General features: G+C 62.4%; 64 protein-coding genes. 53 read left to right on the top strand and 11 right to left on the bottom strand.

Going from position 1 to position 54,297, the window contains the following annotated elements; genetic code table 11:
- The 32 genes from BUE39_RS27645 to dsbD all read left to right on the top strand — a co-directional run.
- Positions 1-255: EF-Tu C-terminal domain-related protein (locus tag BUE39_RS27645; protein ID WP_459543771.1), on the top strand; the 255-nt coding region annotated here is incomplete at its 5' end.
- A gap of 127 nt (positions 256-382) precedes the next feature.
- Positions 383-694 (top strand): 30S ribosomal protein S10, encoded by a 312-nt coding sequence (gene rpsJ, locus BUE39_RS27640; RefSeq protein WP_006998489.1) that lies wholly within the window; start codon positions 383-385, stop codon positions 692-694.
- Between the two features lie 201 nt (positions 695-895).
- Entirely contained in the window at positions 896-1,555 is a 660-nt protein-coding gene (rplC, locus tag BUE39_RS27635; protein ID WP_073431863.1) for a 50S ribosomal protein L3, read from the top strand.
- A complete protein-coding gene (gene rplD / locus BUE39_RS27630) occupies positions 1,555-2,175 on the top strand; it encodes a 50S ribosomal protein L4 (RefSeq protein ID WP_007180136.1) in 621 nt (206 codons plus the stop codon). The genes rplC and rplD overlap by 1 nt, the downstream gene beginning before the upstream one ends.
- Entirely contained in the window at positions 2,172-2,486 is a 315-nt protein-coding gene (rplW, locus tag BUE39_RS27625; protein ID WP_007180135.1) for a 50S ribosomal protein L23, read from the top strand. Before rplD ends, rplW begins: the two co-directional genes overlap by 4 nt.
- Positions 2,487-2,488: 2 nt before the next feature.
- A complete protein-coding gene (rplB, locus tag BUE39_RS27620; protein ID WP_073431858.1) occupies positions 2,489-3,316 on the top strand; it encodes a 50S ribosomal protein L2 in 828 nt (275 codons plus the stop codon).
- A gap of 10 nt (positions 3,317-3,326) precedes the next feature.
- Positions 3,327-3,602, top strand: coding sequence for a 30S ribosomal protein S19 (gene rpsS, locus BUE39_RS27615; RefSeq protein WP_004199273.1), 276 nt, complete (start codon positions 3,327-3,329; stop codon positions 3,600-3,602).
- Positions 3,603-3,612: 10 nt separating this feature from the next.
- The gene (gene rplV, locus BUE39_RS27610) at positions 3,613-3,942 is read left to right on the top strand and encodes a 50S ribosomal protein L22 (RefSeq protein ID WP_011490054.1); all 330 of its coding nucleotides are present in this window, start codon (positions 3,613-3,615) and stop codon (positions 3,940-3,942) included.
- A gap of 11 nt (positions 3,943-3,953) precedes the next feature.
- Positions 3,954-4,751 (top strand): 30S ribosomal protein S3, encoded by a 798-nt coding sequence (gene rpsC / locus BUE39_RS27605; protein ID WP_035554750.1) that lies wholly within the window; start codon positions 3,954-3,956, stop codon positions 4,749-4,751.
- Between the two features lie 2 nt (positions 4,752-4,753).
- Positions 4,754-5,170, top strand: coding sequence for a 50S ribosomal protein L16 (gene rplP / locus BUE39_RS27600; RefSeq protein ID WP_007180131.1), 417 nt, complete (start codon positions 4,754-4,756; stop codon positions 5,168-5,170).
- Positions 5,171-5,180: 10 nt separating this feature from the next.
- Positions 5,181-5,375 carry a 50S ribosomal protein L29 gene (gene rpmC / locus BUE39_RS27595; RefSeq protein WP_007180130.1) on the top strand — a complete coding sequence of 65 codons (195 nt, stop codon included), beginning with the start codon at positions 5,181-5,183 and terminating at the stop codon, positions 5,373-5,375.
- The gene (rpsQ, locus tag BUE39_RS27590) at positions 5,372-5,644 is read left to right on the top strand and encodes a 30S ribosomal protein S17 (RefSeq protein ID WP_007180129.1); all 273 of its coding nucleotides are present in this window, start codon (positions 5,372-5,374) and stop codon (positions 5,642-5,644) included. Before rpmC ends, rpsQ begins: the two co-directional genes overlap by 4 nt.
- A 290-nt stretch (positions 5,645-5,934) precedes the next feature.
- Positions 5,935-6,303 (top strand): 50S ribosomal protein L14, encoded by a 369-nt coding sequence (gene rplN / locus BUE39_RS27585; protein ID WP_006052212.1) that lies wholly within the window; start codon positions 5,935-5,937, stop codon positions 6,301-6,303.
- Between the two features lie 9 nt (positions 6,304-6,312).
- Positions 6,313-6,621: a 50S ribosomal protein L24 gene (gene rplX / locus BUE39_RS27580; protein ID WP_073431857.1), complete on the top strand. Its 309-nt coding sequence runs from the start codon at positions 6,313-6,315 to the stop codon at positions 6,619-6,621.
- Between the two features lie 17 nt (positions 6,622-6,638).
- Positions 6,639-7,178 (top strand): 50S ribosomal protein L5, encoded by a 540-nt coding sequence (gene rplE, locus BUE39_RS27575; RefSeq protein WP_073431856.1) that lies wholly within the window; start codon positions 6,639-6,641, stop codon positions 7,176-7,178.
- Positions 7,179-7,185: 7 nt separating this feature from the next.
- Positions 7,186-7,491 (top strand): 30S ribosomal protein S14, encoded by a 306-nt coding sequence (rpsN, locus tag BUE39_RS27570; protein WP_006052215.1) that lies wholly within the window; start codon positions 7,186-7,188, stop codon positions 7,489-7,491.
- Positions 7,492-7,505: 14 nt separating this feature from the next.
- Positions 7,506-7,901, top strand: a complete 396-nt coding sequence (rpsH, locus tag BUE39_RS27565; protein WP_006052216.1) for a 30S ribosomal protein S8 — start codon at positions 7,506-7,508, stop codon at positions 7,899-7,901.
- Positions 7,902-7,919: 18 nt separating this feature from the next.
- A complete protein-coding gene (rplF, locus tag BUE39_RS27560) occupies positions 7,920-8,450 on the top strand; it encodes a 50S ribosomal protein L6 (RefSeq protein WP_073431855.1) in 531 nt (176 codons plus the stop codon).
- Between the two features lie 12 nt (positions 8,451-8,462).
- On the top strand, positions 8,463-8,828 hold the full coding sequence (gene rplR, locus BUE39_RS27555; protein ID WP_006052218.1) for a 50S ribosomal protein L18: 366 nt from the start codon (positions 8,463-8,465) through the stop codon (positions 8,826-8,828).
- Between the two features lie 14 nt (positions 8,829-8,842).
- Positions 8,843-9,361 carry a 30S ribosomal protein S5 gene (rpsE, locus tag BUE39_RS27550; RefSeq protein WP_006052219.1) on the top strand — a complete coding sequence of 173 codons (519 nt, stop codon included), beginning with the start codon at positions 8,843-8,845 and terminating at the stop codon, positions 9,359-9,361.
- A 10-nt stretch (positions 9,362-9,371) separates the two neighbouring features.
- On the top strand, positions 9,372-9,554 hold the full coding sequence (rpmD, locus tag BUE39_RS27545; protein ID WP_073431862.1) for a 50S ribosomal protein L30: 183 nt from the start codon (positions 9,372-9,374) through the stop codon (positions 9,552-9,554).
- A gap of 29 nt (positions 9,555-9,583) precedes the next feature.
- A complete protein-coding gene (rplO, locus tag BUE39_RS27540) occupies positions 9,584-10,018 on the top strand; it encodes a 50S ribosomal protein L15 (protein ID WP_073431854.1) in 435 nt (144 codons plus the stop codon).
- 46 nt (positions 10,019-10,064) lie between these two features.
- Entirely contained in the window at positions 10,065-11,411 is a 1,347-nt protein-coding gene (gene secY / locus BUE39_RS27535) for a preprotein translocase subunit SecY (protein WP_073431853.1), read from the top strand.
- A gap of 8 nt (positions 11,412-11,419) precedes the next feature.
- Entirely contained in the window at positions 11,420-11,638 is a 219-nt protein-coding gene (infA, locus tag BUE39_RS27530) for a translation initiation factor IF-1 (RefSeq protein WP_004521905.1), read from the top strand.
- Positions 11,639-11,658: 20 nt separating this feature from the next.
- On the top strand, positions 11,659-11,775 hold the full coding sequence (gene rpmJ, locus BUE39_RS27525) for a 50S ribosomal protein L36 (RefSeq protein WP_004199844.1): 117 nt from the start codon (positions 11,659-11,661) through the stop codon (positions 11,773-11,775).
- A 41-nt stretch (positions 11,776-11,816) separates the two neighbouring features.
- Positions 11,817-12,182 (top strand): 30S ribosomal protein S13, encoded by a 366-nt coding sequence (gene rpsM / locus BUE39_RS27520; protein WP_006052223.1) that lies wholly within the window; start codon positions 11,817-11,819, stop codon positions 12,180-12,182.
- Positions 12,183-12,210: 28 nt separating this feature from the next.
- On the top strand, positions 12,211-12,615 hold the full coding sequence (gene rpsK / locus BUE39_RS27515; RefSeq protein ID WP_006052224.1) for a 30S ribosomal protein S11: 405 nt from the start codon (positions 12,211-12,213) through the stop codon (positions 12,613-12,615).
- 157 nt (positions 12,616-12,772) lie between these two features.
- On the top strand, positions 12,773-13,396 hold the full coding sequence (gene rpsD, locus BUE39_RS27510) for a 30S ribosomal protein S4 (RefSeq protein WP_007180123.1): 624 nt from the start codon (positions 12,773-12,775) through the stop codon (positions 13,394-13,396).
- Between the two features lie 124 nt (positions 13,397-13,520).
- Positions 13,521-14,498, top strand: coding sequence for a DNA-directed RNA polymerase subunit alpha (locus BUE39_RS27505; protein ID WP_006052226.1), 978 nt, complete (start codon positions 13,521-13,523; stop codon positions 14,496-14,498).
- Between the two features lie 168 nt (positions 14,499-14,666).
- Complete coding sequence (gene rplQ, locus BUE39_RS27500) at positions 14,667-15,059, top strand: 50S ribosomal protein L17 (RefSeq protein WP_008923330.1); 393 nt, start codon at positions 14,667-14,669, stop codon at positions 15,057-15,059.
- A gap of 183 nt (positions 15,060-15,242) precedes the next feature.
- On the top strand, positions 15,243-15,575 hold the full coding sequence (cutA, locus tag BUE39_RS27495; protein ID WP_073431861.1) for a divalent-cation tolerance protein CutA: 333 nt from the start codon (positions 15,243-15,245) through the stop codon (positions 15,573-15,575).
- Positions 15,568-17,439, top strand: coding sequence for a protein-disulfide reductase DsbD (gene dsbD / locus BUE39_RS27490; protein WP_073431852.1), 1,872 nt, complete (start codon positions 15,568-15,570; stop codon positions 17,437-17,439). The genes cutA and dsbD overlap by 8 nt, the downstream gene beginning before the upstream one ends.
- Positions 17,440-17,564: 125 nt before the next feature.
- Here dsbD and hemB read toward each other — a convergent pair whose 3' ends face one another.
- The gene (hemB, locus tag BUE39_RS27485) at positions 17,565-18,563 is read right to left on the bottom strand and encodes a porphobilinogen synthase (RefSeq protein WP_073431851.1); all 999 of its coding nucleotides are present in this window, start codon (positions 18,561-18,563) and stop codon (positions 17,565-17,567) included.
- A 246-nt stretch (positions 18,564-18,809) separates the two neighbouring features.
- Positions 18,810-19,463 carry a ribosome biogenesis GTP-binding protein YihA/YsxC gene (gene yihA / locus BUE39_RS27475; RefSeq protein ID WP_073431849.1) on the bottom strand — a complete coding sequence of 218 codons (654 nt, stop codon included), beginning with the start codon at positions 19,461-19,463 and terminating at the stop codon, positions 18,810-18,812.
- Positions 19,464-19,760: 297 nt separating this feature from the next.
- Here yihA and BUE39_RS27470 point away from each other — a divergent pair, with 297 nt between their 5' ends.
- The 5 genes from BUE39_RS27470 (at position 19,761) to msrQ (ending at position 25,869) form a co-directional block, all read left to right on the top strand.
- The gene (locus tag BUE39_RS27470; protein WP_073431848.1) at positions 19,761-20,414 is read left to right on the top strand and encodes a c-type cytochrome; all 654 of its coding nucleotides are present in this window, start codon (positions 19,761-19,763) and stop codon (positions 20,412-20,414) included.
- Positions 20,415-20,533: 119 nt separating this feature from the next.
- Positions 20,534-22,756, top strand: coding sequence for a cytochrome c biogenesis protein ResB (locus BUE39_RS27465; protein ID WP_073431847.1), 2,223 nt, complete (start codon positions 20,534-20,536; stop codon positions 22,754-22,756).
- A 4-nt stretch (positions 22,757-22,760) separates the two neighbouring features.
- Positions 22,761-23,969, top strand: a complete 1,209-nt coding sequence (gene ccsB / locus BUE39_RS27460; RefSeq protein WP_073431846.1) for a c-type cytochrome biogenesis protein CcsB — start codon at positions 22,761-22,763, stop codon at positions 23,967-23,969.
- Between the two features lie 197 nt (positions 23,970-24,166).
- Positions 24,167-25,162, top strand: a complete 996-nt coding sequence (gene msrP / locus BUE39_RS27455) for a protein-methionine-sulfoxide reductase catalytic subunit MsrP (RefSeq protein ID WP_073431845.1) — start codon at positions 24,167-24,169, stop codon at positions 25,160-25,162.
- An 11-nt stretch (positions 25,163-25,173) separates the two neighbouring features.
- A complete protein-coding gene (gene msrQ / locus BUE39_RS27450; protein WP_073431844.1) occupies positions 25,174-25,869 on the top strand; it encodes a protein-methionine-sulfoxide reductase heme-binding subunit MsrQ in 696 nt (231 codons plus the stop codon).
- A gap of 78 nt (positions 25,870-25,947) precedes the next feature.
- Here msrQ and lysA read toward each other — a convergent pair whose 3' ends face one another.
- The gene (lysA, locus tag BUE39_RS27445) at positions 25,948-27,210 is read right to left on the bottom strand and encodes a diaminopimelate decarboxylase (protein WP_073431843.1); all 1,263 of its coding nucleotides are present in this window, start codon (positions 27,208-27,210) and stop codon (positions 25,948-25,950) included.
- A 9-nt stretch (positions 27,211-27,219) separates the two neighbouring features.
- Positions 27,220-27,528, bottom strand: a complete 309-nt coding sequence (gene lptM, locus BUE39_RS27440; RefSeq protein WP_073431842.1) for an LPS translocon maturation chaperone LptM — start codon at positions 27,526-27,528, stop codon at positions 27,220-27,222.
- Positions 27,529-27,563: 35 nt separating this feature from the next.
- On the opposite strand from lptM, the gene cyaY reads away from it, so the two are divergent.
- Positions 27,564-27,881: an iron donor protein CyaY gene (gene cyaY, locus BUE39_RS27435; protein WP_073431841.1), complete on the top strand. Its 318-nt coding sequence runs from the start codon at positions 27,564-27,566 to the stop codon at positions 27,879-27,881.
- A gap of 132 nt (positions 27,882-28,013) precedes the next feature.
- On the opposite strand, the gene BUE39_RS27430 is transcribed toward cyaY, so the two are convergent.
- Positions 28,014-30,407, bottom strand: coding sequence for a penicillin-binding protein 1A (locus BUE39_RS27430; RefSeq protein WP_073431840.1), 2,394 nt, complete (start codon positions 30,405-30,407; stop codon positions 28,014-28,016).
- A gap of 252 nt (positions 30,408-30,659) precedes the next feature.
- Here BUE39_RS27430 and pilM point away from each other — a divergent pair, with 252 nt between their 5' ends.
- The 7 genes from pilM to BUE39_RS27395 all read left to right on the top strand — a co-directional run bounded on the left by pilM (position 30,660) and on the right by BUE39_RS27395 (position 38,095).
- Complete coding sequence (gene pilM, locus BUE39_RS27425; protein ID WP_073431839.1) at positions 30,660-31,652, top strand: type IV pilus biogenesis protein PilM; 993 nt, start codon at positions 30,660-30,662, stop codon at positions 31,650-31,652.
- Positions 31,649-32,395 (top strand): fimbrial assembly protein, encoded by a 747-nt coding sequence (locus BUE39_RS27420; protein ID WP_073431838.1) that lies wholly within the window; start codon positions 31,649-31,651, stop codon positions 32,393-32,395. The genes pilM and BUE39_RS27420 overlap by 4 nt, the downstream gene beginning before the upstream one ends.
- Complete coding sequence (locus BUE39_RS27415) at positions 32,392-33,342, top strand: hypothetical protein (RefSeq protein WP_073431837.1); 951 nt, start codon at positions 32,392-32,394, stop codon at positions 33,340-33,342. The genes BUE39_RS27420 and BUE39_RS27415 overlap by 4 nt, the downstream gene beginning before the upstream one ends.
- Complete coding sequence (locus tag BUE39_RS27410; protein WP_084561499.1) at positions 33,342-35,075, top strand: type IV pilus secretin PilQ; 1,734 nt, start codon at positions 33,342-33,344, stop codon at positions 35,073-35,075. Before BUE39_RS27415 ends, BUE39_RS27410 begins: the two co-directional genes overlap by 1 nt.
- A gap of 107 nt (positions 35,076-35,182) precedes the next feature.
- Complete coding sequence (locus tag BUE39_RS27405) at positions 35,183-35,734, top strand: shikimate kinase (protein ID WP_073431836.1); 552 nt, start codon at positions 35,183-35,185, stop codon at positions 35,732-35,734.
- A gap of 8 nt (positions 35,735-35,742) precedes the next feature.
- On the top strand, positions 35,743-36,819 hold the full coding sequence (aroB, locus tag BUE39_RS27400; RefSeq protein WP_073431859.1) for a 3-dehydroquinate synthase: 1,077 nt from the start codon (positions 35,743-35,745) through the stop codon (positions 36,817-36,819).
- 73 nt (positions 36,820-36,892) lie between these two features.
- Entirely contained in the window at positions 36,893-38,095 is a 1,203-nt protein-coding gene (locus tag BUE39_RS27395; protein ID WP_073431835.1) for a deoxyguanosinetriphosphate triphosphohydrolase, read from the top strand.
- 120 nt (positions 38,096-38,215) lie between these two features.
- Here BUE39_RS27395 and BUE39_RS27390 read toward each other — a convergent pair whose 3' ends face one another.
- A complete protein-coding gene (locus BUE39_RS27390; RefSeq protein WP_073431834.1) occupies positions 38,216-38,596 on the bottom strand; it encodes an ElaB/YgaM/YqjD family protein in 381 nt (126 codons plus the stop codon).
- Between the two features lie 358 nt (positions 38,597-38,954).
- On the bottom strand, positions 38,955-39,680 hold the full coding sequence (locus tag BUE39_RS27385; RefSeq protein WP_073431833.1) for an OmpW/AlkL family protein: 726 nt from the start codon (positions 39,678-39,680) through the stop codon (positions 38,955-38,957).
- Between the two features lie 189 nt (positions 39,681-39,869).
- On the opposite strand from BUE39_RS27385, the gene BUE39_RS27380 reads away from it, so the two are divergent.
- The 4 genes from BUE39_RS27380 (at position 39,870) to BUE39_RS27365 (ending at position 48,491) form a co-directional block, all read left to right on the top strand.
- Positions 39,870-40,577: a transposase gene (locus BUE39_RS27380; RefSeq protein ID WP_073431832.1), complete on the top strand. Its 708-nt coding sequence runs from the start codon at positions 39,870-39,872 to the stop codon at positions 40,575-40,577.
- Positions 40,578-40,872: 295 nt separating this feature from the next.
- Entirely contained in the window at positions 40,873-45,576 is a 4,704-nt protein-coding gene (locus tag BUE39_RS27375; protein ID WP_073431831.1) for a glutamate synthase-related protein, read from the top strand.
- Between the two features lie 132 nt (positions 45,577-45,708).
- The gene (locus BUE39_RS27370) at positions 45,709-47,178 is read left to right on the top strand and encodes a glutamate synthase subunit beta (RefSeq protein ID WP_073431830.1); all 1,470 of its coding nucleotides are present in this window, start codon (positions 45,709-45,711) and stop codon (positions 47,176-47,178) included.
- Positions 47,179-47,543: 365 nt separating this feature from the next.
- Positions 47,544-48,491: a tyrosine-protein phosphatase gene (locus BUE39_RS27365; RefSeq protein WP_073431829.1), complete on the top strand. Its 948-nt coding sequence runs from the start codon at positions 47,544-47,546 to the stop codon at positions 48,489-48,491.
- Between the two features lie 218 nt (positions 48,492-48,709).
- Here the strand turns inward: BUE39_RS27365 and BUE39_RS27360 are convergent, their stop codons facing one another.
- The gene (locus tag BUE39_RS27360) at positions 48,710-49,984 is read right to left on the bottom strand and encodes an ATP-binding protein (protein WP_073431828.1); all 1,275 of its coding nucleotides are present in this window, start codon (positions 49,982-49,984) and stop codon (positions 48,710-48,712) included.
- Positions 49,981-50,721: a response regulator gene (locus BUE39_RS27355; protein ID WP_073431827.1), complete on the bottom strand. Its 741-nt coding sequence runs from the start codon at positions 50,719-50,721 to the stop codon at positions 49,981-49,983. Before BUE39_RS27355 ends, BUE39_RS27360 begins: the two co-directional genes overlap by 4 nt.
- Before the next feature lie 444 nt (positions 50,722-51,165).
- Here BUE39_RS27355 and BUE39_RS27350 point away from each other — a divergent pair, with 444 nt between their 5' ends.
- From BUE39_RS27350 to BUE39_RS27335, 4 genes are read left to right on the top strand one after another with little or no spacing between them, the layout of a single operon-like run.
- Positions 51,166-51,348 carry a hypothetical protein gene (locus BUE39_RS27350; RefSeq protein WP_073431826.1) on the top strand — a complete coding sequence of 61 codons (183 nt, stop codon included), beginning with the start codon at positions 51,166-51,168 and terminating at the stop codon, positions 51,346-51,348.
- A gap of 45 nt (positions 51,349-51,393) precedes the next feature.
- On the top strand, positions 51,394-51,561 hold the full coding sequence (locus tag BUE39_RS27345; protein ID WP_318268352.1) for a DUF6726 family protein: 168 nt from the start codon (positions 51,394-51,396) through the stop codon (positions 51,559-51,561).
- A 3-nt stretch (positions 51,562-51,564) separates the two neighbouring features.
- Complete coding sequence (locus BUE39_RS27340) at positions 51,565-52,278, top strand: hypothetical protein (RefSeq protein WP_073431824.1); 714 nt, start codon at positions 51,565-51,567, stop codon at positions 52,276-52,278.
- Between the two features lie 47 nt (positions 52,279-52,325).
- On the top strand, positions 52,326-52,994 hold the full coding sequence (locus BUE39_RS27335) for a flagellar basal body L-ring protein FlgH (RefSeq protein ID WP_073431823.1): 669 nt from the start codon (positions 52,326-52,328) through the stop codon (positions 52,992-52,994).
- A 106-nt stretch (positions 52,995-53,100) separates the two neighbouring features.
- Here BUE39_RS27335 and BUE39_RS27330 read toward each other — a convergent pair whose 3' ends face one another.
- Together BUE39_RS27330 and BUE39_RS27325 are read right to left on the bottom strand one after the other, a co-directional pair.
- Positions 53,101-53,841 carry a response regulator gene (locus BUE39_RS27330; RefSeq protein ID WP_073431822.1) on the bottom strand — a complete coding sequence of 247 codons (741 nt, stop codon included), beginning with the start codon at positions 53,839-53,841 and terminating at the stop codon, positions 53,101-53,103.
- A gap of 261 nt (positions 53,842-54,102) precedes the next feature.
- On the bottom strand, positions 54,103-54,297 hold a 195-nt coding region (locus tag BUE39_RS27325), incomplete at its 5' end, for a transposase (protein ID WP_200799524.1).

Here is a 54,297-nt window from a genome sequence, read left to right as displayed (position 1 = left end):
GTGCTGAGCAAGGACGAGGGCGGCCGCCACACGCCGTTCTTCAACAACTATCGTCCGCAGTTCTACTTCCGTACGACGGACGTGACGGGCTCGATCGAGTTGCCGAAGGACAAGGAAATGGTCATGCCGGGCGACAACGTGTCGATCACGGTGAAGCTGATCAATCCGATCGCGATGGAAGAAGGTCTGCGCTTCGCGATCCGCGAAGGTGGCCGTACCGTCGGCGCAGGCGTCGTTGCCAAGATTCTCGAGTAAAATCGCGGCTTGAATTTGTAGCAAGTGGTGCCCGGAGCCGGGCGCCGGCCCTCAGCGGGTGCCCGGCTCTACGTTCTTTTACTGTCTGGCGGCGCAACGCCGCCTCGCTCTTTACCGAGGAATTGTCATGCAGAACCAGAAAATCCGCATTCGCCTGAAGGCTTTCGACTATCGCCTTATCGATCAATCGGCAGCTGAAATCGTCGATACGGCAAAGCGGACTGGCGCAATCGTTCGTGGTCCGGTGCCCCTGCCGACCCGCATTCAACGTTTCGACATCCTGCGTTCGCCGCACGTCAATAAGACGTCGCGCGATCAGCTCGAAATTCGCACCCACCAACGCCTGATGGACATCGTCGATCCGACGGACAAGACCGTTGATGCGCTGATGAAGCTGGATCTGCCGGCTGGCGTGGACGTGGAAATCAAGCTGCAATAAGGCTCTCGGTGCTTGCCTGGGGTCACGGGCAACGCTAAGTCATTGATTGCTTGCGAAAAACGAAAGGCCTCGCTATAATGCAAGGCTTTTCGCGCATTTGCGCAAAAAAGTCGGCGTGCTGCAGCATGAATTCATGCCCGAAACGGCGCCGGCATTTTGTAAATTAGCCCCGACCAATCGCAGTCGGGAATGGAGAAAACGATGAGCCTTGGACTCGTAGGTCGCAAGGTTGGCATGACCCGTATCTTCACGGCTGAAGGGGATTCGATTCCCGTTACCGTGCTGGACGTGTCCGACAACCGCGTGACGCAGATCAAGACTGTTGAAACCGACGGCTACACGGCCGTGCAGGTTGCATTCGGTACGCGCCGTGCATCGCGTGTGACGAAGCCGTTGGCCGGTCATCTCGCCAAAGCCGGTGTTCAAGCCGGTGAAATCCTCAAAGAATTCCAGATCGATGCCGCCAAGGCTGCCGAGTTGTCGAACGGTGCCGTGGTCGGTCCCGATCTGTTCGAAGTGGGCCAGAAAGTCGACGTGCAAGGCGTGTCGATCGGTAAGGGCTACGCCGGTACCATCAAGCGTTACAACTTCGCATCCGGCCGTGCATCGCACGGTAACTCGCGCTCGCACAACGTGCCGGGTTCGATCGGTATGGCGCAGGATCCGGGTCGTGTTTTCCCCGGCAAGCGCATGACCGGTCACATGGGTGACGACACTGTAACGGTGCAAAACCTGGAAATCGCTCGGATCGACGCCGACCGCAAGCTGTTGCTGGTTAAGGGCGCCGTTCCAGGTGCGAAGGGTGGCAAGGTATTCGTTACGCCGGCCGTGAAGACGCGTGCCGTGAAAGGAGCGAAATAATGGAACTTAAGCTCCTGAATGCCAACGGTCAGGAAGGTGCGGGCGTTAGCGCGTCGGACGTCGTGTTCGGCCGCGATTACAACGAAGCCCTGATTCACCAGGTCGTGGTTGCTTACCAGGCGAATGCCCGTAGCGGCAATCGCGCGCAAAAGGATCGTGAGCAGGTCAAGCACACGACCAAGAAGCCTTGGCGCCAGAAGGGTACGGGCCGCGCTCGTGCTGGTATGTCGTCGAGCCCGTTGTGGCGCGGCGGTGGCCGGATCTTCCCGAATTCGCCGGAAGAAAACTTTTCGCACAAGGTCAACAAGAAGATGCATCGTGCGGGTCTCTGCTCGATCTTCTCGCAGCTGGCCCGCGAAGGCCGCATCTCGGTGGTCGACGAGCTGACGCTCGAAGCGCCGAAGACGAAGCTGCTGGCCGAAAAATTCAAGGCGATGGGGCTCGACTCCGTGCTGGTGATTACCGACACGGTTGATGAAAACCTGTACCTCGCGTCGCGCAATCTCGCCCATGTGGCGGTTGTCGAGCCGCGTTACGCCGACCCGCTGTCGCTGATCTACTTCAAGAAGATCCTGATCACGAAGGCTGCGGTCGCCCAGATCGAGGAGTTGCTGTCATGAGCGAGATTCGCAAAAACGATCATCGTTTGATGCAGGTCCTGCTCGCGCCGGTGATCTCCGAAAAGGCGACGCTGGTGGCCGACAAGAACGAACAAGTCGTGTTCGAAGTCGCGCCCGATGCCACGAAGCAGGAAGTGAAAGCTGCAGTCGAGCTGCTGTTCAAGGTGGAAGTCAATTCCGTCAATGTGCTGGTCTCGAAGGGCAAGGCCAAGCGCTTTGGCCGCTTCATGGGTAAGCGCAAGGACGTGAAGAAGGCCTACGTCTGCCTGAAGCCCGGCCAGGAAATCAACTTTGAAGCGGAGGCCAAGTAATCATGGCAATCGTTAAAGTTAAGCCGACTTCGCCGGGTCGCCGCGCGATGGTCAAGGTGGTCAACAAGGATCTGCATAAGGGCAAGCCGTTCGCGCCGCTGCTCGATTCGCAGTCGTCGACTGCCGGCCGCAACAACAACGGCCACATCACTACGCGTCACAAGGGTGGTGGTCACAAGCATCACTATCGCGTCGTCGATTTCCGTCGCAACAAGGACGGCATTGCGGCGAAGGTCGAACGTCTTGAGTACGATCCGAACCGCAGCGCAAACATTGCGCTGGTTCTGTACGCAGACGGCGAGCGTAAGTACATCATCGCTCCGAAGGGTGTGACGGTAGGCCAGCAACTGATGTCGGGTTCGGAAGCGCCGATTCGCGCAGGCAATACGCTGCCGATCCGCAATATTCCGGTCGGCACGACGATCCACTGCATCGAAATGCTACCTGGCAAAGGCGCGCAAATGGCGCGTTCGGCCGGTACGTCAGCGATGTTGCTGGCTCGTGAAGGCATCTACGCACAGGTCCGCCTGCGTTCGGGTGAAATCCGCCGCGTTCACGTTGAATGCCGCGCGACGATTGGTGAAGTTGGCAACGAAGAGCACAGCCTCCGTCAAATCGGTAAGGCTGGCGCGAACCGCTGGCGCGGTATCCGCCCGACGGTGCGTGGCGTTGCAATGAACCCGGTCGATCACCCGCACGGTGGTGGTGAAGGCAAGACGGCTGCAGGTCGCGATCCGGTGAGCCCGTGGGGCACGCCTGCTAAGGGTTATCGCACCCGCAGCAACAAGCGCACGACGAGCATGATCGTCCAGCGCCGTCACAAGCGCTAAGGAGTAAGCAATGGCACGTTCTGTAAAAAAAGGTCCGTTCTGCGACGCCCATTTGCTGAAGAAAGTTGAGGCGGCAGCAGCTTCGCGGGATAAGAAGCCGATCAAAACCTGGTCGCGCCGCTCGACGATCCTTCCGGATTTCATCGGTCTGACGATCGCCGTTCATAACGGCCGTCAACACGTTCCGGTGTACATCTCGGAAAACATGGTCGGCCACAAGCTTGGCGAGTTCGCATTGACCCGTACGTTTAAGGGTCATGCAGCCGACAAGAAGGCCAAGAAATAAGGGGCTCAAGATGGAAGTGAAAGCAATTCATCGCGGTGCCCGCATCTCGGCGCAGAAAACGCGCCTTGTGGCTGACCAGATCCGCGGTTTGCCGGTCGACAAGGCGCTGAACGTTCTGACGTTCTCGCCGAAGAAGGCTGCGGGAATCGTGAAAAAGGTCGTGCTGTCGGCGATCGCGAATGCGGAGCATAACGAAGGCGCCGATATCGATGAGCTCAAGATCACGAGCATCTACATCGACAAGGCTGCATCGCTCAAGCGTTTTACCGCGCGCGCTAAGGGCCGCGGTAACCGCATCGAGAAGCAATCCTGTCACATCACTGTGACGGTCGGGAATTAAGGGGTCATACGATGGGACAGAAAATTCATCCGACTGGCTTCCGTTTGGCCGTCAGCCGCAATTGGGCGTCGCGTTGGTACGCGAACAACAACAATTTCGCGGCGATGTTGCAGGAAGACATCGGTGTTCGTGAATACCTGAAGAAGAAGCTGAAGAACGCTTCGGTGGGTCGCGTCGTTATCGAGCGTCCGGCGAAAAACGCGCGCATCACGATTTATAGCTCGCGTCCGGGTGTGGTCATCGGTAAGAAGGGCGAGGATATCGAGCTGTTGAAGTCGGAGCTGCAACGCCGCATGGGCGTTCCGGTCCACGTCAACATCGAAGAAATCCGTAAGCCGGAAACCGATGCGCAATTGATCGCGGATTCGATCACGCAACAGCTCGAGCGGCGCATTATGTTCCGCCGCGCGATGAAGCGTGCAATGCAAAACGCGATGCGTCTGGGCGCCCAAGGCATCAAGATCATGAGCGCTGGCCGCCTGAACGGTATCGAAATCGCTCGTACGGAATGGTATCGCGAAGGTCGGGTGCCGCTTCATACGCTGCGTGCCGATATCGACTACGCAACTTCGGAAGCGAAGACGACGTACGGCATCATCGGCGTGAAGGTGTGGGTCTACAAGGGCGACACGCTCGGCCGTAACGATGCGCCGGTGGTCGAAGAAGTCGCCGAAGAAAAGCGTCCGCGCCGCAACGCACGTCCGGGTGGCGATCGTCGTCCGCGTCGTGATGGTGAAGGTGGTGGCCCGGCAGGTGCACGCCGTGGCGCTCCTCGTCGCGCTGGTGGCGACGGGAAGACTGGAGAATAACGATGCTGCAACCGAAACGCAGAAAGTATCGCAAAGAGCAGAAGGGTCGTAACACCGGTATCGCTACCCGTGGCAACGCGGTGTCGTTCGGTGAATTCGGCCTGAAGGCTATCGGTCGTGGTCGCTTGACCGCGCGCCAGATTGAAGCGGCACGTCGTGCAATGACGCGCCACATCAAGCGTGGTGGCCGCATCTGGATCCGCATTTTCCCGGACAAGCCGATCTCGCACAAGCCGGCTGAAGTACGGATGGGTAACGGTAAAGGTAACCCTGAGTACTACGTCGCAGAGATTCAACCGGGCAAGATGCTGTACGAAATGGACGGCGTAACCGAAGAGCTGGCACGCGAAGCGTTCCGTCTGGCTGCAGCTAAGCTGCCGCTTAAGACGACGTTTATCGTGCGTCAGCTCGGCGCCTAAGGAGCAAATGATGAAGGCTTCCGAACTTCACCAGAAAGATCAGGCCGCGCTCAACAAGGAGCTGTCGGACCTGTTGAAGGCGCAATTCGGCCTGCGCATGCAACTCGCGACCCAGCAGCTCACGAATACGAGCCAGCTGAAGAAAGTTCGTCGCGACATCGCACGTGTGCGGACCGTCCTGACTGAGAAGGCGAACCAGAAATGAACGATAGCGTAAAAACCTCGCTCAAGCGGACGCTGGTCGGCAAGGTCGTCAGCAACAAGATGGACAAGACGGTCACCGTGCTGGTTGAGCACCGAGTGAAGCATCCGATCTACGGCAAGTATGTTGTGCGTTCGAAGAAATACCACGCGCACGACGATGCGAACACGTACAACGAGGGCGATCTCGTTGAAATCCAGGAAACGCGTCCGATTTCGAAGACGAAAGCTTGGGTTGTGGCTCGCTTGGTCGAGGCTGCTCGCGTCATCTGACGCCGCAAAGTTGTAGAAGTAATTGAAATCGCAGTAGGTTTCGCTTGCAAGACCAAGATTATTTGATATAATCTTGGTCTTCCCTCTTTTATGGGAGCCCCGTCGCGGGCGAAGTTGGTGGGGGAAGCGGGTCGGGCGCCAGCCTGTTCCGAAGGATTCACCGGATTGCGATGGCGGGTTTCGTTTGCCGTCGCTGCTGTTCTAACCCAAGCAGCCGATTGGCTGACGGGACCAAGACTGACCGGGTACGCCATGGTGGTGTGGCCGGATTAAGTTGGGAAAGATAAACCATGATCCAGACCGAAACTCGGCTTGAAGTGGCCGACAACACGGGTGCGCGTGAAGTCATGTGCATCAAGGTGCTCGGCGGCTCGAAGCGTCGTTATGCCAGCATTGGCGACATCATCAAGGTGACCGTCAAAGAAGCAACGCCGCGCGGGCGCGTGAAGAAAGGCGAAATTTATAACGCCGTGGTGGTTCGCACCGCCAAGGGCGTGCGCCGTCAGGACGGTTCGCTGATCAAGTTCGACGGCAACGCCGCAGTGTTGTTGAATGCCAAGCTCGAACCTATTGGCACCCGTATTTTCGGGCCTGTCACGCGCGAGTTGCGCAGCGAACGATTCATGAAGATCGTTTCGTTGGCACCTGAAGTGCTGTAAGGAGTCGCGATGAACAAGATTCGCAAGGGTGACGAAGTTATCGTCACCACCGGCAAAGATAAGGGCAAGCGCGGCATTGTGCTGTCCGTTGGCGAAGGCAAAGTGATTGTCGAGGGCATCAACCTCGTCAAGAAACACGTCAAGCCGAACCCGATGAAGGGTACGACGGGCGGTGTTGAAGCCAAGACGATGCCGCTGCAAATTTCGAACGTCGCATTGGTCGACGCGAATGGCAAGGCATCGCGTGTAGGCATCAAGGTCGAGGGAGACAAGAAAGTCCGTTTCCTTAAGACGACCGGTGCCGAGCTGAGCGCCTGACGCTGCGGAGTAAAAAAATGGCTCGTTTGCAAGAGTTTTACAAAGAAAAGGTTGTACCCGGCCTCATCGAGAAGTTCGGTTACAAGTCCGTGATGGAAGTGCCGCGCATCAGCAAGATCACCCTCAACATGGGTCTTGGCGAAGCGGTTGCTGACAAGAAGATCATCGAAAACGCCGTTGGCGACCTGACGAAGATCGCAGGCCAGAAGCCGGTGATTACGAAGGCACGCAAGGCAATCGCTGGCTTCAAGATCCGTCAAGGCTATCCGATCGGTGCAATGGTCACGTTGCGTGGTCAGGCAATGTACGAATTTCTGGACCGTTTCGTGACGGTCGCGCTCCCCCGTGTACGCGACTTCCGTGGCGTGTCGGGTCGTGCATTCGACGGTCGCGGCAACTACAACATCGGTGTGAAAGAGCAGATCATTTTCCCCGAAATCGACTACGACAAGATCGACGCACTCCGTGGGCTGAACATCAGCATCACGACGACTGCGAAGACCGACGACGAAGCAAAGGCTCTGCTCGCCAGCTTCAAGTTCCCGTTCAGAAACTGAGGTTACCGTGGCTAAACTGGCACTGATCGAACGTGAAAAGAAGCGTGCTCGCCTCGCTGCTAAGTACGCTCCCAAGCGTGCGGAGTTGAAGGCGATCATTGGCGATATGAGCAAGTCGGACGAAGAGCACTACGCAGCACGTCTGGAACTGCAACAACTGCCGCGCAACTCTAATCCGACCCGTAAGCGCAACCGTTGCGCAATTACTGGTCGCCCGCGCGGCACGTTCCGTAAATTCGGGCTGGCGCGCAACAAGATTCGCGAAATCGCGTTCCGCGGCGAGATCCCTGGCCTGACCAAGGCGAGCTGGTAATAGGAGAAACATAAATGAGCATGAGTGATCCTATCGCCGATATGCTGACTCGCATCCGCAACGCGCAGATGGTTGAGAAAGTTTCGGTGACAATGCCCTCGTCGAAAGTCAAGGTTGCCATTGCGCAGGTCCTGAAGGACGAAGGTTATATCGATGATTTCGCAGTGAAGTCCGAAGGTGCGAAGTCTGAATTGAACATCGTGTTGAAGTACTACGCCGGCCGTCCGGTCATCGAGCGCATTGAACGCGTCTCGAAGCCCGGTCTGCGTGTGTACCGCGGCCGTAACGACATCCCCGTGGTCATGAATGGCCTCGGCGTGGCAATAGTGTCGACGCCGAAGGGCGTGATGACGGACCGCAAGGCGCGTGCAACGGGCGTTGGCGGCGAAGTCATCTGCTACGTCGCTTAAGGCCGAAAGGAGAGAAACATGTCTCGAGTAGGTAAAAGCCCGATCGCGCTGGAAGGCGCAGAGGTGGCCCTGAGCGACGATCGCATTACCGTCAAGGGCCCATTGGGTACGATTACGCAGGCAGCAAACCGCCTCGTGAAAGTGGTGAACGACAATGGCACGCTGAAGATCGAGCCGGTGGACGAGAGCCGCGAAGCGAATGCGATGTCGGGCACGATGCGCGCATTGATTGCGAACATGGTGAACGGCGTGACGAAGGGTTTCGAGCGCAAGCTGACGCTGGTTGGCGTTGGTTACCGCGCACAAGCGCAAGGCGACAAGTTGAACCTGTCGCTGGGTTTCTCGCACCCCGTGGTGCACCAGATGCCGGAAGGCGTCAAGGCTGAAACCCCGTCGCAAACCGAAATCGTGATCAAGGGGATCAATAAGCAACAAGTTGGCCAGGTCGCTGCAGAAGTGCGCGGCTATCGCCCGCCGGAGCCCTACAAGGGCAAGGGTGTGCGTTACGCCAATGAGGTTGTGATCCTCAAAGAAACGAAGAAGAAGTAAGGGTGCGCAATCATGGATAAGACTCAATCTCGCCTGCGCCGCGCTCGTCAGACGCGTATCAAGATCGCTGAGCTGCAGGTCGCGCGTCTCGCCGTGCATCGCACGAACACGCACATCTATGCGCAAGTGTTCTCGCCGTGCGGCACCAAGGTGCTCGCCAGCGCGTCGACGCTCGAAGCCGAAGTGCGTGCGCAACTGGCTGATCAGACGGGCAAAGGCGGCAACGTTGCTGCTGCGACTCTGATCGGGAAGCGCATCGCAGAAAAGGCTAAGGCTGCCGGCATCGAATCCGTCGCCTTCGACCGTTCGGGTTTCCGTTACCACGGCCGCGTGAAAGCGCTGGCTGATGCGGCGCGCGAAGCCGGACTCAAGTTCTAAGGGAAGAATTCGTCATGGCAAAGATGCAAGCGAAAGTTCAGGCTGACGAACGCGACGACGGCCTTCGTGAAAAGATGATTTCGGTCAACCGCGTGACCAAGGTCGTGAAGGGTGGCCGGATTCTCGGTTTCGCCGCGCTGACCGTGGTTGGCGACGGTGATGGCCGCGTCGGTATGGGCAAGGGCAAGGCGAAGGAAGTGCCGGTCGCTGTTCAGAAGGCGATGGAACAAGCTCGCCGCAACATGTTCAAGGTGCCGCTGAAGAACGGTACCCTGCAGCACGAAGTGCACGGTAAGCACGGCGCATCGATGGTCCTCCTCGCTCCGGCGAAGGACGGTACCGGTGTGATCGCCGGTGGTCCGATGCGCGCAGTGTTCGACGTGATGGGCGTGCAGAACGTTGTGGCCAAGAGCCACGGTTCGACGAACCCGTACAACCTCGTTCGCGCAACGCTCGACGGTCTGCGCAAGCAGTCCACGCCGGGCGACATCGCGGCGAAGCGCGGCAAGTCCGTCGAAGATATTCTGGGCTAAGGTGGACACCATGTCTGATAAAACTGTCAAGGTCCAGCTCGTCAAGAGCCTGATCGGCACCCGTGAAACGCACCGTGCTACGGTGCGTGGCTTGGGCCTGCGCCGACTCAACTCGATCAGCGAGTTGCAGGACACGCCGGCTGTGCGCGGCATGATCAACAAGGTTTCGTACCTCGTTAAGGTCATCAGCTAAGCGGCTGACCAGGACTCAAGGAGTTGATAATGGAATTGAATAACCTGAAGCCGGCTGAAGGCTCGAAGCACGCTAAGCGTCGCGTCGGTCGCGGTATCGGCTCTGGTCTGGGCAAGACTGCCGGCCGTGGTCACAAGGGCCAGAAGTCGCGTTCGGGCGGCTTTCACAAGGTTGGCTTCGAAGGCGGTCAAATGCCGCTGCAACGTCGCCTGCCGAAGCGGGGCTTCACCTCGCTGACGAAGGAATTCGTCGGTGAAGTGCGTCTCTCGGATCTGGAAAAGCTGCCGGTCGACGAAATCGATCTGTTGGCTCTGAAGCAAGCCGGTCTGCTCGGCGAACTTATCACGAGCGCCAAGATCATTGCGACGGGCGAACTGAAGCGCAAGGTCGTTGTGAAGGGCCTGGGTGCGACGAAGGGTGCGCGCGCTGCTATTGAAGCAGTCGGTGGCTCTTTTGCCGAGTAACGCGCAAGTTATTTGCCGTCACTAGCATTTGCATCGGAGAAGGTACTTGGCTAACAGCCCGAGTCTCGCAAAACCCGGTCGCGGCGCGGCGAAGTTTGGCGATCTGCGTCGGCGAGCAGTGTTTCTGCTGCTGGCGCTGATCGTCTACCGTATCGGCGCGCACGTTCCGGTGCCGGGTATTGACCCGGACCAACTGGCAAAGTTGTTCCAAAGTCAGTCGGGCGGCATCCTTGGCATGTTCAACATGTTCTCGGGTGGCGCACTTTCGCGGTTCACGATTTTCGCGTTGGGGATCATGCCTTATATTTCGGCATCGATCATCATGCAGTTGCTGGCGATTGTCTCGCCGCAGCTCGAGGCGCTGAAGAAAGAGGGGCAGGCGGGACAGCGGAAGATCACGCAGTACACACGTATCTTCACGGTCCTGCTGGCGACGTTCCAGGCATTCGGCATTGCCGTCGCACTGGAAAATCAGCCGGCCTTAGTGATCGATCCGGGGATGGTGTTTCGGTTGACGACGGTCGTGACGCTGGTCACCGGCACGATGTTCCTGATGTGGCTCGGCGAGCAGATCACGGAGCGTGGGCTTGGCAACGGTATCTCGATCATTATTTTCGGTGGTATTGCGGCGGGTTTCCCGAATGCAATCGGTGGTCTTTTCGAACTGGTGCGAACCGGCTCGATGAGCATCATTTCGGCGATTATCGTCGTCGTGCTGATCGCTGCTGTGACTTATCTGGTGGTGTTTATCGAACGCGGCCAGCGCAAGATTCTTGTGAATTACGCGAAGCGGCAAGTCGGTAACAAGATTTACGGCGGACAGTCTTCGCATCTGCCGCTGAAGCTGAACATGTCGGGTGTGATTCCGCCGATCTTTGCATCGTCGATCATTCTCTTTCCGGCAACCATCCTGAACTGGTTTAGTTCGGGGTCGCGTACCGGCTGGTTCGCAGACACGTTGCACAACGTGGCCGAAGCCCTCAAGCCAGGCCAGCCCGTGTACGTATTGTTGTACGCGTTGGCGATCGTTTTCTTCTGCTTTTTCTACACAGCGTTGGTGTTCAACAGCAGGGAAACGGCCGACAACCTGAAAAAGAGTGGCGCTTTCGTTCCAGGCATCCGCCCGGGCGATCAAACGGCGCGATATATCGACCGCATCCTCACGCGTCTGACGCTGGCCGGTGCGATCTACATCGTGTTTGTTTGTCTGCTGCCCGAGTTTCTGGTGCTGCGCTGGAACGTGCCGTTTTATTTTGGTGGAACGTCGCTGCTGATCATTGTCGTCGTCACAATGGACTTCATGGCGCAGGTGCAGTCGTACGTTATGTCGCAACAGTATGAATCGCTGCTGAAGAAAGCTAATTTCAAAGGCGGCGGCGTCCCGATGCGTTGAAAGGACTTATGGCCAAAGACGATGTTATCCAGATGCAGGGTGAAGTCATCGAAAACCTGCCTAACGCTACCTTTAGGGTGAAGCTGGAAAACGGCCATGTCGTATTGGGACACATATCCGGGAAGATGCGGATGCACTACATCCGAATCTTGCCGGGCGACAAGGTGACGGTTGAATTGACGCCTTACGATCTGTCGCGTGCGCGGATCGTGTTCCGGGCGAAGTGATTTGAAAAAAGGGTAATATCATGAAAGTGATGGCATCGGTTAAGCGCATTTGCCGCAATTGCAAGATCATCAAGCGCAAAGGCGTTGTGCGCGTGATTTGCAGCTCTGATCCGCGCCACAAACAGCGTCAAGGCTGAACGCCGCGCTTTTGCTTGCGCTTTTTGTTTGAGGAAAAACAATGGCTCGTATCGCAGGGGTTAACATCCCGAATCACCAGCATACCGAAATCGGCCTGACGGCAATTTACGGTATCGGCCGCACGCGCTCGCGCGACATTTGCGTCGCTGCTGGTGTGGCATTTTCGAAGAAGGTCAAAGACCTGAACGACGCAGACCTCGAAAAGCTGCGTGAAGAAGTCGGCAAGTTCATCGTTGAAGGCGATCTGCGCCGTGAAACGACGATGAACATCAAGCGCCTGATGGATCTCGGCTGCTACCGTGGCGTGCGGCATCGTAAGGGCTTGCCCCTGCGCGGCCAACGTACGCGTACGAATGCCCGTACGCGCAAGGGTCCGCGTCGTGCAGCGCAATCGCTGAAGAAGTAAGCGGAACTGACAGTTACAGGAAAACGTAATGGCTAAGGCTTCGAACAACTCCGCGGCGCAACGCGTTCGCAAGAAGGTCAAGAAGAACGTCGCCGAGGGCGTGGTTCACGTTCACGCGTCGTTCAACAACACCATCATCACGATCACCGATCGTCAAGGCAATGCACTTGCTTGGGCAACGTCGGGTGGTCAGGGCTTCAAGGGTTCGCGTAAATCGACCCCGTTTGCAGCTCAGGTGGCGGCCGAATCGGCTGGCCGCGTGGCGATGGAATACGGCGTGAAGAACCTCGAAGTGCGGATCAAGGGCCCCGGTCCTGGCCGTGAGTCGGCGGTGCGCGCATTGCATGGTCTTGGCATCAAGATCACAGCGATCTCCGACGTAACCCCGGTCCCGCACAACGGCTGCCGTCCGCCGAAGCGTCGTCGTATCTAAGACGCTGTTTTCGCTAGCGCCTGTCGCCGCCGCGCTTGTAAGCCGGCGACCACAGGCCGCTTGCGCTATTGAATTGACTAAGCCCACCGTTCGACCCAAAGGGCTCGGACTAGCGTGAGTGCATGCATTCACGTGATCAATCATAGAAGGAATCAACGTGGCACGTTATATCGGCCCTAAGGCCAAGCTCTCCCGCCGTGAAGGCACTGACCTTTTCCTGAAGAGCGCCCGTCGTTCACTCGCTGACAAGTGCAAGCTTGACAGCAAGCCTGGCCAACATGGCCGCACCTCGGGTGCACGTACGTCCGACTACGGCACGCAGCTGCGCGAAAAGCAAAAAGTGAAGCGCATCTACGGTGTCCTCGAGCGTCAATTCCGTCGTTACTTCGCCGAAGCAGACCGCCTGAAGGGCAACACGGGCGAAAACCTGCTGCAATTGCTTGAATCGCGTCTCGACAACGTCGTGTATCGCATGGGTTTCGGCTCGACGCGCGCTGAAGCGCGTCAGCTCGTGAGCCACAAGGCGATCACGGTGAACGGCGTCGTGTCGAACATTCCGTCGATGCAAGTGAAGGCAGGCGATGTTGTAGCGGTGCGCGAACAGAAGAAGAAGCAAGCCCGTATTCTCGAAGCGCTGTCGCTCGCTGAGCAAGGCGGTCTGCCGAGCTGGGTCGCTGTTGATTCGAAGAAGTTCGAAGGCACGTTCAAGCAGAAGCCGGAACGCAGCGACATCGCTGGCGATATCAACGAAAGCCTGATCGTCGAATTGTATTCGCGGTAATCGGATTAACGGCCGGGGCACCCCGATTGCGTTGCGCAAGGGGGCGTCTCGGCTGTTTATTTTCAGGTTGTTACCGGTCAGCCTTATCGGTGTAACGAGCCGAGGGTATTGAAAAGGAAAACCTATGCAAACCAGTTTGTTGAAGCCCAAGATCATCGCAGTTGAATCGCTTGGCGAAAGCCACGCGAAAGTGGTCATGGAACCGTTTGAACGCGGTTACGGCCACACCTTGGGTAACGCGCTTCGGCGCGTATTGCTGTCGTCGATGATCGGCTACGCGCCGACCGAAGTGACGATCGCAGGCGTCGTACATGAGTATTCGACGCTCGACGGTGTGCAAGAGGATGTGGTCAACCTGTTGTTGAACCTGAAGGGTGTGGTCTTCAAGCTGCATAACCGTGACGAAGTGACGGTTACGCTGCGCAAGGAAGGTGAAGGCGTTGTCACCGCGGGCGACATTGAACTTGCGCACGATTGCGAAGTGATCAACCCGGATCATGTGATTGCGCACCTGTCGAAGGGCGGCAAGCTCGACGTGCAGATCAAGGTTGAAAAAGGCCGCGGCTACGTGCCGGGCAATGTGCGTCGTTACGGCGAAGAATCGGCCAAGATCATCGGCCGCATCGTGCTGGACGCGTCGTTCTCGCCCGTTCGCCGCGTGAGCTACGCCGTTGAAAGCGCGCGTGTCGAACAACGTACCGACCTCGACAAGCTCGTGATGAACATCGAGACCAACGGTGTGATCTCGCCGGAAGAAGCAATCCGTCAATCGGCGCGTATTCTGGTCGACCAACTGTCGGTATTCGCCGCACTGGAAGGTACCGAAGCTACGGCAGAAGCACCGTCGCGCGCGCCGCAGATCGATCCGATCCTGCTGCGTCCGGTTGATGATCTCGAACTGACGGTTCGTTCCGCGAACTGCCTGAAGGCCGAGAACATCTACTACATCGGCGACTTGATCCAGCGCACTGAAAACGAGCTGCTTAAGACGCCGAACCTGGGCCGCAAGTCGCTGAACGAAATCAAGGAAGTATTGGCGTCGCGTGGTTTGACGCTCGGCATGAAACTCGAGAACTGGCCGCCGGCTGGTCTGGACAAGTAATCCCGGGACCTGAACCCGCCGCTGCACTGGCAAAGACGCGGATTTTCCTTTAAAATCCGCGTCTTGTCTTTTTTCACTACCGGCCCGTGCACTCGCCGCCTCAGGGGAAACCGAGGAGCCGAGCGTGATAGAAGAGCTGGAACAAAACTCTGAATCAAAGGAATTAACATGCGTCACCGTCATGGTCTGCGGAAACTGAACCGCACGAGCAGCCACCGTCTGGCAATGCTCCGTAACATGTCCAACTCGCTGATCGAGCACGAAGTCATCAAGACCACGCTGCCGAAGGCGAAAGAACTCCGTAAAGTCGTCGAGCCGCTGATCACGCTCGGCAAGAAGCCGTCACTGGCAAATCGTCGTCTGGCGTTCAACCGCCTGCGCGATCGTGACTCGGTCACGAAGCTGTTCGAAGTGCTTGGCCCGCGTTACGCCACCCGTCCGGGCGGCTACCTGCGCGTGCTGAAGTTCGGTTTCCGCGTTGGCGACAACGCACCGATGGCACTGGTCGAATTGCTCGACCGTCCGGAAGTCGAAGAAACTGAAGTGCAGGAAGCTGAGTAAGCTTTTTAGCACCCGAAGAAAAAGCCAGGCAGCACGCCTGGCTTTTTTGTTGGCGGGAAGAAAGCCCACGCGGCACAAATGCTTGGCGGCCAAATGCCGCAAGCTCGCCGCAGGCATCTCCGCAGTCGCGCGAAGCTAGGTGATACGATACTGACAGCTGATCGTGCCCGGCCGGAGCCCTCTGTGAACGTGAATGTGACCTTGATTCTGACGACGGTACCCGACGCGGACGTTGCCCAGAAGCTGGCGACGGACGCGTTAGCTGCGCGGCTATGCGCGTGCGTCTCTCAACTGGGCGTTGTTCAGTCCAGCTACCACTGGCAGGGCGCGATCGAAACGGCGCAGGAAATCCAGCTGCTGTTCAAGACAAGCGCCGCGCGGGCGTCAGAACTCGAACAATACATTCAGGCGAACCACCCCTACGACACGCCGGAAATCCTTTCGTGGCAAGCGACGGCATCATCCGTCTACGGCCAGTGGATCACTGCCGAAACCCAACGTCCTCTCCATGTTTAACGGTCTCGACCGCCGCGCGCTCTATGTGCTGCGCATAACCTTTTTCCTGTTCGGCTGCCTCTTCGCCGGGTCGTTCGGCAGCGTTGCCCGCGCTGCGGACGATTTCCTCGACCCGGCGGTCGCCTTCAAATTCAGCGCCAGCGAAAAACCCGGCGAAGTCGTCGTCACGTACAAGATCGCGGACGGCTACTACATGTACCGTGAGCGCTTTGCGTTCGCGCCTCGCAACGGCGCCGCAATTATCGGCGAGCCGCAGTTGCCGGCCGGCCACATCAAGTTCGATCAGACTTTCAACAAAGACGTCGAAACGTATCGCAACGAGCTGACGATCCGCATTCCCGTGAAACAGGCGGCGGGACAATTCGATCTGGTGGTGACGTCGCAGGGCTGCGCCGACGCCGGCATCTGCTATCCGCCGATGGACCGGGTGTACCGTGTCAGCGGCGAGGCGCTGCAACCGGCCGGCAACGCGGCGGCGGGCGCTTCCACGCAACCCACCCCGGCCGCCGGTGCGTCGTGGTATGAGCGGGCTACCAGCGCCGACTATGCGCGGTCGCTGTTGCAAGGCGGTGGTTTCTTCGCGATCGTCGGGCTTTTTTTCGTGGCCGGCGCCGTACTAAGCCTGCTGCCGTGCTCGTATCCGATGATTCCGATTCTGTCGGCGATCGTCATCGGTGAGGGCGCGCGAGTGACGCGTGCGCGCGGGTTCGCGTTGTCGCTGGCTTACGTGATCGGCATGGCGCTCGTATATACGGCGCTCGGCATCGCGGCCGCGCTGGTGGGGCAAAGCCTCGGCGCGTGGCTGCAAAACCCTTGGGTGCTGGGCGCGTTCGGGATGCTGCTGACGCTTTTCGCGCTGACGCTGATCGCAGGATTCGACATCGCCTTGCCGCGCCGTTGGCAAGAAGGCGTTTCGCCGGCGTCGGCGGGGCGCTCTGGCGGAAAATTCGCGGCGGTAGCCTTGATGGGTGCGCTGTCCGCGCTGGTGGTCGGCGCCTGCATGACCGCGCCGCTCTTCGCCGTGCTGGCGTTCATTGCGCACACCGGCGATGCGGTGCTTGGCGGCGCGGCGCTATTCTCGATGGGGCTCGGCCTTGGCGTGCCGCTTCTGATCATCGGTCTCGGTGCCGGCACGTTGCTGCCGCGCGCAGGCTCATGGATGGACGGGGTCAAGGTGTTCTTCGGCGTCGTGCTGCTTGCCGCGGCGCTGTGGATCGTATGGCCGGTGCTCGGCGCGGCCGCGACGATGCTGTTGAGCGCGCTCTGGCTGCTCGTCGCCGCAGCATCGCTCGGTCTGTTCTCGGCCCTGGCCGTTGGCTCCTCAATATGGCGCCGGCTGAGCCGAGGGCTTGGCGCTGTGTTTGCAGTCTGGGCGGTGGCACTGCTGGTTGGCCTTGCCGCAGGCTCGTCCGATCCGCTGAAGCCGCTTGCGGTGCTGGCGGCGCGCGGCGGCGAGGCGGGTTTGGCCAGTACGTCCAACGCGCTGGATACGCGGGCGCAAAGCGATCTGACATTCGCCCCGGTGCGTTCGTCGAGCGAACTCGATCTGGCCATCAAAACGGCTGTGCAGCCCGTCATGCTCGATTTTTACGCGGACTGGTGCGTGAGCTGCAAGGAGATGGAGAAATTCACTTTCAGTGACCCGCGCGTCCAGGCGAAGCTTAAGCAACTGACCCTGCTGCGCGCCGACGTCACGGCGAATAACGCCGACGATCAGGCGCTGCTCAAGCGATTCGGCCTCTTCGGGCCGCCAGGCATCATTTTCTTCGACAAGGGCGGTAAGGAAGTACTGCGCGTCGTCGGTTACGAATCAGCGGACAAGTTTTTACGCAGCCTCGATCGCGCAACCCCGCCGGGTGTGTAGCCGCACACAGGTTTTCGATACGCGCAAAGTATGCGAAAAAAAGGAGGCGGGACTAAAAGTCCGCCTCCTTTTTTCCCATGTCGTCAGCGCAGCAGCGTCGTCGCCCGCTAACGAAAGCCGTCAAATCATTTCTGCGAGCGCAAAATTCGCGCGGCATCCAGCGCGAAATACGTCAGCACGCCATCAGCGCCGGCCCGCTTGAACGCCAGCAGCGATTCCATCATCGCCTTGTCGTGATCGAGCCAGCCGTTCTGCGCGGCCGCCTTCAACATCGCGTATTCGCCGCTCACCTGATAAACGTAAGTGGGGAACTGGAATTCGTCCTTCACGCGACGCACGATGTCCAGATACGGCATGCCAGGCTTGACCATCACCATATCGGCGCCTTCGTTGATGTCCGCTTGCACTTCGCGCAGCGCTTCATTCGAATTGGCCGGGTCCATCTGGTAGGTCATCTTGTTGCTCTTGCCCAGATTCGTCGCGGAACCGACGGCATCGCGGAACGGCCCGTAAAACGCCGACGCAAATTTGGCCGCATAAGCCATGATGCGCGTGTGGACAAACTCCTCGCTCTCGAGCATTTCGCGAATCGCGCCGATGCGGCCGTCCATCATGTCCGAGGGCGCGACGATATCGACGCCTGCTTCAGCCTGCGCACGGGCCTGCTCGATGAGAATCTCAACGGTCTCGTCGTTCATCACGTAACCGGCTTCATCGAGCACGCCGTCCTGGCCGTGGCTCGTATACGGGTCGAGCGCGACGTCGGTCAGCACGCCCAACTCGGGGAAACTCTTTTTGAGTTCGCGAACGGCGCGCGGAATGAGGCCGGCCGGATTGGCTGCTTCGCGGCCATCAGGCGTTTTCAGAGACGGCTCGATTGCCGGAAACAGCGACAGTACGGGCACGCCCAGCTCGACGCATTGCTCGGCCACGCCCATCAGCAGATCGACCGACACGCGCTCGACGCCCGGCATCGACGGTACGGCTTGCCGCACATTCGTGCCCTCGACGACGAACACCGGATAGATCAGATCATTCGTGGTGAGGATGTTTTCCCGCATCAGACGGCGCGAGAAGTCGTTACGGCGCATGCGGCGCGGACGGTAGTGCGGGTAGAAGCTCATATCGAATCGAAGATGATGGATGTGGAGAGTGGACAAGTACGTCTGCGTCTGCTCCCGAAACTTTTCGAGACAATGGTATATCATACCGATCGAGCAAGGCGCCTTGCGCTGACCTCCCCGCTTCTCCTCCCTGAGCGGGTGCCTGTCGTTTTTTCGATTAGGCTGTTTGACCCGCCGTTAAAGCGGCGGGTTTTTTTATGGGCGGCCGAAACGGCGCTTTTGCGTGCCTGACGGAAGCCCCCGCGCTTACTGCGCGGCGTCCGCTTCGCCTGTGGCTTTGGGGATCAGCCAGCCTTCGATCAACTCGTGCGCCTCGTCGATGCCGATTCGTTTGAGCGCCGAGAACAATTGCGCGGTCAACTCGCCTTGGTAGCCGGCGGCGCGATATTCAGCCAGGCCTTTCTGCGTCGCGCGCAATGCGTTGATGCTTTCCTGTCGCGTCAATTTGTCGCATTTTGTAAGCAGCGTATGGATCGGCTTGCCCGTCGGCGCGAACCACTCGATCATCTGGCGATCCAGATCCGTCAACGGACGACGCGAGTCCATCATCAGAATCATGCCGCGCAGTTGCGAGCGCGATTGCAGGTAGGTCGACAGTAGCGCTTCCCAATGGGCCTTGGCCGCGCCGGGCACTTCCGCGTAGCCGTAGCCCGGCAGGTCCACCAGATGCGCGGTCGGCTCGTCCGCCTTGCCCACCGAAAAGTAATTGATATGCTGTGTGCGCCCCGGCGTCTTGCTGGCGAACGCGAGCCGCTTCTGATTGCACAGGATATTGATCGCCGTGGACTTGCCGGCGTTCGAACGTCCCGCAAAGGCGATCTCGGGCTGCGCGGTGGCCGGCAGGTCACGCAAGTGATTGACGGTCGTGAAAAAGCGGGATTGGTGGAGCAGGAAGGACATGATCAGGCCAGGATTCGAGACGCCGGGGAACCCGGAGCGGGGACGGGTCAAGCCCGACTGGCGTCTTAGCGATTAGCGAGTTATTGTACAATACGATGGTTTACTGAAAACCCGAGGGGGCCGCCCCGCGTGCCTTGGCGGCTCCTGGTGGTCACTCAGTCGCTGTCGTATTTTGCAAAACCTTCAGGAAAACGCTGGGCCGTCCCAAGTTTTCTTGCCCCCTTCGGGGGGCCTGGCGCGAGGCGCCGGGTTTGGGGGCTCTCTAAAAAATCCCACAAGACGAGACAGGGTGTGCGAATGAATCGACTGTGCAAGGCTCTGATGGTGCTTCAGGTAGCGGCAGGTCTTTCAGGTTTGGCAATTCAGGCACGAGCAGCAGAGCCGGCAAAGCCGGACGTCAATCGGGGGCAGGCAATCGCAATGCAGGTTTGCGCGTCGTGCCACGGCGCGGACGGCAACAGTGCCGGCGGCGCATACCCGAAGTTGTCGGGCCAGCATCCCGAGTATCTCGTCAAGCAACTCAAGGATTTCAAGACGCAGGCGGGCGCCAAGCAGCCCGCGCGCAACAATGCGATCATGGCGGGCATGGCCGCGGCGCTCTCCGACCAGGACATGGTCAACGTGGCGGCCTATTTCGCGGCGCAGGCTCCCAAGCCAGGTTATGCGCATAGCAAGGACACCGTGGCGCTCGGTCAGAAAATTTACCGTGGTGGGGTGGCCGAGAAGGGCGTGCCGGCATGCGCAAGCTGTCACGGGCCAACGGGCCAGGGCATTCCCTCGCAGTATCCGCGCCTGTCGGGGCAATGGTCGGACTACACGGTGGCGCAGTTGTCCGCGTTCACGCAGGGTTCCGGCGCACGTAACAACAACGAGGCGATGCATGCCGTCGCATCGCGTTTGTCGGACAGCGAGATCAAGGCTGTAGCCGATTACATCGCGGGCTTGCATTAAGTAAGAGTCCGCACGCAAGCGCAACCGGCCCGCCGGGGCCGGTGCAAAACAAGAAAAGGGTGGGGGCGTCGTGTCTACGACAGCCTCTCACCCTTTTTTGCTGTTCAGTCGGAGTATGAATGAGCGTCACCACGTCGGGTCTGCAGTCGAAGTCGAGCAATCGCATCGTGCGCAGCATCATCGAAGTCATGAGTTCGATGCGTTTCGCCATCGCGCTGCTCGTGATTCTGTCCATCGCCAGCATTATCGGCACCGTCCTCACGCAGGACGATCCGTATCCGAATTACGTCAACCAGTTCGGCCCCTTCTGGGCGGACATCTTCCGCTCGCTGAGCCTGTACACGGTGTACAGCTCGTGGTGGTTCATGCTGATCCTCGGCTTCCTGATGGTGTCGGTCTCGCTGTGCGTGATCCGCAATGCGCCGAAAATGCTCGCCGACGCCAAGAGCTGGAAAGACAAGGTTCGCGAAGGCAGCCTGCGCGCGTTCCATCACAAGGGCGAGTTCGCGGTGCACGGCACGCGCGCGCAGACCGCCCAGGTGCTCGCCAGGCTGTCGGCGAAGCTCGGCTATAAATTCGTCACGCGCGAGTCGGACGGCGCGACGCTGATCGCCGCCAAGCGCGGCGCGCTGACCAAGTTCGGCTATATCTCGGCTCACATCGCGATCGTGGTGATCTGTCTCGGCGGCCTGCTCGACAGCAACCTGCCGATCAAGCTGCAAATGTGGCTGTTCGACAAGTCGGCGATCCGCGCGAACACGGTAATCAATGAGATTCCTGCCGAACATCGCCTGTCGCAGTCGAACCCCACGTTCCGCGGCTACGCGTGGGTGCCGGAAGGGCAGCATGTATCGACGGCGATCCTGAACCAGCCGGACGGTTCGCTGATTCAGGACTTGCCGTTCTCGATCGAACTGAAGAAATTCATCGTCGACTACTACTCGACCGGCATGCCGAAGCTGTTCGCAAGCGACATCGTCGTCGTCGACCATAAGACCGGTGCGCGCGTGCCGGCGCGGATCGAAGTGAACAAGCCGTTCGAATACGAGGGCGTGTCGATCTATCAGTCGAGCTTCCAGGACGGCGGCTCGCAGATGCAGATGACCGCGTTCCCCATGACCGGCGCGAGCGCGAAGACCGCACCGTTCGCCGGCACGATCGGCGGCAACGCGCCGCTTGGCCAGGCCATGTCGCTGGCGGACGGACAGACCGTCGAATTCACCGATTTCCGCGCGATCAACGTCGAAAACATCTCGAACGGCAGCGGCCAGAACGACGCCCGCGGCGTCGCGGCGCATCGTACGCTGAAAGAAGCGTTCGACGAGCGTCTCGGCTCGGGCGCGAAGACGTCGAAACCGCTCGAACTGCACAATGTCGGCCCTTCGGTGCAGTACAAGGTGCGCGACAAGGACGGCCAGGCGCGCGAATACAACAACTACATGCTGCCGGTGGAAGTAGCCGGCGAAAAGATGTTCCTCGCCGGCATGCGCCAGAACCCGGACGATCCCTTCCGCTACCTGCGCATTCCCGCCGACACCGGCGGCACCGTCAAGGAATGGATGAACCTGCGCGCCACGCTCGAGAATCCGGCCATGCGCGCGGCGGCCGCTCACCGTTTCGCGCTGCGCTCGGTGCCGGGTTCGAATGCCGAACTGCAGCAGCATCTGGAAGAAAGCGCGCTGCGCGTGCTGACGCTTTTCGCGGGCGCGGACAGCAGCGTCAAGATGCCGAACGGCCAGCCCGTCGGCGGCTTTCAGGCGATCGCCGGCTTTATCGATCACTCGGTGCCGAAGGGCGAGCAGGAAAAGGCGGCCGGGCTGCTTCTGCGCATGCTGGAAGGCTCGACGTGGGATTTGTGGCAACTGTCGCGCGAGCAGCTCGGCGAGCCTGAAGCGCAGGCCAACGCGGACGCGAGCCGCTTTGTTCAAACCTCGATCAACGCGATATCCGACAGCTTTCTGTATGGATCACCGGTTTACTTGCAGCTTGACGGCTTCAAGCAGGTGCAAGCTTCGGTATTTCAGTTGACGCGCGCACCGGGCAAAAAAGTCGTGTATCTTGGCAGTCTGCTTCTCGTATTGGGCATCTTTTCGATGTTCTACGTTCGCGAACGGCGCCTGTGGTTCTGGCTCAAGGATACCGATCACGGCACGAACGTCGTGATGGCGATGTCGAGCGCGCGCAAGACACTCGACTTCGAAAAGGAGTTCGTTCAAACGCGCGACGCAGTCGGCGCCGCGCTGGGCGCCAAACTCACTGAAGCACCCGACGCCGCCCGCGGCGCCGATCAACCCGGCCACGCCGGCGCGCAGTCCGCAAGCTCACAAGATTCGACCCGGTAAGATCATGGACTTGACTCAGGTTTCCCCCTCCTCATCATCGTCGCGGCCCAGCAAGGCGCTCGCGGGCGAGTCGCTCAACGTGGCGGAGTACGACGAGCGACCGTTTCTGAAACGGCTCGGTGTCTTCGACTGGCTGTTCGCCGTCGTGATGGTCGCTGGCGCGGGGTTCGCGCTGTCGCACTATCACGCGTTCATGAACTACTACGACAAGCTGGTGCTGGTGTGCGCGGTGCCGGTGTTCGTCGTGCTCGGCTGGCGTTGGAAGCCGGTGCGTCCGCTGATGGTCGGCATCGCGGCGCTGTCGTTGTGGGCGATCCAGATTTACCAGGGCGATCTGGCCCGTGCCGATCAGGCCTTCTTCCTGAAGTATTTCCTCTCGAGCCAATCCGCGATTCTGTGGATGAGTGCGCTGTTCGTGTTCGCCACCGTGTTCTACTGGATCGGCCTGCTGTCGCGCTCGCCAACCGGTGCGGCAATCGGTTCGAAGATGACATGGGCCGCGGTGGTCATGGGCTTCGTCGGGCTGATGGTGCGCTGGTACGAGTCATACCTGATCGGCTCGGACGTCGGCCATATTCCGGTCTCGAACCTGTATGAAGTATTCGTGCTGTTCAGCCTGATCACCGCGTTGTTCTATCTGTATTACGAGCAGCACTACAACACGCGCGCGCTCGGCGCGTTCGTGCTGCTGGTGATCAGCGCCGCCGTCGGCTTCCTGATGTGGTACTCGGTCGCCCGTGACGCGCAGCAGATCCAGCCGCTCGTGCCGGCGCTGCAAAGCTGGTGGATGAAGATTCACGTGCCGGCGAACTTCATCGGCTACGGCAGCTTTGCGTTGTCGGCCATGGTCGGCGTCGCGTACCTGATGAAAGAGCGCGGCGTGCTGGCCGATCGCCTTCCGGCGCTCGAAGTGCTCGACGACGTGATGTACAAGTCGATCGCCGTCGGCTTCGCCTTCTTCACGATCGCGACGATTCTCGGCGCGCTGTGGGCCGCCGAAGCGTGGGGCGGCTACTGGAGCTGGGACCCGAAGGAAACGTGGGCGCTGATCGTCTGGCTCAACTATGCGGCATGGCTGCACATGCGTCTGATGAAAGGTCTGCGCGGCGCGGTCGCCGCCTGGTGGGCGCTGACCGGCCTGCTGGTGACGACTTTCGCGTTTCTCGGCGTCAACATGTTCCTGTCGGGGCTGCATAGCTACGGCAAGCTGTAAGATTCGCCGCTCCGCCCCGACTAAGAACCGCCGCGTGCTTCGCACCGGCGGTTTTTTTATGGCTGACGGAATATTTGCCGCGCCCGACGTGTTCGTCATGGCAGTAGCGACGAATAGCTGGACGGACGCGGGACAAGCGATCATGACTTCGGCCCCGTAAAATGAACGAACCGGCGGGGCCGGCAAGGAGCAGGACGATGTGGATCAAGCGAAGCGACAGAATTCAACTCCTCGGCGACGATATCGCGCGTAGCGAAATCACGCCGCGGCACGTATTCGAGAACCGGCGGCGTGTGTTGCAGGCGGCGGGCGCGCTGGCGCTCGGCGGTCTGATCGGCGTGAATGGCGAGGCGCTGGCGGCGTATTCATCGCCGGACCCGAAGGCGCAAAAGCTCGCGGCGAAGACCAACGCGAAGTTCGTCGCGCTCGACAAGATCACGCCGTTCAAGGACATCACGAGCTACAACAACTACTACGAGTTCGGCACCGATAAGGCCGATCCGTCGCATAACGCCGGCACATTGCGCCCGCACCCGTGGAAGGTGAGCGTCGAGGGCGAAATCAAAAATCCGAAGGTGTACGACATCGATGAATTGCTGAAGCTCGCGCCGCTCGAGGAGCGCGTGTACCGGCTGCGCTGCGTCGAAGGCTGGTCGATGGTGATTCCGTGGATCGGCGTGCCGCTCTCGGAACTGATCAAGCGCGTGCAGCCGACCGGCAATGCGAAGTACGTGCAATTCATCACGCTGGCTGATGCGTCGCAGATGCCCGGACTCTCGACGCCGGTGCTCGATTGGCCGTACTCCGAGGGGCTGCGCATGGATGAAGCAATGAATCCGCTGACGCTCCTGACGATGGGTGTTTACGGGCAGGTGCTGCCGAATCAGAACGGCGCGCCGATTCGCATCGTGGTGCCGTGGAAATACGGCTTCAAGAGCGCGAAGTCGCTGGTGAAGATCCGCTTTCTCGACAAGCAGCCGCCGACCAGTTGGAACACCTATGCGTCGAGCGAATACGGTTTCTATTCGAACGTGAACCCGAACGTCGATCATCCGCGCTGGAGCCAGGCGACCGAGCGGCGCATCGGTGAGGACGGCTTTTTCACGCCCAAGCGCAAGACGCTGATGTTCAACGGCTACGGCGATCAGGTCGCGTCGCTTTATCAGGGCATGGACCTGAAGAAGAATTTCTGAGCAACGCGACCATGGCTTTCGATACACAGACTTCCGCTGTGAGCGGGCGCAAGGCGCCGCGAGCAGCGCACGCGTCCACGACCGTGAAGCGGCCCGCATCCGGCGCGCGCTGGATCGTGCCGGCGAAAATCGCGGTGTTTGTCGCCGCGCTGTATCCGCTCGCGCGCATCGTGTTGTTCGGCATGACCGATCGGCTCGGCTCGAATCCGATCGAATTCATCACGCGCTCCACCGGTCTCTGGACGCTCGTCTTTCTTTGCATCACGCTGGCCGTGACGCCCTTGCGCCGGTTGACCGGGGTCGCCACGTTCGTGCGCTTTCGGCGGATGCTCGGGCTCTACGCCTTCTTCTACGCGACGCTGCACTTCACCACTTACCTCTGGTTCGACAAGTGGTTCGATGTCGCCGAGATCGTGAAGGACATCGGCAAGCGGCCCTTCATCACCGTTGGTTTCGCGGCGTTCCTGTTGCTGATCGCGTTGGCCGTGACGTCGCCGCGCGCGATGGTGCGCAAACTCGGCCGTCGCTGGCAGACATTGCATCGCGCGATCTACGCGATCGGCGTGCTCGCGATCCTGCACTTCTGGTGGATGAAGGCGGGCAAGAACGATCTGCTGTTGCCGAAGCTTTACGGCGCAATCATGCTGGCGCTGCTGGGGTGGCGGTTGATCGTATGGCTGCGCGAGCGAAGGTCGAAGGCGGGTTGACCGGCAAGCGAGTCGCACAAACTAAAAAGGCGATGCCGCGGCGGCATCGCCTTTTTTGTCAGACGCCGAACTCGACGTTTACGCCGGCAGGATCGTTTCTCCCGCAAACAACTGCTTGATCTCTTCGCGGGCGCGCACCACATGCGCTTGTGTACCATCCACCATCACTTCCGCCGCACGCGGACGGGTGTTGTAGTTGGAGCTCATCACGAAGCCGTACGCGCCGGCCGAACGAATCGCCAGCAAATCGCCGGGTTCGATCGCCAGCAGACGCTCGCGACCCAGCCAGTCGCCGCTTTCGCAAACCGGGCCGACCACGTCGTAGACATGCGCCGGTACGTCGCGCTTCGCCGCTGCTTCGATCGCGTGGTACGCCTCGTACATGGCGGGGCGCGCGAGGTCGTTCATCGCGGCGTCGACGATGGCGAAATTCTTTTCCGCACCCGGCTTCAGAAACTCGACGCGCGTGAGCAGCACGCCCGCATTGCCCACCAGCGAACGACCCGGCTCGAAATACACTTCACGATGGCCGTGGCCACGCGCTTCGATGCGATCGAGCACGGTGCGCACGAACGCGCCGATTTCCGGCGGTGCTTCATCGTCGTAGGTGATGCCGAGACCGCCGCCCACGTCGATGTGGCGAATGCTCACGCCGTCCTGCTCGATCTGTTCGACCAGTTCCAGCAACTTGTCGACCGCGTCGAGATACGGCGCGACTTCGGTGATCTGCGAACCGATATGGCAGTCGATGCCGATCACCTCGAGATGAGTCATCGCCGCGGCGGCTCGATACGTCGCGCGCGCGTCTTCGAATGCGACGCCGAACTTGTTCGACTTCAGCCCGGTGGAAATATACGGATGCGTCTTCGCGTCGACGTCCGGATTCACGCGCAGCGAAACCGGAGCTTTCTTGCTCATGTCGGCGGCCACCGCATTCAGGCGGTCCAGTTCAGGAATCGATTCGACGTTGAAGCACTTCACGCCGGCCGCGAGCGCGTCGCGCATTTCGTCCGCACTCTTGCCGACGCCGGAAAACACGGTGTTTTCCGCTTTACCGCCGGCCGCCAGCACACGCGCCAGTTCGCCGCCCGACACGATATCGAAGCCGGCGCCGAGACGCGCGAACACGTTCAGCACCGCGAGGTTGCTGTTCGCCTTGACGGCCACGTGCACGCTCGCGCGGCGGCCTGCGCAAGCGCCGGCGTACGCGTTCCAGGCATCGGTGAGCGCGGCGCGCGAATAGACGTAGAGCGGCGTGCCGAACTGTTCGGCGAGCGAGACGGCGGACACGCCTTCGGCGTGCAACACGCCATCGACGTAGTCAAAAGCGGATCGAGTCATGCGAGGGTCTTATTGAGCGGGAGTAACGGCGGAGGCAGGCGGCGCGGCGAGTTGGTTTTCCGGCGCCAGCGTGAGCGGCGTGCCCGACGTATTCGGCACGGTGCCCGTTTCGTCGGCGGTTTCGGCGCTGGGTTTCACTTCATCCGGCGACGGCGGTTGCGTGCGGTCGATCGGCTTGGCCGGGAGCGGCGGCACGGTGGGCAAATAGAGCGAACCACGCTGCCCGCAGCCGGCAAGTGCACAACCTGCGAGAATGGCTAGACCCGCTACAATCGCGCGGCCGGGCGCCGCTGCGCGCATCCGAGAAACGACTCGCATGACTGTCCCTGAATAAATAATCGATGGAGTTTAGCATGTCCGATAGTGAATACCTGACCCGCGCGGAAGCCGCGCTAGCCGCCATCGAACGCGCACTCGACGACACCGACGCCGACATCGAATTCGAGCGCAGCGGCAATGTGCTGACCCTCGAATTCGAGAACCGTTCGAAGATCATCGTGAACCTTCAGCCGCCGATGAGCGAGATCTGGATCGCCGCGAAAGCGGGCGGCTTTCACTTCCGTTTCGTCGATGGTGAATGGCGCGATACCCGCAGTGGTACGGAGTTTTTCGCCGCGCTGTCGGAGTACGCGACGCAACAGGCCGGCGAGCCGGTTCACTTCGAAGCGTGAATCCGGGTTAAGGCGGGGCCGCGACTGCCCGAAGCGCGCCTCGCGACTGACGGACCGCCCGCCAAAGCAAGCTGAAACGACACCGCCGCGCATCGAGCGCGGCGGTTTTCTTCAACGGGCTACGGCGGTTCTCTAATGCCCGCGGAACAGATTCATGATGTTCTGCTTTTCCTGCTCGTCGACCTGCGCGGGCGCCTCCGATGCGCCGTTCGCCGCATCCAGCGCGGCCTGGCTGATGCCGACCGTCGCGATGAAACCGTGCCCCGGCGTGAACTCGTCGAAATACAGTTCCGAGCCGACTTCGACCACATTGTCCGGCTTCGGCATCTTGTAGTCCGGCACGCCCTTGAGCGCGCGACCCATGTATTCGATCCACACCGGCAACGCCAGGCCGCCGCCGGTTTCCTTGTCGCCGAGACTGCGCGGATTGTCGTAGCCGATCCACGCGATCGCCGTGACCGTGTGCTGATAACCGGCGAACCACGCGTCGCGCGAATCGTTGGTCGTGCCCGTCTTGCCGCCGAGATCGGTGCGTTTCAGCACATTGGATTTGGCGCCCGTGCCGCGTTGCGCGACACCTTGCAGCAGGCTGTTCATCACGTACGCGTTGCGCGGCTCGATGGCGTGCGGCGCGCTTTGCTCGGCCACTAGCGGTTGCGCATGGGCGACGACGATGCCGCGCTGATCCGTGACCTCGGCGATCAGATACGGGTTGATCCGGTAGCCGCCGTTGGCGAACACCGAGAACGCGCCCGCCATTTGCAACGGCGTGACGAGACCCGCGCCGAGCGCCATCGGCAGATAGGCCGGGTGACGCTCCGCGTCGAAGCCGAAGCGCGTGATGTACTGCTGCGCGTACTTGGTGCCGATCTGGCTGAGGATGCGGATCGACACCAGGTTCTTCGACTTCTGCAGCGCCGTGCGCATGGTCATCGGACCGTCGAAACCGCCGCCGTAGTTCTTCGGTTCCCACGGCTGCCCGCCGGTCTCCGCGGCGCTGAAAAAGAGCGGGGCGTCGTTGATCACCGTCGCCGGGCCGAGTCCCTTTTCGAGCGATGCCGAATAAATGAACGGCTTGAAACTCGAACCCGGCTGACGCCACGCCTGGGTCACGTGATTGAACTTGTTCTTGTTGAAGTCGAAGCCGCCGACCAGCGCGCGAATCGCGCCGTCTTGCGGCACCACCGAGACGAACGCGCCTTCCACTTGCGGCAATTGCGTGATCGACCAGTTGCCGTCGTCGTTCTTGACGAGGCGGACGATCGCACCGGGCCGCAGTCGCTGATTCGGCTGCGCGCGCGCATTGAGCGCGGCCTGCGCGAAACGCAGGCCGTCGCCCTGGATGGTCGCGACATTGCCGTCGATGAAGGTGGCCTGCACCTGCTTCGGGCTCGCCGCCGTCACGACGGCGGCGATGATCTCGCCGTTGTCGGGATGCTCCAGCAGTGCGTCGTCGATCGCCTGTTCGCGGTCGTCCGCATCGGACGGCAGATCGATGAACGCTTCCGGGCCGCGATAGCCGTGGCGCCGCTCGTAATCCATCAGGCCTTTGCGCAGCGCGCGATAAGCGACGTCCTGATCGGCGGAGTCGATCGTGGTGACGACGTTCAGGCCGCGCGTGTACGCCTCTTCGCGATACTGCGCGTACATCATCTGCCGCACCATTTCCGCGACGTACTCCGCGTGCACGCTGAATTCCTTGCCCGCGCCCTTGACCACGAGCGCCTGCTTGCTGGCCTCGTCGTATTGCTGCTGGGTGATGTAGCGCAGTTCGTACATGCGTTGCAGGATGTACTCCTGGCGCACTTTCGCGCGCTTCGGATTGACCACCGGGTTATACGCGGAGGGCGCCTTCGGCAGACCGGCGAGCATCGCCGACTCGGCCAGCGTCAGGTCCTTCAGATCCTTGCCGAAGTACACCCGCGCCGCGCTCGCGAAGCCATAGGCGCGCTGACCGAGATAGATCTGATTCATATACACCTCCAGAATCTGATCTTTAGTCAGCTTCGACTCGATCTTGTACGCGAGCAGCATTTCGTAAATCTTGCGCGTGTAGGTCTTCTCGCTCGACAGGAAGAAGTTGCGCGCCACTTGCATGGTGATCGTGCTGGCGCCTTGCGTGGCGTGGCCGTTGGTGAGCGCGACGAAGCCGGCCCGCGCGATACCCGTGAGGTCGACGCCGCCGTGATCGTAGAAGCGCGCGTCTTCGATGGCGAGCACGGCCTTCTTCAGACTATCGGGCACCTCCTGAATATGGACGATGTCGCGCCGCTCCTCGCCGAATTCGCCGATCAGCACATGGTCGGCCGTGTAGATGCGCAGCGGCACCTTGGGCCGGTAGTCGGTGAGCGCCTCGAGTGACGGCAGGTTGGGCGTTGCCACCACCAGCGCATAGCCGAGCACCAGCAGCACGCACACGATGCCAGCGACGATCAGACCGACAAAGCCAAGGACCAGCTTCAGCCACAACGGGCGTTTGCGCTTGTGCGGCGCGGGCGGTGGGGAGTTCGGAGACGTGGATTGCATATGGGCACCAAAAAACAGTCCCGCGATTATAGCCGCCCGGCTTTTCAGCTTTCGTCATGCTTACTGACACTTCTGCGCAGGTCGGTGCGCGACGCGGGAATGGCTTCACTGTAGCCGCTTTGTTGCGGCGCCGGCACGTGTCACGCAACGTTAGCCATTTGGCTGAGTGTCGCGCGGCGGCGCGGCTACGCACAATTCTTCCTCGTTACTCGCGCTCGAATGGTTCGCCGCGAGAGTTTGAGGGAGGGTGTGATGGCGTTCAAAAAATCGTGGCTTCAAGAGGTGCAAACAGGTGGCCGGCGGTTTGCCGCGGGAATCGACGTGAGCGCGCGGGCGGTGCGCCTCGTCATGGTGAGTCAGCCTTCGCGCACCACCGCCGCATTGCATATCGAATACGTGAGCACCGTGCCGCTTGCCGCCGGCGCGATGGCCGGCATGGAGATCGCGGATCGCCATGCGGTGGCGCGTGCGTTGCGCGACGCGTTTGCCGGTCTGCCGCGCGCCTGTGCGACGCATGCGTTGCGATGCGCGATGGCGCTGCCGGCGTCGGCCACGTTGACCGCCACGGTGCCGCTCACGCGGCTCGCCGCGCAAAGCGGCTGCGCGGAGGACGGCGGGCATGCGCTTGCCGAACTCGAACCGGCGGTGATGAGTGAAGTGGAGCGGATCGCGGGTCTCGAGCGGCACGCGCTCGCCGTCGACTGGTTTGTCGATGAAACGTCTTCGCCCGTTCGCTCGGTGACGATTGCCGCCACGGCGCGCCAGCATCTTGAGGCGCGTATCGAATGCGCGGCGTCCGCCGGTATCTCGCTGACCGCGATCGACGGCGAACCGCATGCCGCGCTGCGCGCCATGCGCTATGCGGCGAGCCATGAACTCGATCCGCACGAGCCGTATGTCGCGCTCTGGGTCGGCACGGACGGCGTGTACGGATGGCGCATCGTCGACGACGGCATCGTCGGCGAAATGCGCTATCCGGCGCCCGAGCACGCGGACCTCGCCGACGCGTTGCGTGATCTCGTGCGCGGCCCGGAACTCGACTGCGCGTTGTTGAGCGGCGAGGTCGATCTGCTCGACGGCGTGGGGTTTTCGATCGCGGATCTCGCCGACGTGTTGGGCTGCACGGTGTTGCCGTTCGAATGCGCGGCGCTAGGCGGTCTTGCGCGACCGTTGGACGATCCGTTGTTGCATGAGCCGACCGGCGCGGTCGCGTTCGGGCTCGCGTTGCGCGGGGTGTTCGAATGATGGGCGGCCTCTTGCATCCGCGCGGCTCGAACGTGCCGACTGCCAGCGCGCCGGGTTTCGCGCGCGGCGCTCGCTTCGCGCGATCGTGGCTCGGTGGTTTCAACCTGCTGCCCTACAGGCAACGCAACGCGCGACTCGCGCGCCGGCGGTGCGTACTCGAATGCATCGCCGCCGCGTTCGCCGGTTGCGCCGCGGTGCTCGCGCTGGCGGGTTGGCAGGCGTTGGAAAAGGCGCGACTCGATGCGCAGCGCGTGTCGATTGAACAGTCGCTCGCACGATTCACCGCGCCGCTCGCCGAACATGCCGGGCTATTGCGGGCGCAAGACGAGCAACGCCAGGGCGCGGCGCGTGCAAAGACCTTGTCCGAGCCGCTCACGCATTTGCGCGACCTGCTCGACGCACTCAGTTTCGAACCGGGCGACGGCGTCGTGTTACAGCAGTTGCGTCAGCGCGAACACGAGACGGAATTGCTGGCGAGCTCGCGCGGGCATCTGGCTTCGGCGGAGTGGCTCAAGCGTCTGAGCGCGATTCGCGGCGTGACGGGCGCGGAGGTGAGCGACCTGCATCGATCGGCGCCGCCCCGCGGCGCGGGTGTGGTTGCGGGCATCGCAGGACAAGTCGCAGGACAAGTGGAATTCGGCGCTCGTCTGCGCTGGGACGATCCGATGCGACAAACGGCTCACGTGGCCGCATCCGCGGCGCGGCGTCCGGTGAAGTCTGAACAATCGAGAGGTGTGAAATGAGTACGACGTTTGTCGATTTCGGCAGCGCGGCAAGCGCGCGCCCAATGCTTTCCCATTGGCTGAAGCGCGCGCGTGCGCCGCTCGAAGCATGGAGCGGGCGCCGTCGCTGGGCGGTTGCGTTGCTGATCGCCGCGCTGGTGTTCGGGCTTGGCGCGCAGGGCTGGATCGTGGCGGATCTGGGCGGCGTGGAGGCGAGCCGGACCGCCTTGGAGGCTGCTACGCGGCATCTCGCCGATGCGAAGCGCTCGCTCGCGCAATTGCCCGCGCTGCGCCGTGAAGCAGCCGCGTCGGCCACCGCATCGGCAAGCACCCCGGCCATGACGTCGAGCACCGGATCGCCAGCGCCTTCGTCCGTGGACGACGTGCGCATCGTCTCCGAACTGGCCGCGCAGAACGGCGTCACGTTGATTGCGCTGGAACCCGGCGCCGCCAGCGGCACAGGCGCGGAAAGCATGCGCCCGTTGCAACTCGCCGCGCGCACCGACTTCGTCCACTTGATGGCGTTCCTGCGCGGGCTGTTGGATCTGCCGGTGCTGATCGTCCCCGTCGATGTGACCGTCAAACGGGATGGCGCAGCGCTTTCGGTGAGCGCGACGCTGCGCGTGTTCAATGCGCTGAGGCCGGTTCCTTTAACCGCGTCGGCGGCTGCGTTTGCCGAAGAGGATGCCGATTCGGCCGACGCAGACAACATCGTCTTCTTCGACCCGTTCTCGCGGCCGCAGATGCGGGCGGCGGGCGATCTGCCCGATGCTTCGCAGTTGCGCCTTGTCGGTGTGCTGCACGATGGTCAGCGTGGGTTGGCTTTGCTCGATACGCCGGAGGGCGCGACAACCGTCGCGTCCGGGCAGCAAATCGGCGCCGAGCGCGTCACGCGCTTCGACGCGCTCGGCATCACGCTCGTCAACGGCGGCACAACGCGCACGCTGGCGCTGGAAGAGGCGTCCTGATGAAGCCGGTAAAACTTTTCCGCTTTGTGCCCGCGTCCATGTGCATCGGTCCACGTGCGGGCCGTGGCCTGCGCTGCGGCCTTCGTATGTGTTTCGGCGTGTACGTTGGCGCGGCGATCAGCGTCGGCATCGCGCGAGCTTCGACTCCACCGCTGCCGCCGCTGCCACCGAACATGCCGCTCGACGACGGCGTTGTGCCATTGGACGCTTCGTACAATGCTTCGCCGCCACCGCGCGGCGTTGTCGCCGAAGCGCCCAACCCGTTTCGCGATGAGTCGGCGGAGCCTCGGGATGTCGCGCGCCCGTCAGCCTCCGTCGAAAACAGCCGCGCGGAGGAGCCCTTCGAGGCCGACGACGGCTCCGTGCCGCTCCGAAGACGATCGGCAGCCTCGGCAACCCAGGCAACCCCGGCTCGCAACGACACCGCGACGAGTTCCGCGCTCGAAGGACCACCGGTGCCGCTGCCGCCGCTCGCGCGACTGAGCGGCGCGCCGAAAACGCTCGCCGACGCCAGGCTCGCGGCCGACGACAAACCGATCTCGCTGAACTTCAAGCGTGCCGAACTCGGCGCCGTGCTGAACGCATTCGCGCAATTCACGGGACTGAATATCGTCGCGAGCGAGAAAGTGCGCGGCGCCGTCTCGCTGCGGCTCGACAAGGTGCCGTGGCGCGCCGCGTTCGATACGCTGCTCGATGTCAACGGTCTCGCGATGGAGCGCCGCGGCAACGTCGTGTGGGTCGCGCCGATTGCGGATCTCGCCGCGCGCGAGCGGCAGCGTTTCGAGGCGCACGCCAAGGCCGCCGATCTGGAGCCGCTCGCGAGCCGCACTTTCGTGCTGCACTACGCCCGCGCCGAGGACGTGCGGCGTTTGCTGACCGGTTCGGGGAACCAGCGCGTGCTGTCCAAACGCGGTGCCGTCACCGCCGATCCGCGCACCAATCTGCTGTTCGTCACCGATGTCGAAGGCCGCGTCGCGCAGATCGCGGCTTTCCTCGAGTCCGTCGACCGGCCGACCCGCCAGGTGCTGATCGAGGCGCGGATCGTCGAAGGCGAACACGGTTTTTCGCGCAACCTCGGCGTGCGGCTCTCGATGGCGGCGACCAACGCCGACGGCACCGCAAGAGGCTTGACCGGCGGCACGGACGGGACGGTCTACGATCTGTCGGCCCGCCCGATTTCCGGCTTCGACGCCGCCACCGCCGGGCTCACGCTGTTCGCCGCCGGCGCCACGCGTCTGCTGAACATCGAGCTGAGCGCGCTGGAGGCCGAGGGGCGCGGCGAGATCGTATCGAGTCCGCGGGTCGTCACCGCGGACCGCATGAAAGCGGTGGTCGAGCAGGGCACCGAGCTGCCGTATCAGGCGAAAGTGGGGCAGGGCGTCTCGGGCGTGCAGTTTCGCCGCGCCACGCTCAAACTGGAAGTGGAGCCGCAGATCATGCCGGACGGGCGGGTGGTGCTCGATCTCGATGTGGCCAAGGACAGCGTCGGCGAGCTGACCGACGCCGGGCCGGCGATTAACACCAAACACGTGCAGACGCGCGTCGAGGTCGAGGATGGTGGTACGGTGTCGATCGGCGGAATCTATGCCGTCGACGAGCGGAACGATGTGACGCGGGTGCCGCTCCTGGGCAAAATACCCTTTTTAGGCGCGCTTTTTCGCCATCGGGCTCATCGCGACCAGCGCAGCGAACTGGCTATTTTCATCACGCCGCGCGTCATTCAGACGAATTAGCGGTATGCCGCCGCCGCTTGCCGGCGGCGGCGCGCAGGCTCGACAAGGCAGCCGCTTTGCCAGTAAGCTGCGGCACGAACCCATACCGGATTAGCCAGAGGACACCGTTGCAAGCGCGGGACGCACACGCCAATGTATTTTTCGTAGGGCTCATGGGGGCAGGCAAAACCACCGTGGGCCGGGCCATTGCGCGCCGTCTCGATCGCCCGTTCTTCGATTCCGATCATGAAATCGAGGCGCGCACGGGCGCGCGCATCCCGGTGATTTTCGAACTGGAAGGCGAAGCGGGCTTTCGCGAGCGTGAAGCGAACGTGATTTCCGAATTGACCGGGCGCGACAATATCGTGCTCGCCACGGGCGGCGGCGCGGTGCTGCGGCCGGAAAACCGCGAGGCGCTGCAAAATCGCGGCGTGGTGATCTATCTGCGCGCCAATCCGCACGATCTGTGGCTGCGTACCCGGCGCGACAAGAATCGCCCGCTGCTGCAAACCGAGGATCCCAAGGCGCGCCTCGAAGCGCTCTACGAAGTGCGTGACCCGCTCTACCGCGAATGCGCGCATTTCGTGATCGAAACCGGCCGGCCTTCGGTCAACGGACTCGTCAACATGGTCCTGATGCAGCTCGAGATGGCCGGCGTCGTCAAACACCCTGCGTCATAATGGACCGTATGATTACCGTCAACGTCGAACTGGGCGAGCGCGCCTACCCCATTCATATCGGTGCCGATCTGATCGGCCAAACCGCGCTGTTCGCGCCGCATATCGCCGGCAGCTCGGTCACCATCGTCACGAATACCACGGTCGACCCGCTATATGGCGACACGCTGCGCGCGGCGTTGGCGCCGCTCGGCAAGCAGGTGTCCACGGTCGTTTTGCCGGACGGCGAAGCGTACAAGAACCTGGAAACGCTGAACCTGATCTTCGACGCGCTGCTCGGCTCCCGCGCCGATCGCAAGACCACGCTGATCGCGTTGGGCGGCGGCGTGATCGGCGATATGACCGGGTTTGCCGCGGCTTGCTACATGCGCGGCGTGCCGTTCATCCAGGTGCCCACAACGTTGCTGTCGCAGGTGGATTCGTCGGTGGGCGGCAAGACGGGCATCAACCACCCGCTTGGCAAGAACATGATCGGCGCGTTCTACCAGCCGCAGGCCGTGATCGCCGACATCGGCGCGCTGCGCACCTTGCCGGCGCGCGAACTGGCGGCGGGCATCGCCGAGGTGATCAAGACCGGCGCGATTGCCGACGCGGGTTTCTTCAGGTGGATCGAGGCCAACGTCGAGGCGCTGAATCGTTGCGAACCCGAAGCGCTGGCCGAGGCGGTCAAGCGTTCGTGCGAAATCAAGGCGTCGGTGGTGGCGCAGGACGAACGCGAAGGCGGGCTGCGCGCGATCCTCAATTTCGGCCATACGTTCGGCCACGCGATCGAGGCCGGGCTCGGCTACGGCGAGTGGCTGCACGGCGAGGCGGTCGGCTGTGGCATGGTGATGGCGGCGGATCTGTCCGTGCGCATGGGCTATCTCGACGAAGCGGCGCGCAAGCGTCTGGTCGATGTGATCGTCGCCGCGCATTTGCCGACCCGGGCGCCCGCGCTCGGCGATTCGCGTTACGTCGAACTCATGCAGGTCGACAAAAAGGCGGAAGCCGGTGCGATCAAATTCATTCTGCTGAAGCGTTTCGGTGAGACGCTGATTACCCAGGCACCCGACGCCGAAGTGCGCGCCACGCTGGCCGCCGCGGTTTAACCGCGGCAAGACTCCGGCAGCAACGCATCGCGCACCGGCATCACGAGGCGCCGCCCATGTTTCGGAGAACCCGGTGACTGACAGGCGCAGCGACGATGTAAAACCCAACCCGGCAGGCGCGGCGTCGGTCGGCGAGCCTGCCCAGGAAGCGCTGGAAGCGCATCTCGCGCCATACGCGGCGCGTTCCGCGCAGTCGCGCGGCCGCCGCTATCCGGAATCAGCGCCTGGCGCCCGCACCGAATTCCAGCGCGATCGCGACCGCATCGTCCACTCCACGGCGTTCCGCCGGCTCGAGTACAAGACGCAGGTGTTCGTGAATCACGAGGGCGATCTGTTTCGCACCCGGCTCACGCATAGTCTGGAGGTGGCGCAAATCGCGCGGTCTGTTGCGCGCAATTTGCGCGTCAACGAAGACCTGGTCGAAGCGATCTCGCTTGCCCACGATCTCGGTCACACGCCGTTCGGCCATGCCGGTCAGGACGCGCTGAACGAATGCATGCGCGAACACGGCGGCTTCGAGCACAATCTGCAAAGCCTCGCGGTCGTCGACGATCTCGAGGAGCACTATGGCGCGTTCAACGGCCTGAACCTCTGCTTCGAAACACGCGAAGGAATTCTCAAGCATTGCTCGCGCGAAAACGCGCGGCGGCTCGGCGCCTTGGGCGAGCGCTTTCTCGAAGGACGGCAGCCGTCCATTGAAGCGCAGATCGCGAATGTTGCCGACGAGATCGCCTACAACAACCACGACGTCGACGACGGTTTGCGCTCGGGCCTGCTCACCGTCGAGCAACTGGCCGAAGTCGAGCTATGGCAGACGCACTATGAGGCGGCGCGCAACGACTTTCCGCAGATCGAAGGGCGCCGGCTGATTCACGAGACGGTGCGCCGCATCATCAATACGCTGATCGTCGATCTGATCGATACCACCAAGCTGAATCTGCTCCGGCACGCGCCGGTCTCGCTCGACGCCGTGCGCGCCGCTCCGCCGCTCGTGGCCCATAGCGAGGCGATTGCCGTTCAGGCCGCGGCGCTCAAGCGCTTTCTATTCAAGAATCTGTATCGCCATTACCGGGTGATGCGCATGGCGAACAAGGCGCGCCGCGTCGTGGTCGGCCTGTTCGACGCGTTCACGGAAGATCCGCGCCTGCTGCCGCCAGGCTATCAGTCGACGGACGCGACGCTGCAGCCGCGTCTGATCGCCCACTACATCGCGGGCATGACAGATCGATATGCGGTGAAGGAATACCAACGGTTGTTCGTCATCGAAGACAACTGATCGGACGCGTGCCGGCGGGCGGGTTTGTGTCTACGTTCGGCATGAGCGCGCAAGCGGACGCGGGCACCGCATCGGCGCCCGCCACAGCGTTGCTTCGCGCCACGTGTCAGCGCAGCCCGTTCAGCGCAGCCGCGATGCGAACAGCGCGCCCGCGATCAACGCGACGCCGCCGACGATCGCAATCGTCTGCCACGGATTTTCGTGCACGTAGTCGTCCGCGTCGGCCATCGCGACTTCCGCGCGCTCACGCACGGCTTCGCGCGTGTCGTTCAAACGGGCGCGCGCGGCGTCGAGCTGTTTGCGCAGTTTGCCGCGCAGTGCGACCGCGTCGGCCTGGGTGCCGTCGGCCAGGGTGGATTCGAGTTCCGCCATCAGCGTGCGCAGTTCGCTCGCGATATCTTCGGCCGCGTGGCGGCTATGGCGAGCGATGCGCCGCGCACGGCGGCTGGTGCTGGTCCAGGATTCGCCGAGGGCGTCTCGCGTATTCGAAAGTGTTGTCATGGTCGCTCCGTCGATGAGGGTGAAAGAATCCCCACGGTGCCACGCAGATTCACGCCGCGACGCGGGAAACACCATGTGAACGCAACTTTGGTGCCAAACAGCAGCCCCTGCACACCATGACGCGGGCCGCGAACCGTCAGCAGATATTGCACCGAGGCCACGCGATTGCGGGTCAAATTTACAAAGATTCGCCGTTACGTCTGAGCATCGCGCCGCCCGCGCCCGACGCCGATAACCGTTGCTCGACCTGCTTGAAATAAAGAACGCCGCCATTGAACCTATGACGGCGTTGTCCAAGCCCCGAAAATTCGACTACCCTAGCTCAACGGCCCCAATTTTCGCGAGGGTCCGCGAAGCGTTAGAAACGGTAACCGATATTGACGTAGCTAACGATCGGGTTCAGTTTGATCTTGGTTTGCGACTGCACGTTGAGCGTGCCGACCGGCGTCCTGGCGGCGGTGTTCAGTTTAGCGGTCGTGCTGAGCGGCAGATAAGAGATCGACACGCCCGCGAACCAGTGCTGGTCGAACGCGTAGGTGAAACCCGCATTGAAGACCGGCGCCCACGAACTATCCGTATCGACGCTGGTCGGACCATGCAGAACATTGGCCTCGAACGCGCTGTTGGTGATCTTTGCGTCGGTGAACCAGACCCGGCTTACACCGATGCCGAGATACGGGCGGAACGCCGCGGTTGGGGCGTTGAAGAAGTACTTGAACAGCAGAGTCGGGCTCCACTGTTTCGCCTGGCCCAGCTTGCCGAATCGTTCGAAGCTGCCCGTGCCGGTCAGGTCGAATGAAGGCGGGTAGCCAAGCACGAATTCGGCCGCGATGTGGTCGGTAACGAAGTACCCGAGCGTGAAGCCGATGGTGTCCGCGGAACTTAGTGATGCACCGGTGTTGGCTTCTGTGATATTGGTCGGACTGCCGCCTATGCTTGTCACTCTCAACGGTTCACTGCTCGATTGAGGCGCAAGATGGAACCAGCCTGTTGAAAGGACAAAGCTCCCGGCCGATTGCGCGTGTGCTGCCGTTGTCATGCAGGCTAGCGCCGCCATCCCCGTTACGGCCTGTTTTAATTTCATATGTGCTCCTCCATAAAAGGCCCGCTCATTATGACGACAACGTTTGAAACAAACCATACGCGGCGGTTAGAGCTTTCTCCCTAGGCTCCGCGCGGTTTTCTGGCTCAGCCGCGCCGCGCCGAACCTCCGGCGCATGCGGCTTTTCCGACCTTCGGGTTTGTACCAACGCGACTAATTGGATACTTCAGCATGGCACGGCTTGCACGTCTCTATGTCCCTGACCAGCCGCAGCACGTCATCCTTCGCGGACTCGATCAGCAGCCCGCATTCGTCGACGACCAGGACTACGAGCTCTTCATCGACTGTTTGAAAGCGGCTTCGCGCGACCATCACTTATCCATCCACGCCTATGCGTTGATGCCGGGCGCGGTGCAACTGCTCGTCACGCCCACCGAGGAATCGAGTCTGCCGAAAGCGATGCAGGCGGTGGGGCGGCGCTACGTCGCCCATTTCAACCGGCGCTATGCGCGTCGCGGCACGTTGTGGGAAGGGCGCTACCGCGCCACGGTGATCGAGGGCGAGCGCTATTTTCTACTGGCGAGCCGGGTCGTCGAGATGTGTCCGGTGCGCGCGCAACTCGTGAGCGCGCCGGAAGACTATCGCTGGTCGAGCTACCGTCATCACATCGGCCTGACGCTCGACAGCCTGATTACCGACCACCCGTTGTACTGGTCGCTCGGCAATACGCCGTTCGAACGGCAGCGCGCTTACCGCGAGCTATGCGAACAGCCGCTCGACGAGCGCGAAGCCAGTCAGCTTCAGCAGGCCACGCTGAAGGGCTGGGTGCTCGGCAGCGACACCTACCGCGAATGGGCCGCGCGCGCGGCCAATCGGCGCGTGTCGCCGCTGCCGCGCGGACGGCCGCGCAAGGTCCGCGAGACGCCGCAAACGCAGTAGCCGGCCTCGCGTCGGCGGGCGGTAATGGAACGGCATCTTCGCATGCCGTTTTCTTTTGCACGTTTTAGATATGGCACCAATAAAAATCGACCGCAATGCACCAACTTGATAATTGGGGCTCAACCACAACGTTTTATTTGCTATTCCATTGATTCGTCGCGTATATTCCGAATTCCGGCGTTTTTGATACGCGTAGCATCCAGCGTAAAGAGCGCGCCGTCGCGGCTGCTGTGCGCACTGCGGCAATAGAAAAACGGTTAAACGGCCTGTCCGGCCCCTCACAGACGGTGTCCCCATGAACGACCACCAGCAACCGACTCATCCGGTTCCCGCCGCGCAAGGTCTGTACGACCCGCAGAACGAGCATGACGCCTGCGGCGTCGGCTTCGTCGCTCACATCAAGGGCAAGAAAAGCCACGAGATCATCGAGCAGGGCCTGAAAATCCTGGAAAACCTCGACCACCGGGGCGCCGTCGGCGCCGATCCGCTGATGGGCGACGGCGCCGGCATCCTGATCCAGATTCCCGATGGCTTCTATCGCGAGGAAATGGCGAGGCAAGGCGTGACCCTGCCGCCGTATGGCGAATACGGCGTCGGCATGGTGTTCCTGCCGAAAGAGCACGCGTCGCGCCTCGCTTGCGAACAGGAGCTGGAACGCACGGTGAAGGCCGAGGGCCAGGTCGTGCTGGGCTGGCGCGACGTGCCGGTCGACCACACCATGCCGATTTCGCCCACCGTCAAGGCGAGCGAGCCGCTGATCCGTCAGATTTTCATCGGCCGCGGCAAGGACATCATCGTGACCGACGCGCTCGAGCGGAAGCTGTACGTGATCCGCAAGACCGCGAGCCACCGCATCCAGGCGCTCAAGCTCAAGCACGGCAAGGAATACTTCGTGCCGTCCATGTCGGCGCGCACGGTCGTCTATAAGGGGCTGCTGCTGGCCGGGCAGGTCGGCGTGTATTACCGCGACCTGCAGGACGAGCGCACCGTCTCGGCGCTCGCGCTCGTGCACCAGCGCTTCTCGACCAACACCTTCCCGGCGTGGGAGCTGGCTCACCCGTACCGCATGATCGCCCACAACGGCGAAATCAACACGGTGAAGGGCAACGTCAACTGGCTGAACGCCCGCACCGGCGCGATCGCAAGCCACGTGCTCGGCGACGATCTGCCGAAGCTGTGGCCGCTGATCTATCCGGGCCAATCCGATACGGCGTCGTTCGACAACTGCCTCGAACTGCTGGTGATGGCCGGCTATCCGCTCGTCCACGCAATGATGATGATGATCCCGGAAGCCTGGGAGCAACACACGCTGATGGACGACAACCGCCGCGCGTTCTACGAATACCACGCCGCGATGATGGAGCCGTGGGACGGCCCCGCCGCGATCGCCTTCACCGACGGCCGTCAGATCGGCGCGACGCTCGACCGTAACGGCCTGCGTCCGGCGCGCTACATCGTCACCGACGACGACCTCGTGATCATGGCCTCCGAAGCCGGCACGCTGCCGATTCCGGAATCGAAGATCGTCAAGAAGTGGCGTCTGCAGCCGGGCAAGATGTTCCTGATCGACATGGAACACGGCCGCATCATCGACGACAAGGAACTGAAGGACAACCTCGCCAACGCCAAGCCGTACAAGAGCTGGATCGACGCCGTGCGCATCAAGCTCGACGAGATCGAGGCGAAGGCCGAGGACGTCGCGACGGAACGCCGCGAAGCCGCTGCCTTGCTGGATCGCCAGCAGGCGTTCGGCTACACGCAGGAAGACATCAAGTTCCTGATGGCGCCGATGGCGCAAGCCGGCGAGGAAGCCGTCGGTTCGATGGGCAACGACTCGCCGCTGGCGGTCATGTCCAACAAGAACAAAACGCTCTATCACTACTTCAAGCAGTTGTTCGCGCAGGTCACGAACCCGCCGATCGATCCGATCCGCGAAAACATGGTGATGTCGCTGGTGTCGTTCGTCGGCCCGAAGCCGAACCTGCTCGACACGAACAACATCAACCCGCCGATGCGTCTCGAAGTGTCGCAGCCGGTGCTCGACTTCAAGGACATCGCGAAGATCCGCGCGATCGATCAGTACACGGGCGGCAAGTTCAGCTCGTATGAACTGAACATCTGCTATCCGGTGGCCTGGGGCAAGGAAGGCATCGAAGCGCGCCTCGCCTCGCTGTGCGCGGAAGCGGTCGACGCGGTGAAGTCCGGCTACAACATGCTGATCGTGTCGGACCGCAAGACCGACCGCGACAACGTCGCGATTCCGGCGCTGCTCGCCACCGCCGCGATCCACACGCACCTCGTGCAGCAAGGTCTGCGCACGAGCACGGGTCTCGTGGTCGAAACCGGCTCGGCGCGTGAAACGCACCACTTCGCGCTGCTCGCGGGCTACGGCGCGGAAGCCGTGCACCCGTACCTCGCGATGGAAACGCTCGGCCAACTGGCTGCCGGCATGAAGGGCGACCTGTCGGCGGAAAAGGCGATCTACAACTTCACGAAGGCGGTCGGCAAGGGCTTACAGAAAGTCATGTCGAAGATGGGCATTTCCACCTACATGTCCTACACCGGCGCGCAGATTTTCGAAGCGGTCGGCCTCGCTGAAGACCTGGTCAAGAAGTACTTCGAGGGCACCTCGTCGAAGGTCGGCGGCATTGGTCTGTTCGACGTGGCCGAGGAAGCGATCCGTCTGCACCGTGAAGCGTTCGGCGACAACCCGGTTCTCTCCGGCATGCTCGACGCGGGCGGCGAATACGCGTACCGCGTGCGCGGCGAGGAACACATGTGGACGCCGGATGCGATCGCCAAGCTGCAACACTCGGCGCGCAGCAATTCGTACCAGACGTACAAGGAGTACGCGCACCTGATCAACGATCAGACCAGGCGCCACATGACGTTCCGCGGCCTGTTCGAGTTCAGGCTCGACCCGTCGAAGGCGATTCCGCTCGACGAAGTCGAACCGGCGAAGGAAATCGTCAAGCGTTTCGCCACCGGCGCCATGTCGCTCGGCTCGATTTCGACCGAAGCTCACGCCACGCTGGCCGTCGCGATGAACCGCATCGGCGGCAAGTCGAACACGGGCGAAGGCGGCGAGGACGTGAACCGTTACCGCAACGAACTGCGCGGCATTCCGATCAAGAACGGCGACACCATGAAGTCGGTGATCGGCGACGAAGTGATCGTCGACATTCCGCTGAAGGACGGCGATTCGCTGCGCTCGAAGATCAAGCAGGTGGCGTCCGGCCGTTTCGGCGTGACGGCGGAATACCTCGCGTCGGCCGATCAGATCCAGATCAAGATGGCGCAGGGCGCGAAGCCGGGCGAAGGCGGTCAGTTGCCGGGCCACAAGGTGTCGGATTACATCGGCAAGCTGCGTTATTCGGTGCCGGGCGTGGGCCTCATTTCGCCGCCGCCGCACCACGACATCTACTCGATCGAAGATCTGGCGCAACTGATTCACGACCTGAAGAACGCCAACTCGGCGGCGAGCGTGTCGGTGAAGCTGGTGTCGGAATCGGGCGTGGGTACGGTGGCCGCGGGTGTCGCGAAGGCGAAGGCCGATCACGTCGTGATCGCCGGCCACGACGGCGGCACGGGCGCATCGCCGCTGTCGTCGATCAAGCACGCCGGCACGCCGTGGGAACTGGGTCTCGCCGAAACGCAGCAAACCCTGGTGCTGAACCAGTTGCGCGGCCGCATCCGCGTGCAGGCCGACGGTCAGATGAAGACCGGCCGCGATGTCGTGATCGGCGCGCTGCTCGGCGCGGACGAGTTCGGCTTCGCCACGGCGCCGCTCGTCGTCGAAGGCTGCATCATGATGCGCAAGTGCCATCTGAACACCTGCCCGGTCGGCGTCGCGACGCAAGATCCGGTGCTGCGCGCGAAGTTCCAGGGCCAGCCGGAGCACGTCGTCAACTTCTTCTTCTTCGTTGCGGAAGAAGCGCGCGAGATCATGGCGCAACTGGGCATCCGCAAGTTCGACGACCTGATCGGCCACGCCGAACTGCTCGACATGAAGAAGGGCATCGAGCACTGGAAGGCGAAGGGCCTCGACTTCTCGCGCGTGTTCTATCTGCCGCAAGTGCCGGCCGAAGTCGCGCGCAAGCACGTCGACGTGCAGGACCACGGCCTGGAGCGCGCGCTCGATCACACGCTGATCGAGAAGGCGAAGGCGGCGATCGAAAAGGGCGAGCACGTCTCGTTCATTCAGCCGGTGCGCAACGTGAACCGCACGGTCGGCGCGATGCTGTCCGGCCTGATCGCGAAGAAGTACGGCCACGACGGCCTGCCCGACGACACGATTCATATCCAGTTGAAGGGCACGGCGGGTCAGAGCTTCGGCGCGTTCCTCGCGAGGGGCGTCACGCTGGATCTGGTCGGCGACGGCAACGACTATGTCGGCAAGGGCCTGTCGGGCGGCCGCATTATCATCCGTCCGACCAACGATTTCCGCGGCAAGTCGGAAGAGAACATCATCTGCGGCAACACGGTGATGTACGGCGCGATCGAAGGCGAAGCGTTTTTCCGCGGCGTGGCGGGCGAGCGTTTCTGCGTGCGTAACTCGGGCGCGACGGCGGTTGTCGAAGGCACGGGCGACCACGGTTGCGAATACATGACGGGCGGCACGGTGGTCGTACTCGGCGAAACGGGCCGTAACTTCGCGGCCGGCATGTCGGGCGGCATCGCATACGTGTACGACCCGGACGGCATGTTCGCCGGCAAGTGCAACAAGTCGATGGTCGCGCTCGATCCGGTCTTGCAGCAGGCCGAGCAGGAACGCACGGTCGACAAGGGCCTGTGGCACGCCGGCACGACTGACGAAGCGCTGCTCAAGGGGCTCATCGAGCGTCACTTCCAGTTCACCGGTTCGCCGCGCGCCAAGGCGCTGCTCGAAAACTGGGATGCGTCGCGCCGTCAATTCGTGAAGGTGTTCCCGACCGAATACAAGCGCGCGCTGGGCGAGATGGCAGCGAAGAAGGCGAACAAGGAAGTGCTCGCCGCCTGATTTGCTTCGCTGATCGTCCGCACGAAAGACGTCACCCAGGACGTCACCCATAGCCGTACCCGCCGCCGCTCGATGGTTCGATGCGCGGCGGGAAAAGATTACCCACCTGATACAGATAGAGAAGAGAACCACATGGGCAAGGCAACCGGTTTTCTCGAGTTCGAGCGCCGCCACGAGGCGTACGAAGCTCCGCTCACGCGTGTGAAGCACTACAAGGAATTCGTCGCCGCATTGACCGACGACGAAGCGAAGATTCAAGGCGCACGTTGCATGGACTGCGGCATTCCGTTCTGTAACAACGGCTGCCCGGTGAATAACATCATTCCGGACTTCAACGACCTGGTGTTCCATCAGGACTGGAAGAACGCGATCGAGGTGCTGCACTCCACGAACAACTTCCCGGAGTTCACGGGCCGCATCTGCCCGGCGCCGTGCGAAGCGGCTTGCACGCTCGGCATCAACGACGATCCGGTCGGCATCAAGTCGATCGAACACGCGATCATCGACAAGGCCTGGGCCGAAGGCTGGGTTGCGCCGCAGCCGCCGAAGCACAAGACCGGCAAGAAAGTCGCGGTGGTCGGTTCCGGCCCCGCCGGTCTCGCCGTCGCGCAGCAACTGGCGCGCGCGGGGCACGATGTGACCGTGTTCGAAAAGAACGACCGCATCGGCGGTTTGCTGCGTTACGGTATTCCCGACTTCAAGCTGGAAAAGTGGCTGATCGACCGCCGCATGCGCCAGATGGAAGCCGAAGGCGTGACGTTCCGCGCCAACGTGTTTATCGGTAAAGCGGATTCATTGCCGCCGCACATCGGCAACACGGCAAAGGAAACCATCACGCCGGCCGAGCTGAAAGAACAGTTCGACGCCATGGTGCTCACGGGCGGTTCGGAAACGCCGCGCGATCTGCCGGTGCCGGGCCGCGAACTGGAAGGCATTCACTACGCGATGGAATTCCTGCCGCAGCAGAACAAGGTCAACGCCGGCGACAAGGTCGCGAACCAGTTGCTCGCGAAGGGCAAGCACGTCGTGGTGATCGGCGGCGGCGATACGGGTTCGGACTGCGTGGGCACGTCGAATCGTCATGGCGCGAAGAGCGTCACGCAATTCGAACTGCTGCCGCAACCGCCGGAAGAAGAGAACAAGGCGCTCGTGTGGCCGTACTGGCCGATCAAGCTGCGCACGTCCTCGTCGCATGACGAAGGCTGCTCGCGCGATTGGGCGGTGGCGACCAAGCGCCTCGAAGGCAAGAACGGCAAGGTCGAGAAGCTGATCGCCGCGCGCGTCGAATGGAAGGACGGCAAGATGCAGGAAGTGCCGGGCTCGGAATTCGAAATGAAGGCGGATCTCGTGCTGCTCGCGATGGGCTTCACGCAGCCGGTGTCGCCGGTGCTCGAGGCGTTCGGCGTCGACAAGGATGCACGCGGCAATGTGCGTTCGTCGACCGAAGGCGACAAGGCGTATTACACGTCGGTGGACAAGGTGTTCACGGCGGGCGACATGCGCCGCGGCCAGTCGCTGGTGGTGTGGGCGATTCGCGAAGGCCGTCAGTGCGCGCGTTCGGTGGACGCGTTCCTGATGGGGCATTCGGAACTGCCGCGCTAAACGTCTCCGCTGGTTTCATGCCTCGATGCATCGAAACCGGTCATTGCTTGCAGGAAGAGGTGGAGACGACGAAGCGGTAAACAAAGCCGGGCATCCGCAAGGGTGACCCGGCTTTCTATTTCCATGTGTTGCGCCGCGTGAAAGAAAAGGCCGGGTAATCAGTGCCAAGGCAGCGGTTCAAGCCCGCGGTCCAAGGCGGGTCCGCGCCGCGTCGCGGCCGGCGAACCCGCCGGGGCGGCGAAGCAAGTCGGTCAGGTTCCTTACGAACTACTACCCCGTAACCAAAAGAAGATTTGCCGCCGTTAAACTGCGTGCGCAGCGCCCATGCTGCGAATAACCCTTCACGTTCGCGCCAGCCACGTCCAATGCCCGCAACCGGAAAAAACTGCTCGCCACCTCGCCGCTTCGCGAGCATCGCACTGCGGACAAGTCAGATCGCGCCCGTTCGGACCTCCGCGTCGCGCCGGGTATTCCTCAAGCGTTCAGCCGGCGTGCTGCTGGTTTCGGGCATCGGCAGTTCGCTGCTCTCCGCCTGTGGCGGCAGCCTCGACGCCGGTCAACCGGAAACGCCGCGGCTCGCGTCGGTCGATAACTTTCGCGACGTGGCGGGCGCCGCCGCCGGCTATCCCACCGTCGACGGCAAGCAGATGCGCCGTGGCGTGTTCTATCGCGCGAACGCGCTGACCTTCAGCGCGGCTGACGAAGCCGCGATCGATCACCTCGGCATCGCCGCCGTCTACGATCTGCGCACGCCGGGCGAAGCCGCGCGGATCGCCGATACGTTGCCGGCCGGCGCGACGTCCGAGGCGTTCAACGTGCTGGGCGCCCGCGACTTCGTCGCGCCGTCGTTCGATACGGCCGCCGCCGCAACAGCGTTCATGGAGGCCCAGGCGCGCGCCTACGTCACCGGCGCCGCGCAGCGCGCGAGCTACGGCGCGCTGCTCACGCGTCTTGCCGAGGGCGCCGAGATCCAGCTCTTTCATTCCAGTGCGGGTAAGGATCGCGCCGGCTGGGTCGCGGCGCTTCTGCAGAGCATCGCCAACGTTCCGCTCGACGTGATCATGCAGGACTATCTGCTCAGCAACGTCTATTCGGCGCTATCGATCAGGGCCCATACCGACATGCTGCGCACGCGCGTCGGCGCTGCGGCCGCCGCGAGCGAGGCGCCGTTGTTCGACGTTCAGGAAAGTTATCTGCAGGCGGGTTTCGATCAGGTGCAGGCGAGCTACGGCACGATGGCGAGCTATCTGACGCAAGGCCTCGGCGTGTCCCAGGCGACGATCGACCGGTTGCGCGCCCGTCTGGTGGTGTGATTCGGGTTTGAGGCGGGCTGCCCGACGGCGGTCAGGCAGCCGCAGTCAGGCAATAACGGGGTAGTGCGCGGCGAAAAAAAGTCCGCCCCAAATCACTGGGCGGACGGAGAAGGGCGGCATCGAGGTTGCCGGAGACGACTATAAGGCGGCGTTCATCGCGCCGGTTCGTCCTGTAAGGGCGCGTAAGCGCGCGTTCGCTGCCACGCCAGCTCCTTCCATCACGCTGTTGCCGGCGCGACCGGCAATTCGATCCGCACCTCCAGCCCGCCAAGCGCGTGATTGCGCACCTGACAGCGTCCGCCGCGATCGTGCGCGAGCCGCGCGACGATCGCGAGGCCCAGCCCGCAATGGCCTTCGCCGCCCCGCGCGGCGTCGAGCCTGACGAACGGCTTCATGGCGGCGGCGATCCGGTCGTCGGGAATGCCGGAACCGTGATCGCGCACGCTGATGACCCAATGCCGCTCGTCACGCCCGGTGGCGATGTCCACCGGCGCCGAACCGTGTTCGAGCGCGTTGTCGACGAGGTTCGTCACCAACCGGTCGAGCAGCGTGCGCGGAAGCTTGAATGACGGCCCCGCGCGCAGATCGAGCGTGAACAGCGGCGCTTCCTCGGTGCTCTCGCCGACGGAAAACTGTTCCCGCAGAAATTCGTCGACCTCGACCGGCGGCCCCGCGTCCGCGGACTGGCCCGCGAACTCCAGAAACTGCTGGACGATGTTGGTCAGCGAGTCGACATCGCGTATCAGGCCGGCGCGCTCGCTTTCCGCGACCAGCACGCTCGCGCGCAGCTTGAGCCGCGTGAGCGGCGCTTTCAGATCGTGCGCGACGCCGGCCAGCATGACCGCCTGGTCGTCGCCGGCTTCGTTCAGGCGCCGCATCATGTCGTTGAACGAGCCGATCAGATCGCGCAGCTCGCGCGGTCCTTGCTCCGTCACGGGTTCCGGCCGTCCGCCTGAGCCGAACGCGCGGGCCGCGTTGGCGACGCGCGACAGCGGGCGCTGCATCTGCCAGGCCGCGAACAGTGACAGGATCAGCGCGGCGAGCAGCATCGAAATGGATTCGATCAGAAAGCGCGGAGGCGGCGGAACGTCGACCGGCAGGACCACCCAGTTCGGTTTGCCGGGAAACAGCACCCACAGTTGCGGCGGGCGCAGATCGTCGACGGCGATCCGCGTGCCGGGCGGCAGGTTCTCGCGCAGGTGCCGGCTCAATTCGACCAGCGGATGATCGGTCGGCGTACTCAGATGGACGCTCGCCGGCATATTCCAGGTGGGCACGAGGTGCACGCGCATCGCGGGCGCGAGCGCCGCGCTCTTCATCGGCTCGCCGTTGACTGCCTGCAGCGCCAGCAGAATGCCGCGCGCGAAGCCGTCGATTTCATGGCGCGGCGGCTGCATGACGATCAGCACGAACCAGCCGGCCTGGATCGCGAACAACACCGCCGTGGAGAGCAACGCCATTCTGCCGAACAGCGTGTTCAGCGGATTTCTCATGCGTTCGAGGCGGCCTCGCCGGCGAAGGGCGTGCTGTCGGCGTCGGGCACGAACACATAGCCTTTGCCGCGCACCGTCTGCACGTAGCAGGGATTGGAGGGGTCGTCTTCGATCACGCGGCGCAGGCGCCAGATCGGCACGTCGAGGCTGCGGTCGCGAAAGGCGAGATTGTCGCGATGCACGAGATCGTGGATCAGCACGCGCGACAACACCTTGTACGGATTGTTGACGAAGATCTTCAGTAACGCGAATTCGCTGTCGCGCAGCGGCAGCTTGGCGTTGTCGCGGGTGAGCGAACGGGTTGCGAAGTCGAGTTCGAACGGACCGAAGCGATACGGTTTGCGGGCTTCCGGCGCACTGGTGGTGGACGGCCCGCGGCGGCGCAGCACCGTGTGGATGCGCGCGAGCAGCTCGCGCGGATCGAACGGCTTGGTCAGATAGTCGTCCGCGCCGAGTGAGAGCCCGACGATGCGGTCGGCCACCGTGCCGCGCGCCGTCACGAAGATCACCGGAATGTCGTCGCCGGCGGCGCGCAGCGCGGTGAGCGCGCGCAGGCCGTCGGTGTCCGGCATCATGATGTCGAGCACGACGACTGAAGGCCGCTCACGCTCGAGCCGGCGTTGCAGATGCGTGCCGTCGTGCAGCACTGACGCGTCGAAGCCGTTCGACTGCAAAAACTTGCATAGCAGATCGCGTACGACCGGATCGTCGTCGACGATAAGGACCTGTGGATTCATGGCGAAATTTTAGACTGGCGCGCTTCACGCACGCCTGACAGTTTTCTTACCAATGCTTACGCAGCGCCGCCCCGCGTTTCCCGCCGTGCGCGTAGGGCCCGCCGCCAAAGGCTCGGGCCACATCCTGACGCTGCCACATTTGGCAATACGTTGGGCATGGGTTGGCAACAGCGAAAGCGGCGCGGACACCATGATGCGGCGCTGACCGGCATCGCTCGACTCTCCCGGGAAAGTATTGGCGCGCGGCTGCAACGGTTTGCAAGCTGCGGCAATGGCTCGTAAGAACCGCTGAAAAGCGCGCTTTCCTTCGCGCATCGGCAGCGCGCGTGCGGCGCGATGATTCGTCATGCAGTACTTTGCGCCGCATGTCGACGATAGCCTAACGCCTTGGGCCCACGGCAGGCGGTGCGAAAACCGACAATCCAGCGCCATGCGAGGCTCATCATGACCGTCCCAAGCAACGTCAATTCCACTCGTTTTTCGCCGCTCGCGCCCACCCAGGCCGCGCCAAAGCCCGCCGCTTCCGGCAAGTCGAGCGGCACCGCGCAGACCCGGGAATCCGCCACGACCGGACAACCGTCGGCGCCCGGCGGGCTCGTCGGGCACCACGTCAACACCACCGCCTGAGACAGCGAGGCCCGCGTGTCGACTCTGAGAATCATTGAGCGCGTGATCCGTGTCGCAGCCTGGTTGACGCTCGGCGCCGCGCTGCTGCCGCTTGGCGGCTGCGGTGTCGCCGCGCTGCCGTGCCGGCTGACTTCGTCCGCGCTGAAAATCATCCCGGTCGTCGGTCATGCCGCGGCCACGCCGTTCGACATGTGTTCATCCGCGATCGACTGAATCATGAGACCCAAACGGATTGCCTGTGCGTTGGCGCTGCTCGGCGGACTGTTTTCTTCGACCGCTCAGGCGCAGCCGGTCGCGCGCGAAGCCGGGGCGGCCAGCGCCCCGTCCAGAGACCCTGCCGCGGATGTGCGCCGGCGTTCGCAGGACGCGCCGTTCGCGTTTCGCGGCATTGCGCTCGGCATCACGCTCGACGAGTTCCGTTCGAGTTCCACCGTGCGCGCGACGCCGGTCGGCAGCGTGCCGGTCTGCGAGACGGACGTGCAGGCGGGCGCGCTCGGCATGCGGCTGAAGTCGCGCGAAAGCCTGACGGTCGCATGCCGCTGGGCGCATCGCGCGGACGACGGCTGGGCGGTGTCGCAAGCGGTGGTCGCCGGCGTGCCGGCGCAGGAGCACGTGCTGCGTTTCGCGCGTGTCGAGGGACAAAGCGCGCTGCGTCTGTACGAGATTTCTTTCGTGATCGACGAGATCACCGCCGAGGACTTGCGCGAGGCGCTCACGGACCGATACGGCGCGGCGCACCTCGTCACGCACAGCTTGTCGGCGTCGAGCACGATGCCGGTCTACGTCTGGGAAAACGCGGTGAGTTCGATCACGTTGTGCTTTTTGCCGGGCACCCGCAATGGCACGCTCACCTATCTGCTGAAGGGTTCCGACGCGTGGGTGAAGTCGGTCGTGCGGCAGTGGCAGGCGAGCGGCGCCGAGGCGGGGTGAGGATGGCCGCCGATTTTGAGCCCGGCCGATGCGGGCAAGGAGCATGCATGAGTGCGCTACGTCTGACTGTCGCGCTGGGCGCGGCGGCTTGCCTCGCGGCTTGCGGGAGCAGCCAGAAGTCGATTGTCGATACGCCGATGGCGCCGCCGCTCGCGTCCGCGCCGCTGAACGTCAACACGCAAGGCGCGATCTATCAGGCCGGCACGCCGCTGCTGCTTTACGAAACGCCGCGCGCCCAGCATATCGGCGACGTGCTGACGATTCGCCTGTCCGAGTCGTACAGCGGCAACAACAGCTCGACCGCGGCGGCGAGCCGTTCGAGCAGCATTACCGCCGACGCCGCCGACCATTCGACCGGCGCGGCCGCGCGGCTCGCGCGACTGTTCAACGTCGGCTCGGCCAGCACCGAATTCAAAGGCCAGGGCAGTCTCACCGACGTGAGCGGCATGACCGGCACGCTGGCCGTCACCGTGATCGGCACGATGTCGACCGGCAATCTGGTGGTGTCCGGCGAGAAGATGATTTCGATGAGCGGCAACCGCGACCGCTTGCGGCTATCCGGGATCGTCAATCCCAAGGATATCGAGGCGGGCAACTACGTGGCGTCGAGCAAGGTGGCGAACGCGCGCATCGAGCAGGCCGGCGTGGGGATGATCTCCGACGCGACCACGATGGGCTGGCTGCAGAGGATGTTCCTGAGTGTGCTGACGTTCTGAACGTCCCGATGCGAGCGCCGTGCGATGTGCGATCCGCGGCGCATCGCGCACCCAGCGTTCCGCGTCCCGCGTCCCACGTCCCACGTCCCACGTCCCACGTCGCGTATCAGGCCGGCGGCGCCGCCCCGCGCTCCGCCGCGCCGATCTCGCCGTCCGGCACGAACACATAGCCGCGTCCCCACACGGTTTGCACATAGCGCGGCTCCGACGGATCGACTTCGATCAGCCGCCGCAAGCGCCAGATCGACACGTCGAGGCTGCGATTGCGATGCGCCTCGCTGTTGCCGTGCAGCTTCTCCAGCAACTGCGCGCGCGTGAGCACGGTCATCGCGTGCGTGACGAACACCTTGAGCATGGCGAATTCGCTGGAGCGCAGCGTGATGCGCTCGCCGTCGCGGCGTAATTCGCGCGCCGGAAAATTCACCTCGAAACGGCCGAAGCGATAGGGTGCGCGCTGCTCGGGCGCGCTCGGCGCGATCGTGCCGCGGCGTCGCAGCACGGTGCGAATGCGCGCGACCAGTTCGCTCGGTTCGAAGGGCTTGCCGAGATAGTCGTCGGCGCCGAGTTCGAGGCCGATCACGCGGTCGATCGGATCGGCGCGCGCGGTCAGCAGAATCACGGGGATGTCGTCGCCCGCGACGCGCAACGCGCGCAGCGCGCTGATGCCGTCGAGCTCCGGCATCATGATGTCGAGCACCACCAGCGCGGGACGCTCGTCCTGCAATTTGCGCTGCAGCGCCATGCCGTGTTCGAGCGTGGCCACCTTGAAGCCGCGCCCCTGCAGGTACTCGCTGACGAGCTCACGTACGACCGGGTCGTCGTCGACGACCAGAATGGATTGGTTCATCCGGGTCATCTTAGTGATCCGGCCGTGCGCGGCAAAGCGCGTGACGCTTTCGAATTCTTTCTCGCGTAAGAGAAAGCAAGCGGAAAGCGCCGGCGTGCGCTGCCTAGCAGGCTGCTGAAATACAGTCCGACAGAAGCAGCCTTTCTGCACTTACGCGGCTCTCGCCACAAGGTTTATCGCATTGTGCAATTTCAACGTGAATTCCACGCTTGTTCGGCAGTTTGAGGCCAATTTCTGGCTTCATTGCCGCGTTTTTCGCTGCTACAGACGGACTTGTGTCAGTGAGCGCATGCGCACGAGGTTGTAGGCAGCCATGTTCAACACGAACATCTGGTCCACTTTCTTCAACCCGCGCACCACCACCTGGCGCATGCGCCCCACGGTCTTGGCCCACCCGAAGCCTTGTTCGATCAACTTGCGCTTTTGCTGCGAAATGGCGTAGCCCACGCTCGAGGC

The sequence above is a fragment of the Paraburkholderia terricola genome, from assembly GCF_900142195.1.
Taxonomy (GTDB): Bacteria; Pseudomonadota; Gammaproteobacteria; order Burkholderiales; family Burkholderiaceae; genus Paraburkholderia; species Paraburkholderia terricola.
The sequence above is the reverse complement of the archived record's forward strand: the minus strand, read 5'-3'. Positions and strand labels throughout refer to the sequence as shown.

Coding starts and splice junctions, on each gene's coding strand:
- rplR (WP_006052218.1), top strand. CDS start 8,463: ATGGATAAGACTCAATCTCGCCTGCGCCGCGCTCGTCAGACGCGTATC.
- msrQ (WP_073431844.1), top strand. CDS start 25,174: ATGGCTTTCGATACACAGACTTCCGCTGTGAGCGGGCGCAAGGCGCCG.
- rpmJ (WP_004199844.1), top strand. CDS start 11,659: ATGAAAGTGATGGCATCGGTTAAGCGCATTTGCCGCAATTGCAAGATC.
- lysA (WP_073431843.1), bottom strand. CDS start 27,210: ATGACTCGATCCGCTTTTGACTACGTCGATGGCGTGTTGCACGCCGAA.
- rplQ (WP_008923330.1), top strand. CDS start 14,667: ATGCGTCACCGTCATGGTCTGCGGAAACTGAACCGCACGAGCAGCCAC.
- rplD (WP_007180136.1), top strand. CDS start 1,555: ATGGAACTTAAGCTCCTGAATGCCAACGGTCAGGAAGGTGCGGGCGTT.
- hemB (WP_073431851.1), bottom strand. CDS start 18,563: ATGAGCTTCTACCCGCACTACCGTCCGCGCCGCATGCGCCGTAACGAC.
- BUE39_RS27390 (WP_073431834.1), bottom strand. CDS start 38,596: ATGACAACACTTTCGAATACGCGAGACGCCCTCGGCGAATCCTGGACC.
- ccsB (WP_073431846.1), top strand. CDS start 22,761: ATGGACTTGACTCAGGTTTCCCCCTCCTCATCATCGTCGCGGCCCAGC.
- pilM (WP_073431839.1), top strand. CDS start 30,660: ATGGCGTTCAAAAAATCGTGGCTTCAAGAGGTGCAAACAGGTGGCCGG.
- rplO (WP_073431854.1), top strand. CDS start 9,584: ATGGAATTGAATAACCTGAAGCCGGCTGAAGGCTCGAAGCACGCTAAG.
- rpsH (WP_006052216.1), top strand. CDS start 7,506: ATGAGCATGAGTGATCCTATCGCCGATATGCTGACTCGCATCCGCAAC.
- msrP (WP_073431845.1), top strand. CDS start 24,167: ATGTGGATCAAGCGAAGCGACAGAATTCAACTCCTCGGCGACGATATC.
- BUE39_RS27370 (WP_073431830.1), top strand. CDS start 45,709: ATGGGCAAGGCAACCGGTTTTCTCGAGTTCGAGCGCCGCCACGAGGCG.
- rplE (WP_073431856.1), top strand. CDS start 6,639: ATGGCTCGTTTGCAAGAGTTTTACAAAGAAAAGGTTGTACCCGGCCTC.
- BUE39_RS27355 (WP_073431827.1), bottom strand. CDS start 50,721: ATGAATCCACAGGTCCTTATCGTCGACGACGATCCGGTCGTACGCGAT.
- BUE39_RS27410 (WP_084561499.1), top strand. CDS start 33,342: ATGAAGCCGGTAAAACTTTTCCGCTTTGTGCCCGCGTCCATGTGCATC.
- BUE39_RS27385 (WP_073431833.1), bottom strand. CDS start 39,680: ATGAAATTAAAACAGGCCGTAACGGGGATGGCGGCGCTAGCCTGCATG.
- rplB (WP_073431858.1), top strand. CDS start 2,489: ATGGCAATCGTTAAAGTTAAGCCGACTTCGCCGGGTCGCCGCGCGATG.
- BUE39_RS27380 (WP_073431832.1), top strand. CDS start 39,870: ATGGCACGGCTTGCACGTCTCTATGTCCCTGACCAGCCGCAGCACGTC.
- rpmD (WP_073431862.1), top strand. CDS start 9,372: ATGTCTGATAAAACTGTCAAGGTCCAGCTCGTCAAGAGCCTGATCGGC.
- aroB (WP_073431859.1), top strand. CDS start 35,743: ATGATTACCGTCAACGTCGAACTGGGCGAGCGCGCCTACCCCATTCAT.
- BUE39_RS27420 (WP_073431838.1), top strand. CDS start 31,649: ATGATGGGCGGCCTCTTGCATCCGCGCGGCTCGAACGTGCCGACTGCC.
- rplN (WP_006052212.1), top strand. CDS start 5,935: ATGATCCAGACCGAAACTCGGCTTGAAGTGGCCGACAACACGGGTGCG.
- rplX (WP_073431857.1), top strand. CDS start 6,313: ATGAACAAGATTCGCAAGGGTGACGAAGTTATCGTCACCACCGGCAAA.
- rplW (WP_007180135.1), top strand. CDS start 2,172: ATGAGCGAGATTCGCAAAAACGATCATCGTTTGATGCAGGTCCTGCTC.
- rpsE (WP_006052219.1), top strand. CDS start 8,843: ATGGCAAAGATGCAAGCGAAAGTTCAGGCTGACGAACGCGACGACGGC.
- BUE39_RS27430 (WP_073431840.1), bottom strand. CDS start 30,407: ATGCAATCCACGTCTCCGAACTCCCCACCGCCCGCGCCGCACAAGCGC.
- BUE39_RS27365 (WP_073431829.1), top strand. CDS start 47,544: ATGCCCGCAACCGGAAAAAACTGCTCGCCACCTCGCCGCTTCGCGAGC.
- BUE39_RS27340 (WP_073431824.1), top strand. CDS start 51,565: ATGAGACCCAAACGGATTGCCTGTGCGTTGGCGCTGCTCGGCGGACTG.
- dsbD (WP_073431852.1), top strand. CDS start 15,568: ATGTTTAACGGTCTCGACCGCCGCGCGCTCTATGTGCTGCGCATAACC.
- lptM (WP_073431842.1), bottom strand. CDS start 27,528: ATGCGAGTCGTTTCTCGGATGCGCGCAGCGGCGCCCGGCCGCGCGATT.
- cyaY (WP_073431841.1), top strand. CDS start 27,564: ATGTCCGATAGTGAATACCTGACCCGCGCGGAAGCCGCGCTAGCCGCC.
- rpmC (WP_007180130.1), top strand. CDS start 5,181: ATGAAGGCTTCCGAACTTCACCAGAAAGATCAGGCCGCGCTCAACAAG.
- yihA (WP_073431849.1), bottom strand. CDS start 19,463: ATGTCCTTCCTGCTCCACCAATCCCGCTTTTTCACGACCGTCAATCAC.
- BUE39_RS27415 (WP_073431837.1), top strand. CDS start 32,392: ATGAGTACGACGTTTGTCGATTTCGGCAGCGCGGCAAGCGCGCGCCCA.
- rpsJ (WP_006998489.1), top strand. CDS start 383: ATGCAGAACCAGAAAATCCGCATTCGCCTGAAGGCTTTCGACTATCGC.
- rplF (WP_073431855.1), top strand. CDS start 7,920: ATGTCTCGAGTAGGTAAAAGCCCGATCGCGCTGGAAGGCGCAGAGGTG.
- rpsC (WP_035554750.1), top strand. CDS start 3,954: ATGGGACAGAAAATTCATCCGACTGGCTTCCGTTTGGCCGTCAGCCGC.
- BUE39_RS27470 (WP_073431848.1), top strand. CDS start 19,761: ATGAATCGACTGTGCAAGGCTCTGATGGTGCTTCAGGTAGCGGCAGGT.
- rpsK (WP_006052224.1), top strand. CDS start 12,211: ATGGCTAAGGCTTCGAACAACTCCGCGGCGCAACGCGTTCGCAAGAAG.
- rpsQ (WP_007180129.1), top strand. CDS start 5,372: ATGAACGATAGCGTAAAAACCTCGCTCAAGCGGACGCTGGTCGGCAAG.
- BUE39_RS27335 (WP_073431823.1), top strand. CDS start 52,326: ATGAGTGCGCTACGTCTGACTGTCGCGCTGGGCGCGGCGGCTTGCCTC.
- BUE39_RS27330 (WP_073431822.1), bottom strand. CDS start 53,841: ATGAACCAATCCATTCTGGTCGTCGACGACGACCCGGTCGTACGTGAG.
- rplC (WP_073431863.1), top strand. CDS start 896: ATGAGCCTTGGACTCGTAGGTCGCAAGGTTGGCATGACCCGTATCTTC.
- BUE39_RS27505 (WP_006052226.1), top strand. CDS start 13,521: ATGCAAACCAGTTTGTTGAAGCCCAAGATCATCGCAGTTGAATCGCTT.
- rpsM (WP_006052223.1), top strand. CDS start 11,817: ATGGCTCGTATCGCAGGGGTTAACATCCCGAATCACCAGCATACCGAA.
- rplV (WP_011490054.1), top strand. CDS start 3,613: ATGGAAGTGAAAGCAATTCATCGCGGTGCCCGCATCTCGGCGCAGAAA.
- BUE39_RS27360 (WP_073431828.1), bottom strand. CDS start 49,984: ATGAGAAATCCGCTGAACACGCTGTTCGGCAGAATGGCGTTGCTCTCC.
- BUE39_RS27350 (WP_073431826.1), top strand. CDS start 51,166: ATGACCGTCCCAAGCAACGTCAATTCCACTCGTTTTTCGCCGCTCGCG.
- BUE39_RS27375 (WP_073431831.1), top strand. CDS start 40,873: ATGAACGACCACCAGCAACCGACTCATCCGGTTCCCGCCGCGCAAGGT.
- rplP (WP_007180131.1), top strand. CDS start 4,754: ATGCTGCAACCGAAACGCAGAAAGTATCGCAAAGAGCAGAAGGGTCGT.
- infA (WP_004521905.1), top strand. CDS start 11,420: ATGGCCAAAGACGATGTTATCCAGATGCAGGGTGAAGTCATCGAAAAC.
- BUE39_RS27465 (WP_073431847.1), top strand. CDS start 20,534: ATGAGCGTCACCACGTCGGGTCTGCAGTCGAAGTCGAGCAATCGCATC.
- rpsS (WP_004199273.1), top strand. CDS start 3,327: ATGGCACGTTCTGTAAAAAAAGGTCCGTTCTGCGACGCCCATTTGCTG.